The sequence below is a fragment of the Bacillus sp. TCT6 genome (assembly GCF_056033845.1).
This window is the reverse complement of record NZ_JBVYHX010000001.1, coordinates 3,476,417-3,534,087: the sequence shown is the minus strand read 5'-3', so window position 1 is coordinate 3,534,087 and position 57,671 is coordinate 3,476,417. Positions and strand designations below refer to the sequence as shown.

At 35.8% G+C, this 57,671-nt stretch carries 60 protein-coding genes and 8 pseudogenes (2 of these 68 running past the window's edge); 57 read left to right on the top strand and 11 right to left on the bottom strand.

Translation table 11 applies throughout. The annotated features are described in order from the left end of the window. From topA to dpaB, 32 genes and pseudogenes are all read left to right on the top strand, one after another. Positions 1–1,298: the 3' portion of a type I DNA topoisomerase gene (topA, locus tag AC0ONG_RS17855; protein WP_001286957.1), read on the top strand. It extends 781 nt beyond the left edge of the window; the window shows 1,298 of its 2,079 coding nt (coding positions 782–2,079); its start codon lies beyond the left edge, outside the window; the stop codon is at positions 1,296–1,298. 48 nt (positions 1,299–1,346) lie between these two features. After that, a complete protein-coding gene (gene trmFO / locus AC0ONG_RS17850; RefSeq protein ID WP_000213006.1) occupies positions 1,347–2,651 on the top strand; it encodes an FADH(2)-oxidizing methylenetetrahydrofolate--tRNA-(uracil(54)-C(5))-methyltransferase TrmFO in 1,305 nt (434 codons plus the stop codon). Between the two features lie 65 nt (positions 2,652–2,716). Next, the gene (gene xerC / locus AC0ONG_RS17845) at positions 2,717–3,616 is read left to right on the top strand and encodes a tyrosine recombinase XerC (protein ID WP_001101244.1); all 900 of its coding nucleotides are present in this window, start codon (positions 2,717–2,719) and stop codon (positions 3,614–3,616) included. Positions 3,617–3,658: 42 nt separating this feature from the next. Beyond that, on the top strand, positions 3,659–4,201 hold the full coding sequence (gene hslV / locus AC0ONG_RS17840) for an ATP-dependent protease proteolytic subunit HslV (RefSeq protein WP_000526274.1): 543 nt from the start codon (positions 3,659–3,661) through the stop codon (positions 4,199–4,201). A 22-nt stretch (positions 4,202–4,223) separates the two neighbouring features. Then, positions 4,224–5,615, top strand: coding sequence for an ATP-dependent protease ATPase subunit HslU (gene hslU, locus AC0ONG_RS17835; protein ID WP_000550084.1), 1,392 nt, complete (start codon positions 4,224–4,226; stop codon positions 5,613–5,615). A gap of 77 nt (positions 5,616–5,692) precedes the next feature. Then, positions 5,693–6,472: a GTP-sensing pleiotropic transcriptional regulator CodY gene (codY, locus tag AC0ONG_RS17830; protein ID WP_000421290.1), complete on the top strand. Its 780-nt coding sequence runs from the start codon at positions 5,693–5,695 to the stop codon at positions 6,470–6,472. Positions 6,473–6,819: 347 nt separating this feature from the next. Next, complete coding sequence (gene rpsB, locus AC0ONG_RS17825) at positions 6,820–7,521, top strand: 30S ribosomal protein S2 (protein ID WP_000111485.1); 702 nt, start codon at positions 6,820–6,822, stop codon at positions 7,519–7,521. A gap of 103 nt (positions 7,522–7,624) precedes the next feature. Further along, the gene (tsf, locus tag AC0ONG_RS17820; protein ID WP_001018576.1) at positions 7,625–8,512 is read left to right on the top strand and encodes a translation elongation factor Ts; all 888 of its coding nucleotides are present in this window, start codon (positions 7,625–7,627) and stop codon (positions 8,510–8,512) included. A gap of 66 nt (positions 8,513–8,578) precedes the next feature. Continuing rightward, a complete protein-coding gene (gene pyrH, locus AC0ONG_RS17815; RefSeq protein WP_000042669.1) occupies positions 8,579–9,301 on the top strand; it encodes a UMP kinase in 723 nt (240 codons plus the stop codon). Positions 9,302–9,303: 2 nt separating this feature from the next. Continuing rightward, entirely contained in the window at positions 9,304–9,861 is a 558-nt protein-coding gene (gene frr / locus AC0ONG_RS17810) for a ribosome recycling factor (protein ID WP_000531505.1), read from the top strand. A gap of 85 nt (positions 9,862–9,946) precedes the next feature. Beyond that, positions 9,947–10,723, top strand: coding sequence for an isoprenyl transferase (uppS, locus tag AC0ONG_RS17805; RefSeq protein WP_000971296.1), 777 nt, complete (start codon positions 9,947–9,949; stop codon positions 10,721–10,723). Positions 10,724–10,740: 17 nt separating this feature from the next. Further along, positions 10,741–11,532, top strand: coding sequence for a phosphatidate cytidylyltransferase (gene cdsA, locus AC0ONG_RS17800; RefSeq protein WP_000813589.1), 792 nt, complete (start codon positions 10,741–10,743; stop codon positions 11,530–11,532). Positions 11,533–11,555: 23 nt separating this feature from the next. Continuing rightward, on the top strand, positions 11,556–12,698 hold the full coding sequence (dxr, locus tag AC0ONG_RS17795; protein WP_000790358.1) for a 1-deoxy-D-xylulose-5-phosphate reductoisomerase: 1,143 nt from the start codon (positions 11,556–11,558) through the stop codon (positions 12,696–12,698). Positions 12,699–12,715: 17 nt separating this feature from the next. Then, positions 12,716–13,972: an RIP metalloprotease RseP gene (gene rseP, locus AC0ONG_RS17790; protein WP_001090241.1), complete on the top strand. Its 1,257-nt coding sequence runs from the start codon at positions 12,716–12,718 to the stop codon at positions 13,970–13,972. Positions 13,973–14,081: 109 nt separating this feature from the next. Further along, positions 14,082–15,782: a proline--tRNA ligase gene (locus AC0ONG_RS17785; protein ID WP_000814295.1), complete on the top strand. Its 1,701-nt coding sequence runs from the start codon at positions 14,082–14,084 to the stop codon at positions 15,780–15,782. A gap of 124 nt (positions 15,783–15,906) precedes the next feature. Further along, the gene (locus AC0ONG_RS17780) at positions 15,907–20,208 is read left to right on the top strand and encodes a PolC-type DNA polymerase III (RefSeq protein WP_000059996.1); all 4,302 of its coding nucleotides are present in this window, start codon (positions 15,907–15,909) and stop codon (positions 20,206–20,208) included. 333 nt (positions 20,209–20,541) lie between these two features. Then, the gene (rimP, locus tag AC0ONG_RS17775; RefSeq protein ID WP_000359095.1) at positions 20,542–21,012 is read left to right on the top strand and encodes a ribosome maturation factor RimP; all 471 of its coding nucleotides are present in this window, start codon (positions 20,542–20,544) and stop codon (positions 21,010–21,012) included. Between the two features lie 17 nt (positions 21,013–21,029). Beyond that, positions 21,030–22,136 carry a transcription termination factor NusA gene (gene nusA / locus AC0ONG_RS17770; protein ID WP_000102599.1) on the top strand — a complete coding sequence of 369 codons (1,107 nt, stop codon included), beginning with the start codon at positions 21,030–21,032 and terminating at the stop codon, positions 22,134–22,136. Between the two features lie 11 nt (positions 22,137–22,147). Beyond that, entirely contained in the window at positions 22,148–22,420 is a 273-nt protein-coding gene (gene rnpM / locus AC0ONG_RS17765; RefSeq protein ID WP_000071123.1) for an RNase P modulator RnpM, read from the top strand. Further along, positions 22,421–22,732: a YlxQ family RNA-binding protein gene (locus tag AC0ONG_RS17760; protein ID WP_001286522.1), complete on the top strand. Its 312-nt coding sequence runs from the start codon at positions 22,421–22,423 to the stop codon at positions 22,730–22,732. Between the two features lie 4 nt (positions 22,733–22,736). Further along, entirely contained in the window at positions 22,737–24,803 is a 2,067-nt protein-coding gene (gene infB / locus AC0ONG_RS17755) for a translation initiation factor IF-2 (protein WP_000036346.1), read from the top strand. Continuing rightward, complete coding sequence (locus tag AC0ONG_RS17750) at positions 24,800–25,081, top strand: DUF503 domain-containing protein (protein ID WP_474203621.1); 282 nt, start codon at positions 24,800–24,802, stop codon at positions 25,079–25,081. The genes infB and AC0ONG_RS17750 overlap by 4 nt, the downstream gene beginning before the upstream one ends. Before the next feature lie 15 nt (positions 25,082–25,096). Further along, complete coding sequence (rbfA, locus tag AC0ONG_RS17745; RefSeq protein ID WP_000776437.1) at positions 25,097–25,453, top strand: 30S ribosome-binding factor RbfA; 357 nt, start codon at positions 25,097–25,099, stop codon at positions 25,451–25,453. 86 nt (positions 25,454–25,539) lie between these two features. After that, positions 25,540–26,463 (top strand): tRNA pseudouridine(55) synthase TruB, encoded by a 924-nt coding sequence (gene truB / locus AC0ONG_RS17740; protein ID WP_000399365.1) that lies wholly within the window; start codon positions 25,540–25,542, stop codon positions 26,461–26,463. Between the two features lie 43 nt (positions 26,464–26,506). Continuing rightward, on the top strand, positions 26,507–27,478 hold the full coding sequence (gene ribF / locus AC0ONG_RS17735; protein ID WP_000766703.1) for a bifunctional riboflavin kinase/FAD synthetase: 972 nt from the start codon (positions 26,507–26,509) through the stop codon (positions 27,476–27,478). A 100-nt stretch (positions 27,479–27,578) separates the two neighbouring features. Then, entirely contained in the window at positions 27,579–27,848 is a 270-nt protein-coding gene (rpsO, locus tag AC0ONG_RS17730; protein ID WP_001229392.1) for a 30S ribosomal protein S15, read from the top strand. Positions 27,849–28,008: 160 nt separating this feature from the next. Beyond that, positions 28,009–30,147 carry a polyribonucleotide nucleotidyltransferase gene (gene pnp / locus AC0ONG_RS17725; protein ID WP_000076744.1) on the top strand — a complete coding sequence of 713 codons (2,139 nt, stop codon included), beginning with the start codon at positions 28,009–28,011 and terminating at the stop codon, positions 30,145–30,147. A 152-nt stretch (positions 30,148–30,299) separates the two neighbouring features. Continuing rightward, positions 30,300–31,199, top strand: coding sequence for a polysaccharide deacetylase family protein (locus tag AC0ONG_RS17720; RefSeq protein ID WP_000868231.1), 900 nt, complete (start codon positions 30,300–30,302; stop codon positions 31,197–31,199). An 87-nt stretch (positions 31,200–31,286) separates the two neighbouring features. Further along, positions 31,287–32,528, top strand: a complete 1,242-nt coding sequence (locus AC0ONG_RS17715; protein ID WP_000592996.1) for a M16 family metallopeptidase — start codon at positions 31,287–31,289, stop codon at positions 32,526–32,528. 135 nt (positions 32,529–32,663) lie between these two features. Further along, on the top strand, positions 32,664–32,915 hold the full coding sequence (locus tag AC0ONG_RS17710) for a YlmC/YmxH family sporulation protein (RefSeq protein ID WP_001239759.1): 252 nt from the start codon (positions 32,664–32,666) through the stop codon (positions 32,913–32,915). 170 nt (positions 32,916–33,085) lie between these two features. Then, positions 33,086–33,988, top strand: a complete 903-nt coding sequence (gene dpaA, locus AC0ONG_RS17705; protein WP_000954737.1) for a dipicolinic acid synthetase subunit A — start codon at positions 33,086–33,088, stop codon at positions 33,986–33,988. Next, positions 33,985–34,410 (top strand): annotated as a pseudogene (gene dpaB, locus AC0ONG_RS17700) (dipicolinate synthase subunit B); the annotation flags it as partial. The gene dpaA and the pseudogene dpaB, both read left to right, overlap by 4 nt. 32 nt (positions 34,411–34,442) lie before the next feature. On the opposite strand, the gene AC0ONG_RS17695 reads toward dpaB, so the two are convergent. The 5 genes from AC0ONG_RS17695 to AC0ONG_RS17675 form a co-directional block, all read right to left on the bottom strand. Continuing rightward, positions 34,443–35,990, bottom strand: coding sequence for a recombinase family protein (locus AC0ONG_RS17695; protein ID WP_127725925.1), 1,548 nt, complete (start codon positions 35,988–35,990; stop codon positions 34,443–34,445). A gap of 120 nt (positions 35,991–36,110) precedes the next feature. Further along, the gene (locus tag AC0ONG_RS17690; protein WP_136997132.1) at positions 36,111–36,992 is read right to left on the bottom strand and encodes a hypothetical protein; all 882 of its coding nucleotides are present in this window, start codon (positions 36,990–36,992) and stop codon (positions 36,111–36,113) included. 100 nt (positions 36,993–37,092) lie between these two features. After that, positions 37,093–37,629: a hypothetical protein gene (locus tag AC0ONG_RS17685; RefSeq protein WP_098829308.1), complete on the bottom strand. Its 537-nt coding sequence runs from the start codon at positions 37,627–37,629 to the stop codon at positions 37,093–37,095. Between the two features lie 40 nt (positions 37,630–37,669). Continuing rightward, on the bottom strand, positions 37,670–38,104 hold the full coding sequence (locus AC0ONG_RS17680; protein WP_086397960.1) for an ImmA/IrrE family metallo-endopeptidase: 435 nt from the start codon (positions 38,102–38,104) through the stop codon (positions 37,670–37,672). Positions 38,105–38,116: 12 nt separating this feature from the next. After that, positions 38,117–38,551 carry a helix-turn-helix domain-containing protein gene (locus AC0ONG_RS17675; RefSeq protein WP_063548461.1) on the bottom strand — a complete coding sequence of 145 codons (435 nt, stop codon included), beginning with the start codon at positions 38,549–38,551 and terminating at the stop codon, positions 38,117–38,119. A 155-nt stretch (positions 38,552–38,706) separates the two neighbouring features. Between AC0ONG_RS17675 and AC0ONG_RS17670 the strand changes: the two are divergent. The 14 genes and pseudogenes from AC0ONG_RS17670 to AC0ONG_RS17605 all read left to right on the top strand — a co-directional run bounded on the left by AC0ONG_RS17670 (position 38,707) and on the right by AC0ONG_RS17605 (position 48,273). After that, positions 38,707–38,895, top strand: a pseudogene (locus tag AC0ONG_RS17670) (helix-turn-helix transcriptional regulator). 52 nt (positions 38,896–38,947) lie between these two features. Further along, positions 38,948–39,196 (top strand): hypothetical protein, encoded by a 249-nt coding sequence (locus AC0ONG_RS17665; RefSeq protein WP_001141266.1) that lies wholly within the window; start codon positions 38,948–38,950, stop codon positions 39,194–39,196. 90 nt (positions 39,197–39,286) lie between these two features. Next, the gene (locus AC0ONG_RS17660; protein ID WP_086397959.1) at positions 39,287–39,874 is read left to right on the top strand and encodes a sporulation sigma factor-processing peptidase; all 588 of its coding nucleotides are present in this window, start codon (positions 39,287–39,289) and stop codon (positions 39,872–39,874) included. Between the two features lie 13 nt (positions 39,875–39,887). After that, the gene (locus tag AC0ONG_RS17655) at positions 39,888–40,109 is read left to right on the top strand and encodes an RNA polymerase subunit sigma (RefSeq protein WP_086397958.1); all 222 of its coding nucleotides are present in this window, start codon (positions 39,888–39,890) and stop codon (positions 40,107–40,109) included. A gap of 187 nt (positions 40,110–40,296) precedes the next feature. Further along, a complete protein-coding gene (locus AC0ONG_RS17650) occupies positions 40,297–40,581 on the top strand; it encodes a hypothetical protein (RefSeq protein WP_086397957.1) in 285 nt (94 codons plus the stop codon). A gap of 279 nt (positions 40,582–40,860) precedes the next feature. Continuing rightward, positions 40,861–41,805, top strand: a complete 945-nt coding sequence (locus AC0ONG_RS17645; RefSeq protein WP_136997134.1) for a DnaD domain-containing protein — start codon at positions 40,861–40,863, stop codon at positions 41,803–41,805. Further along, entirely contained in the window at positions 41,802–43,124 is a 1,323-nt protein-coding gene (gene dnaB, locus AC0ONG_RS17640) for a replicative DNA helicase (RefSeq protein WP_086397956.1), read from the top strand. The genes AC0ONG_RS17645 and dnaB overlap by 4 nt, the downstream gene beginning before the upstream one ends. A 2-nt stretch (positions 43,125–43,126) precedes the next feature. Beyond that, a complete protein-coding gene (locus AC0ONG_RS17635; protein WP_086397955.1) occupies positions 43,127–43,315 on the top strand; it encodes a hypothetical protein in 189 nt (62 codons plus the stop codon). Then, positions 43,290–43,652 (top strand): annotated as a pseudogene (locus tag AC0ONG_RS17630) (cell division protein SepF). The gene AC0ONG_RS17635 and the pseudogene AC0ONG_RS17630 overlap by 26 nt, the downstream one beginning before the upstream one ends. Positions 43,653–43,724: 72 nt before the next feature. Next, positions 43,725–43,916 carry a DUF3954 domain-containing protein gene (locus tag AC0ONG_RS17625; protein WP_086397954.1) on the top strand — a complete coding sequence of 64 codons (192 nt, stop codon included), beginning with the start codon at positions 43,725–43,727 and terminating at the stop codon, positions 43,914–43,916. 236 nt (positions 43,917–44,152) lie between these two features. Beyond that, positions 44,153–44,575, top strand: a pseudogene (locus tag AC0ONG_RS17620) (hypothetical protein). A 2,477-nt stretch (positions 44,576–47,052) separates the two neighbouring features. Next, complete coding sequence (locus tag AC0ONG_RS17615; protein ID WP_170962521.1) at positions 47,053–47,223, top strand: hypothetical protein; 171 nt, start codon at positions 47,053–47,055, stop codon at positions 47,221–47,223. 27 nt (positions 47,224–47,250) lie between these two features. Next, a pseudogene (locus AC0ONG_RS17610) lies at positions 47,251–47,731 on the top strand (ArpU family phage packaging/lysis transcriptional regulator). Continuing rightward, positions 47,731–48,273 (top strand): site-specific integrase, encoded by a 543-nt coding sequence (locus AC0ONG_RS17605; protein WP_086397953.1) that lies wholly within the window; start codon positions 47,731–47,733, stop codon positions 48,271–48,273. Before AC0ONG_RS17610 ends, AC0ONG_RS17605 begins: the two are co-directional and overlap by 1 nt. A gap of 516 nt (positions 48,274–48,789) precedes the next feature. Here the strand turns inward: AC0ONG_RS17605 and AC0ONG_RS17600 are convergent. Next, a complete protein-coding gene (locus AC0ONG_RS17600) occupies positions 48,790–48,990 on the bottom strand; it encodes a cold-shock protein (RefSeq protein ID WP_000434816.1) in 201 nt (66 codons plus the stop codon). Positions 48,991–49,687: 697 nt separating this feature from the next. On the opposite strand from AC0ONG_RS17600, the gene AC0ONG_RS17595 reads away from it, so the two are divergent. From AC0ONG_RS17595 to AC0ONG_RS17550, 10 genes and pseudogenes are all read left to right on the top strand, one after another. After that, positions 49,688–50,548 (top strand): hypothetical protein, encoded by an 861-nt coding sequence (locus AC0ONG_RS17595; RefSeq protein WP_098829313.1) that lies wholly within the window; start codon positions 49,688–49,690, stop codon positions 50,546–50,548. A 258-nt stretch (positions 50,549–50,806) separates the two neighbouring features. After that, entirely contained in the window at positions 50,807–51,067 is a 261-nt protein-coding gene (locus tag AC0ONG_RS17590; RefSeq protein ID WP_065703326.1) for a hypothetical protein, read from the top strand. A 77-nt stretch (positions 51,068–51,144) separates the two neighbouring features. Continuing rightward, a complete protein-coding gene (locus AC0ONG_RS17585; protein ID WP_086397951.1) occupies positions 51,145–51,390 on the top strand; it encodes a hypothetical protein in 246 nt (81 codons plus the stop codon). Between the two features lies 1 nt (position 51,391). Then, a complete protein-coding gene (locus AC0ONG_RS17580) occupies positions 51,392–51,670 on the top strand; it encodes a hypothetical protein (protein WP_136996828.1) in 279 nt (92 codons plus the stop codon). Continuing rightward, on the top strand, positions 51,657–51,992 hold the full coding sequence (locus tag AC0ONG_RS17575) for an HNH endonuclease (protein ID WP_086397949.1): 336 nt from the start codon (positions 51,657–51,659) through the stop codon (positions 51,990–51,992). Before AC0ONG_RS17580 ends, AC0ONG_RS17575 begins: the two co-directional genes overlap by 14 nt. Positions 51,993–52,110: 118 nt before the next feature. Then, the gene (locus tag AC0ONG_RS17570) at positions 52,111–52,422 is read left to right on the top strand and encodes a P27 family phage terminase small subunit (RefSeq protein ID WP_000301142.1); all 312 of its coding nucleotides are present in this window, start codon (positions 52,111–52,113) and stop codon (positions 52,420–52,422) included. Further along, positions 52,419–52,712: pseudogene (locus AC0ONG_RS17565) on the top strand (terminase large subunit); the annotation flags it as partial. The gene AC0ONG_RS17570 and the pseudogene AC0ONG_RS17565, both read left to right, overlap by 4 nt. Positions 52,713–52,853: 141 nt before the next feature. Further along, positions 52,854–53,237 carry a hypothetical protein gene (locus AC0ONG_RS17560; RefSeq protein WP_086397948.1) on the top strand — a complete coding sequence of 128 codons (384 nt, stop codon included), beginning with the start codon at positions 52,854–52,856 and terminating at the stop codon, positions 53,235–53,237. Positions 53,238–53,266: 29 nt separating this feature from the next. Next, positions 53,267–53,503, top strand: a complete 237-nt coding sequence (locus AC0ONG_RS17555; protein ID WP_001261076.1) for a BhlA/UviB family holin-like peptide — start codon at positions 53,267–53,269, stop codon at positions 53,501–53,503. Then, positions 53,503–54,312 (top strand): GH25 family lysozyme, encoded by an 810-nt coding sequence (locus AC0ONG_RS17550; RefSeq protein WP_086397947.1) that lies wholly within the window; start codon positions 53,503–53,505, stop codon positions 54,310–54,312. The genes AC0ONG_RS17555 and AC0ONG_RS17550 overlap by 1 nt, the downstream gene beginning before the upstream one ends. A 564-nt stretch (positions 54,313–54,876) precedes the next feature. Here the strand turns inward: AC0ONG_RS17550 and AC0ONG_RS17545 are convergent. From AC0ONG_RS17545 to AC0ONG_RS17535, 3 genes and pseudogenes are all read right to left on the bottom strand, one after another. After that, positions 54,877–55,302 (bottom strand): SMI1/KNR4 family protein, encoded by a 426-nt coding sequence (locus AC0ONG_RS17545; RefSeq protein ID WP_086397946.1) that lies wholly within the window; start codon positions 55,300–55,302, stop codon positions 54,877–54,879. Positions 55,303–55,326: 24 nt separating this feature from the next. After that, positions 55,327–55,515 (bottom strand): annotated as a pseudogene (locus AC0ONG_RS17540) (hypothetical protein); the annotation flags it as partial. Positions 55,516–55,575: 60 nt separating this feature from the next. Further along, the gene (locus tag AC0ONG_RS17535) at positions 55,576–56,037 is read right to left on the bottom strand and encodes a hypothetical protein (protein WP_086397944.1); all 462 of its coding nucleotides are present in this window, start codon (positions 56,035–56,037) and stop codon (positions 55,576–55,578) included. Positions 56,038–56,041: 4 nt separating this feature from the next. Between AC0ONG_RS17535 and AC0ONG_RS17530 the strand changes: the two are divergent. Then, positions 56,042–56,227, top strand: a pseudogene (locus AC0ONG_RS17530) (N-acetylmuramoyl-L-alanine amidase); the annotation flags it as partial. A gap of 238 nt (positions 56,228–56,465) precedes the next feature. Here AC0ONG_RS17530 and AC0ONG_RS17525 read toward each other — a convergent pair. Together AC0ONG_RS17525 and AC0ONG_RS17520 are read right to left on the bottom strand one after the other, a co-directional pair. Continuing rightward, positions 56,466–56,876 (bottom strand): hypothetical protein, encoded by a 411-nt coding sequence (locus AC0ONG_RS17525; protein WP_086397943.1) that lies wholly within the window; start codon positions 56,874–56,876, stop codon positions 56,466–56,468. Between the two features lie 20 nt (positions 56,877–56,896). Continuing rightward, positions 56,897–57,671 carry the 3' end of an EndoU domain-containing protein gene (locus AC0ONG_RS17520; protein WP_086397942.1) on the bottom strand. The gene runs 881 nt beyond the window's last position, so only the last 775 of its 1,656 coding nucleotides appear in the window; its start codon lies beyond the right edge, outside the window; the stop codon is at positions 56,897–56,899.

Here is a 57,671-nt window from a genome sequence, read left to right as displayed (position 1 = left end):
AAGAAGCAGCACGTAAGTTAAACATGCGAGCAAAGAAAACGATGATGCTTGCACAGCAATTGTATGAAGGGATAGATCTTGGAAAACAAGGAACTGTAGGTCTTATTACGTATATGAGAACTGATTCAACACGTATCTCAGAAACAGCTCAAACAGAGGCTCGTACTTACATCACTGAAGCGTATGGTACGGAATACATAGGAACAGAAAAGAAGAAAGAAACGAAAAAGTCAAATGCACAAGATGCACATGAGGCAATTCGTCCTACTTCGGTAATGAGAAAGCCAGAGGAACTAAAAAGTTTCTTAAGTCGTGATCAACTTCGATTATATAAATTGATTTGGGAGCGATTTGTTGCAAGTCAAATGGCGTCTGCTATAATGGATACTGTGACAGCGAGACTCATTAATAACAATGTTCAGTTCCGTGCAAGTGGATCGGTTGTAAAGTTCCCAGGATTTATGAAAGTGTATGTAGAGTCGAAAGATGATGGTGCTGAAGAAAAGGATAAGATGTTGCCGCCTTTAGAAGTAGGGGAAACTGTATTTTCGAAGGATTTAGAACCGAAGCAACATTTTACACAACCTCCTCCGCGCTATACAGAGGCTCGTCTAGTAAGAACACTTGAAGAACTTGGAATTGGAAGACCGTCGACTTATGTACCTACACTTGAAACGATTCAAAAACGTGGATATGTAGGCTTGGATAATAAACGCTTCGTTCCGACTGAACTTGGTGAAATAGTAATTGAACTTATTTTAGAATTTTTCCCGGAAATTATTAACATTGAATTTACTGCCAATATGGAGCAAAGCCTTGATGAAGTGGAAGAAGGAAATGCCAATTGGGTGAAAATTGTTGATGATTTCTACGTAGGATTTGAACCGCGCTTAGAAAAAGCGGAAAAAGAAATGCGTGAAGTGGAAATTAAAGATGAGCCAGCTGGGGAAGACTGTGAATTATGCGGACATCCAATGGTCTTTAAAATGGGTAAATACGGGAAGTTTATGGCTTGTTCGAATTTCCCTGATTGTCGTAATACAAAACCGATTGTGAAAGAAATCGGTGTAACTTGTCCGAAATGTGAAGAAGGACAAATTATTGAGCGTCGTAGTAACAAAAAGAAACGCCTTTTCTATGGATGCGGTACGTATCCAGAATGTGACTTTGTATCTTGGGATAAGCCGATTGGTCGTAAATGTCCGAAGTGTGAAGGCATGCTTGTAGAGAAGAAGTTGAAAAAAGGCGTGCAAGTACAATGTATTTCGTGCGATTATGAAGAAGAACAACAAATGTGAGCGTAACTGCTCACATTTTTTTCGGGAAGAAAAGGAAAGGTGATATATATGACAACACAAGTAGTAAACGTCATTGGCGCAGGTCTTGCAGGAAGTGAAGCGGCTTACCAAATTGCAAAACGTGGTGTCCAAGTTAGATTATATGAAATGAGGCCGGTAAGGCAAACGCCAGCTCATCACACAGATAAATTTGCTGAATTAGTATGTAGTAACTCACTTCGTGCAAACACTTTAACAAATGCAGTTGGAGTTATTAAAGAGGAAATGCGTTTAATGGATTCTGTAATTATTCGTGCGGCAGATGAGTGCTCTGTACCAGCTGGAGGTGCGTTAGCTGTAGACCGTCATGAGTTCGCAGCTAAAGTAACAGAATACGTAAAAAACCATCCGAATGTAACGGTAGTGAACGAAGAGCTTACTGAAATTCCAGAAGGACCAACAATTATTGCAACAGGTCCACTTACATCTCCTGATCTTGCTGCACAATTAAAAGAACTAACAGGTGAAGATTATTTCTATTTCTACGATGCGGCAGCACCAATCGTAGAAAAAGACAGTATTGACATGAATAAAGTATATTTAAAATCGCGTTATGACAAAGGGGAAGCTGCATATTTAAATTGCCCAATGACAGAAGAAGAGTTTGACCGTTTTTATGAGGCTTTAATTGCTGCTGAGACAGTGCCTTTAAAAGAGTTTGAAAAAGAAATTTTCTTTGAAGGTTGTATGCCAGTAGAAGTTATGGCAAGTAGAGGGAGACAGACGCTAGTATTTGGACCTATGAAACCTGTTGGATTGGAAGATCCAAAAACAGGGAAAACGCCATATGCTGTTGTTCAGTTACGTCAAGATGATGCAGCAGGAACTTTATACAATATCGTAGGTTTCCAAACGCATTTAAAGTGGGGACCACAAAAAGAAGTGCTACAGTTAATACCGGGACTGGAAAATGCAGAGATTGTACGTTATGGTGTAATGCATCGTAATACGTTTATTAATTCACCTAATTTGCTTCGTCCAACATATCAATATAAACAACGTGATGATTTATTCTTCGCTGGTCAAATGACTGGAGTAGAGGGATATGTTGAATCAGCAGCATCAGGATTATTAGCAGGAATTAATGCTGCACGTCTTGTGCAAGGTGAAGAGCCAGTTGTATTACCGTCAGTAACTGCGATGGGCAGCATGGCAAATTACATTACGGCAACGAACGCTAAAAACTTCCAACCGATGAATGCGAACTTCGGTCTATTTGCACCGTTAGAGAAGAAGATCAAAAAGAAAGCGGAACGAAATGAAGCATACGCAACACGCGCTTTAGAAACAATTCAAAATTTTGTAAATATTTAGTTAAATTTCTTGCAAAGGCTACTAAGTTGTGATACGATTTAGTAGCCTTTATTGAGGTGAGTTGTGTGAATGTGAAGAAATTGTTACAATTATTCGTTGGATATTTACAAATTGAAAGAAATTATTCAAAATATACAATTGCAAGTTATCAAAATGATTTAGAACATTTTGTGCAATTTATGGAGCGAGAAGGCATATCCTCTTTTTTAGACGTTACATACGCGGATGTTCGTTTGTACTTAACGACGTTGCACGATGAAAAGTTAGCCCGTAAATCTGTCGCAAGAAAAGTATCAAGCTTACGAAGTTTATATCGTTTTTTGATGCGTGAAGGTTATCGGAAAGATAATCCGTTTGCACTTGCGTCACTCCCCAAAAAAGAATTGTCAATCCCAAAGTTTTTATATGCTGAAGAGTTAGAGGAATTATTTGAAGTTTCTGACACGGAAACGCCATTAGGTCAAAGGAATCAAGCTTTATTAGAGTTGATGTATGCGACTGGAATCCGTGTGAGTGAATGTGTCAATTTACAACTTACCGATATTGACTTTGCGGTGGGAACAATTTTAGTAATGGGAAAAGGAAAAAAACAAAGGTATATTCCGTTCGGAAGCTATGCGCAAGATTCTTTAATTACTTATATAGAGAATGGGAGAAAACAGTTAGTTAATAAGACTGACGAAGACTCTCGTATGGTGTTTTTAAATGCGAAAGGTACACCGCTAACAAGTCGTGGAGTGCGTTATGTTTTAAATGAACTCATTAAAAAGGCTTCACTGACAATGCGAATAAGTCCCCATATGTTAAGGCATACATTTGCTACACATATGTTAGATGAAGGGGCGGATTTACGTACTGTACAGGAGCTATTAGGTCATGAGAATTTGTCGACCACACAAATTTATACGCATGTCTCTAAAGAAAGATTGCGTTCTGTTTACATGAAGCATCACCCGCGGGCATAAATTGCTTTAAAAGCTATAAAAACAAATAAAGGAGTTTTTTCTATGGGGAATTTCCACGCTACAACGATATTTGCAGTTCATCATAATGGAGAATGTGCAATGGCTGGAGATGGTCAGGTGACAATGGGAAATGCTGTTGTAATGAAACATACAGCTCGTAAAGTTCGCAGACTTTTCCAAGGTAAAGTTTTAGCTGGTTTTGCAGGTTCAGTTGCTGATGCATTTACTCTTTTTGAAATGTTTGAAGGAAAATTAGAAGAGTATAATGGCAACTTGCAGCGTGCAGCTGTTGAAATGGCAAAACAATGGCGTGGCGATAAAATGTTACGTCAACTAGAAGCGATGCTCATTGTCATGGATAAAACAACTATGCTCCTTGTTTCAGGTACAGGAGAAGTGATTGAACCGGATGATGGTATTTTAGCAATTGGATCTGGTGGGAATTATGCACTTTCTGCAGGTCGTGCTTTAAAGCAATATGCAAGTGAACACTTAACAGCGAAACAAATTGCGAAAGCGAGTTTAGAGATTGCTGGCGATATTTGTGTTTATACGAATCACAACATAATTGTTGAAGAATTGTAGAATCGTAAGGGAGGCATTTTATATGCATTTACATTTTACTCCGCGCCAAATTGTGGAAAAATTAGATCAATACATCATCGGTCAAAAAGACGCAAAGAAAGCGGTTGCTGTAGCGTTGAGAAATCGATACCGTCGCAGTAAATTAGCTGAAAATTTACGTGATGAAATAGCACCTAAAAACATTTTGATGATTGGACCGACAGGTGTTGGGAAAACAGAGGTAGCACGACGAATGGCGAAACTCGTTGGAGCACCTTTTATTAAGGTTGAGGCTACAAAATTTACAGAAGTTGGATATGTGGGTAGAGATGTAGAGTCGATGGTACGTGACCTTGTGGAAACATCGGTTCGTATTGTAAAAGAAGAAATGGTAGTGAAAGTTCAAGATAAAGCAGAAGAGCAAGCGAATCAACGTCTTGTTGAAATTTTAGTGCCGAGTCCGGAGAAGCAATCTGGATTTAAAAATCCATTAGAGATGCTTTTTGGGGGCGCTCAAAATTCGAGTCAAACGTCTGATACACAAGAAGATGGTGAAATTGAAAAGAAACGTCAAGATGTGGAGAGAAAGCTTGCTGCAGGGCTTCTTGAAGACGAAATTGTATCGATTGAAGTGACTGAGCAACAGTCGTCAATGTTTGATATGTTACAAGGAACTGGCATGGAGCAAATGGGAATGAATTTCCAAGATGCGTTAGGGAGTTTTATGCCGAAAAAAACAAAAAAACGTAAACTTTCTGTAAAAGAAGCAAGAAAACTCTTGACAAATGAAGAGGCACAGCGCTTAATTGATATGGATGAAGTTACACAAGAGGCTGTTTATCGTGCTGAACAGCTCGGGATTATTTTTATCGATGAAATTGACAAAATTGCTGGTAAGCAGTCGAATAGCGTAGATGTATCACGTGAAGGTGTGCAACGTGACATTTTGCCAATTGTAGAAGGGTCGAATGTTGCGACAAAATACGGATCAGTAAAAACGGATTATATTTTATTCGTTGCAGCTGGAGCGTTCCATATGTCTAAACCGTCGGATTTAATTCCGGAATTGCAAGGGAGATTTCCGATTCGAGTAGAATTAACGAAATTATCGACAGACGATTTTGTTAAAATATTAATCGAGCCTGACAATGCGTTAATTAAACAATATATGGCATTATTAGCGACTGAAGGTATAGAAATTGAATTTTCAGACGAAGCTATTCGTAAGATTGCTGAGATTGCTTATCAAGTTAATCAGGATACAGATAATATTGGAGCAAGAAGACTTCATACGATTATGGAGAAGCTCCTTGAAGATTTATCGTTTGAAGCATCTGAAATTACGTTAGAGAAAATAACGATAACCCCTCAATACGTTGAGGAGAAATTAGCAACAATTGCTAAAAATAAAGATGTGAGCCAGTTTATTTTGTAATAGTGTCATCAGGTGACTCGCCCTAGTTTCCAAGTGATGAAAAAATATGTGAGTAACATGTAGGAGGAACTTTTGAAATGGAATTATTAGCAAAAACGAGAAAATTAAATGCGTTATTACAGAGCGCAGCAGGGAAGCCTGTAAACTTTAGAGAAATGTCTGACACAATGTGTGAAGTAATCGAAGCAAACGTATTCGTAGTTAGCCGTCGTGGTAAATTACTAGGTTATGCAATTCACCAACAAATCGAAAACGAACGCATGAAGCAAATGCTTGCAGAACGTCAATTCCCAGAAGAATATACACAAAGCTTATTCAACATTACAGAAACATCTTCAAACTTGGATGTGAACAGTGCTTACACAGCATTCCCAGTAGAAAACAGAGAATTATTTGGTCAAGGTTTAACTACAATCGTACCAATCGTTGGTGGTGGTGAGCGTCTAGGTACATTAGTATTAGCTCGTCTAGGTCAAGAGTTCTTAGATGACGATTTAATCCTTGCTGAGTACAGCTCAACTGTTGTAGGTATGGAAATCTTACGTGAAAAAGCAGAAGAAATCGAAGAGGAAGCACGTAGTAAAGCTGTTGTTCAAATGGCGATCAGCTCATTATCTTACAGTGAGTTAGAAGCAATTGAGCACATCTTCGAAGAATTAAATGGAACAGAAGGTTTACTTGTTGCAAGTAAAATTGCTGATCGCGTAGGAATTACTCGCTCTGTAATCGTAAATGCACTACGTAAATTAGAAAGTGCTGGTGTTATTGAGTCTCGCTCTTTAGGTATGAAAGGAACATACATTAAAGTGCTAAACGACAAGTTTCTACAGGAACTTGCTAAATTAAAAACAAACTAATTTATAAAAAACTCTCCTCGATTGAGGAGAGTTTTTTTGTGCAATGATTGATGGTGCTTGTGAAAAGTGGCATAAGCGTGTTTTCTGGGAAAACTATTAATTGTATTTTGCTTTTTTGCTTAAAAGAAATGAAGGTTGGTAATACTAGAATTCGAGTATGAACAAAGAAAGTTTTACATTGTTCGCATTTTCGACTTGATTGTAATATTTCAGTATGATATAGTAAGCAGTGGTGTCAGTACAAAGTACACACGTTTACTGATTTAAGTGTTGGTGCTACGTTTGTAGTTTCGCTTAGAGATGAAGTAAACGGAGGATATCAAAAACCATTTAGGAGGAACTATATTATGTCAGTAATTTCTATGAAGCAATTGCTTGAAGCTGGTGTTCATTTCGGACATCAAACTCGTCGTTGGAACCCAAAAATGAAGCGTTACATTTTCACAGAGCGTAACGGTATCTACATCATCGACTTACAAAAAACTGTGAAAAAAGTTGAGGAAGCTTACAGAACGATGCGTGACATCGCTGCTGAAGGTGGAGACATTTTATTCGTAGGTACTAAAAAACAAGCACAAGAAGCTATTAAAGAAGAAGCAACTCGTGCGGGTATGTACTTCGTTAACCAACGTTGGTTAGGTGGAACTTTAACAAACTTCCAAACAATCCAAAAGCGTATCAAGCGTCTTAAAGACATCGAAAGAATGCAAGAAGATGGTACTTTCGAAGTACTACCTAAGAAAGAAGTTGTTCAACTTAAAAAAGAGTTAGAGCGTCTTGAGAAATTCTTAGGCGGTATTAAAGATATGAAAGGTCTTCCAAGTGCATTATTCGTAGTAGACCCTCGTAAAGAGCGTATTGCAGTTGCTGAAGCACGCAAATTACACATTCCAATCATCGGTATCGTTGATACAAACTGTGATCCAGACGAAATCGATCACGTTATCCCAGCAAACGATGATGCAATTCGTGCTGTAAAACTTCTTACATCTAAAATGGCAGACGCGATCCTTGAAGCAAAACAAGGTGAAGAAACTGTTACTGCGTAACAAAGTTGGAAAGGTGATAAGGGGTTCGGCCTTTTATCACCTTTTTTAAGGTATAAACACCTTTATAAAAAGTATAAATACATATTTTAGGAGGATGAAAAGTATGGCAATCACTGCTCAAATGGTAAAAGAATTACGTGAAAAAACTGGCGCAGGTATGATGGACTGCAAAAAAGCTTTAACAGAAACTAACGGCGACATGGAGAAGGCAATTGACTTCTTACGTGAAAAAGGTATTGCGAAAGCTGCTAAAAAAGCAGACCGCATTGCTGCTGAAGGTTTAACTTTCATCGAAACAAACGGTAACGACGCTTTAATCTTAGAATTAAACTCTGAAACTGATTTCGTTGCGAAAAACGAAGGTTTCCAAGCATTAATTAAAGAACTAGCTGCTCACTTATTAGCTAACAAACCTGCTAACGTTGAAGAAGCTATGACTCAAACAATTGAAGGCGGCAAAACAGTAGAAGAGCACATCAACGAAGCAATCGCTAAAATTGGTGAAAAACTTACACTTCGTCGTTTCGAAATCGTATCAAAAACTGATGCAGATGCATTCGGCGCTTACCTACACATGGGTGGACGTATTGGTGTATTAACAGTTCTTGAAGGTTCTACTGATGAAGCAGCTGCTAAAGATGTAGCAATGCACATTGCAGCAGTTAACCCTAAATACATCGACCGCGATGCTGTAACAGCTGAAGAAGTTGAGCATGAGCGTCAAGTATTAACACAACAAGCATTAAACGAAGGCAAGCCTGAAAAAATCGTTGCAAAAATGGTTGAAGGCCGTCTAGGCAAATTCTTCGAAGAGATTTGCTTACTTGACCAAGCATTCGTTAAAAACCCTGATATGAAAGTTCGTCAGTTCGTTGAGTCTAAAGGCGGAACATTAAAAGGATTCGTTCGCTACGCTGTTGGCGAAGGTATCGAAAAACGTGAAGACAACTTTGCTGAAGAAGTAATGAACCAAGTAAAAGGTAGTAACTAATACAGATTAGGGAACACATTGTGTTCCCTTTTTTAAAATAAAGATGTAAGCAATTGGAGGTTCATTATGAGTAAACCGAAATATAATCGTGTCGTTTTAAAGTTAAGTGGAGAAGCTTTAGCTGGAGAGCAAGGATTTGGAATTAATCCAACTGTTATTAAGTCAGTTGCAGAACAAGTAAAAGAAATTGCAGAACTTGATGTAGAGGTTGCTGTTGTTGTTGGTGGCGGTAACATTTGGCGTGGGAAAATTGGAAGTGAAATGGGCATGGATCGTGCAGGAGCAGATTACATGGGCATGTTAGCTACAGTTATGAATTCATTAGCTCTTCAAGATAGCTTGGAGAATATTGGAATCCAAACTCGTGTACAAACTTCAATTGAGATGCGTCAAGTGGCAGAGCCTTACATTCGCCGTAAAGCAGTTCGTCACTTAGAGAAAAAACGTGTTGTTATCTTTGCAGCAGGTACAGGTAATCCATACTTCTCTACAGATACAACAGCAGCATTACGTGCAGCGGAAATCGAAGCAGACGTTATTTTAATGGCGAAAAATAATGTGGATGGCGTATATAGCGCAGATCCATCTATTGACCCAACGGCTACGAAATACGAAACGCTTACTTACTTAGATGTATTAAAAGAAGGTTTAGGTGTAATGGATTCTACAGCTTCTTCTCTATGTATGGATAATGATATTCCATTAATTGTATTCTCGGTTATGGAAAAAGGTAATATTAAACGTGCCGTTTTAGGCGAAAATATTGGAACAGTTGTAAGGGGGAAATAAATATGGGACAACAAGTATTGAAGTCTTCAAATGAAAAAATGGAAAAAGCAGTTGCTGCTTATTCTCGTGAATTAGCAACAGTTCGCGCTGGTCGTGCAAGCTCGTCTGTATTAGATAAGGTACAAGTTGATTACTATGGTGCACCAACACCAGTTGTGCAATTAGCGAACATTACAGTTCCAGAAGCACGTTTACTTGTAATTCAACCTTATGATAAAACTTCTATCGGTGATATCGAAAAAGCAATTTTAAAAGCAGATTTAGGCTTAAACCCTTCTAATGATGGAACTGTAATTCGTATTGCATTCCCTGCATTAACAGAAGAGCGTCGTCGTGATCTTGTTAAAGTTGTGAAAAAATATGCTGAAGAAGCAAAAGTTGCTGTTCGTAACGTACGTCGTGACGGAAATGATGATCTTAAGAAGCTTGAAAAAGCTGGCGAGATTACAGAAGATGATTTAAGAGGATATACTGAAGATATCCAAAAAGAAACAGATAAATATATTGCAAAAGTTGACGAAATCGCAAAAAACAAAGAAAAAGAAATCATGGAAGTGTAATAGCGATAACTTCGCAAATATGACCCTCTTCTTAAGGGGGTCTTTTTACACTTTTAGGCATACGTCTGCTTGTTGGAGGGTATGAATGATGTTTAAAAACTTTCCTTTTTTTAAAGGTAAAAAGGACACATCGTTTGATCATCTCGTTGAAGAAGTGAAAAAAGGATATATCCCAGAACATATTGCCATCATTATGGATGGGAATGGAAGATGGGCAAAGAGGAGAGCAATGCCTCGTATTGCGGGACATCATGAAGGTATGCAAGTTGTAAAGAAAATTACAAAATTTGCAAGTAAACTTAATGTGAAAGTGTTAACTCTCTATGCTTTTTCAACTGAGAACTGGAAAAGACCGAAAAAGGAAGTTGATTATTTAATGAAGCTTCCAGAAGAATTTCTAGGTACATTTTTACCAGAATTGATTGAAGAAAACGTACAAGTCCGAGTAATAGGGCAAAAAGATCGTCTTCCTACGCATACACGCAGAGCGATGGAGAAAGCCATGGAAGATACGAAAGAGAATACGGGATTAATTCTTAATTTCGCGTTAAACTATGGAAGTCGAGATGAAATCGTTTCTGCTGTGCAACATATGATGAAAGATAACGAGGAAGGAAAAATTCGTTCTGAAGAGGTAAGTGAAGAAATGCTTTCTTCCTACTTAATGACGAGTTCTTTACCTGATCCAGAGTTGTTAATCCGAACAAGCGGAGAGCTACGTATTAGTAATTTCATGTTATGGCAAATTGCGTATTCGGAGTTTTGGTTTACAGACGTGTATTGGCCAGACTTCAAAGAAGAACATTTGCTAAATGCAATTACTGACTTTCAACATAGAGGGCGCAGATTCGGAGGCGTGTAGAAAGAGAGGGTTTGGTAGTGAAACAGAGAATTATTACTGGAGTGGTTGCTGCCGCGCTATTCATTCCCATCGTAATATACGGTGGCGTGCCTTTTACGGTTTTAGTGTATGCACTTGCTTCTATAGGTTTATATGAATTAATTCGTATGAATAAGCTTACGCTTATTTCAGTACCGACAGTTTTAGCTGCAGTATTATTGTGGATTCTTTTAATTCCAAGTAGTGCATCAGAACTGTTTACATGGATTGGATTAGGTAAATTGGAAATCACATTTGTGATTGTTTTATTACTTTTATCATATACAGTCCTTTCTAAGAATACATTTACTTTTGATAATGCTTCATTTTTACTGATGGCAACGACATATGTGGCAATGGGATTCTTATATTTAAATGAAACGAGAATATTAGGAATTAAATATGTGTTTTGCGCATTATTTATTATATGGGCTACTGATTCAGGCGCATATTTCGTAGGAAAAGCATTAGGCAAGAGAAAATTGTGGCCAGAAATTAGTCCAAATAAAACGATTGAAGGTTCATTAGGCGGCATCGTTTGCGGAATTATCGTGGCACTTGTTTACAACGCGTTCTTCCCAGTTGAATCGAATGTAGTAATTTTAATTGTGCTGACAATTATCATTTCTATTTTTGGACAAATTGGTGATTTAGTACAATCTGCTTTTAAACGTCATTATGGCGTAAAGGATTCAGGTACAATTTTACCTGGACATGGTGGTATATTAGATCGAACAGATAGTTGGTTATTCGTTTTACCAATTCTCTACTTCTTATTACAATACAATTAATAAATGAACGAGGGGTTGGAGTCATGAAAAACATTAGTTTATTAGGTGCGAGCGGATCAATTGGTACACAAACTTTAGATGTATTACGCTCGCACCCAGACCAATTCCGTCTCGTTGCTTTTTCTGTAGGGAAAAATATTGACTACGCAGTAAAGGTAATTCAAGAATTTTCTCCGCAAATCGTCTCTGTGCAAAGAGAGGAAGATGTTTTAAAATTACAAGCTGTTTCTGGTAATACAAAAATTGTATATGGTAGTGAAGGGCTTTTAGAAGTAGCATTACATCCAGATGCGGAGATTGTAGTAAATGCTGTTGTAGGTAGCGTAGGGTTGTTACCAACACTTCGTGCAATTGAGGCGAAAAAAACAATTGGAATTGCAAATAAAGAAACGTTAGTAACTGCAGGACATCTTGTAATGGAAGCAGCACGAAAACATAATGTTTCGTTACTTCCAGTAGATAGTGAACATTCAGCTATTTTTCAATGCTTGAATGGTGAAAATGAGAAAAGAATTTCTCGTCTTATTATAACGGCTTCTGGTGGAAGTTTCCGTGATAAAACGAGGGATGAATTGCATCATGTGACCGTAGAAGATGCGCTTCGACATCCAAACTGGTCAATGGGTTCGAAAATTACAATTGATTCTGCTACAATGATGAATAAGGGACTAGAAGTAATTGAAGCACATTGGCTTTTTGGTATCCCTTACGAGCAAATCGATGTTGTTTTACATAAAGAAAGTATTATCCATTCTATGGTTGAATTTGAAGATCGTAGTGTAATGGCGCAGCTTGGTTCACCTGATATGCGAGTACCAATTCAATACGCACTTACATATCCTGATAGATTGCCTCTTTCAGACACAAAACAGTTAAACTTATGGGAAATAGGGACGTTGCATTTTGAGAAAATGGACCAAGAAAGATTCCGTTGTCTACGTTTTGCGTATGAAGCTGGAAAAGCAGGTGGAAGTATGCCAGCTGTAATGAACGCAGCGAATGAAGTAGCTGTTGAAGCCTTTTTACAAAAGAGAATTGGTTTCTTAACAGTAGAAGACCTCATTGAAAAAGCAATGAACCATCACAATGTCATTGCACGTCCGAGCTTAGAGGAAATTCTGGAAATTGATGCAGCCACAAGACGGTTTGTGATGGAACAAATTTAGCAAAGGTGGTTATGGAATTGAATACAGCGATTGCCTTTATATTAATTTTCGGTGCACTCGTATTTTTCCATGAGCTAGGACATCTATATTTCGCAAAAAGAGCAGGTATTTTATGCCGCGAGTTTGCGATTGGTTTTGGTCCGAAAATATTCTCATTTGAAAAGAATGAAACGGTGTATACGATTCGATTACTGCCCCTTGGTGGCTATGTAAGAATGGCTGGCGAGGATGCGGACACAGTTGAGTTAAAGCCTGGGAAAAAGGTTGGCCTTGTATTAAATGAAAAAGACGAAGTTGTGAAATTAGTTTTTGATGGATATGAAAAGTATCCAAATGTTCGTGTCATTGAAGTCGAACAAGCTGATTTGGAGCACAATCTAACAATTTCGGGCTATGAGGAGTACGAGGAAGAGCTTCAAACGTTCCGAGTGAATGAAAAAGCTCGTATTATTACTGCGGGGGAAGAAATTCAAATTGCTCCGTATAATAGACAATTTGGTTCAAAAAAATTAGGGCAACGCGCTTTAACAATCTTTGCGGGTCCTGCAATGAACTTCATTTTAGCATTTGTTATTTTTGTGATTCTTGGATTTGTACAAGGGGTTCCTATTGACAAACCAATGGTCGGAAAAGTGATGGATAATAGTGCAGCACAGCAAGCTGGATTGAAAGAGAATGATACAATTCAAGCGATTGATGGAAAAAACACAAGTACATGGAAAGATGTTGTTGACATTGTACGTGAAAATCCGGATAAAGAAATTACGTTACAAGTAAAGCGTGATAATGAACAGTTTAATGTGAAAGTAACGCCAACACTCGATAAAGAAGGAAAAGACGAAGTTGGTAGAATTGGTGTTTATTCCCCTGTAGAGAAAACAGTAATGGGTTCTATTAAATCAGGATTTGAACAAACATACCAATGGACGAAACTAATTTTTGAATCTCTTGTGAAATTAGTAACTGGTCAATTTTCTATTAATGAGTTGTCAGGTCCAGTAGGAATTTATAATCTAACAGATCAAGTTGTAGATTATGGATTTACGCGTGTACTAAGTTTAGCGGCAGTTTTAAGTATTAATCTTGGTTTATTCAATTTATTACCAGTTCCTGCTTTAGACGGTGGCCGTTTATTCTTCTTCTTAATTGAGGCGTTACGAGGAAAACCAATTGACCGTCAAAAAGAAGGAATGGTTCACTTTATTGGTTTTGCATTATTAATGTTATTAATGTTAGTTGTAACATGGAATGACATTCGTAAGTTTTTCTTGTAAAATAGAATGAAACTTATAATGAAATAGAGCCCGTAGAATAAAATCCCTCACCTAATTCGAGGTGAGGGGTTTTACTGCGTGTAAGAGTAAAATGAAGAGGTGCAAATAAATGAAACAAAGTATGGTATTCAGTCCTACATTACGTGAAGTTCCAGCTGATGCTGAAATTAAGAGTCATCAATTATTACTTCGCGCAGGTTTTATGCGTCAAAATGCTTCTGGTATTTATAGTTTTCTACCATTTGGGTTAAAAGTATTACACAAAGTAGAACGTATCGTTCGAGAAGAAATGGAGCGCGCAGGAGCTGTGGAATTATTGATGCCAGCTATGCAAGCTGCAGAATTATGGCAAGAATCAGGTCGTTGGTATTCTTACGGATCTGAATTAATGCGTATGAAAGATCGTAACGCTCGTGAGTTTGCTTTAGGAGCGACGCATGAAGAAGTAATTACTGATCTTGTACGTGATGAAATAAAATCATATAAAAAATTACCGTTAACATTATATCAAATTCAAACGAAATTCCGCGATGAACAAAGACCTCGTTTCGGTTTATTACGTGGAAGAGAGTTTCTAATGAAAGATGCATACTCTTTCCATGCTACACAAGAGAGCTTAGATGAAGTATACGATCGCTTATACAAAGCATATTCTAACATTTTTGCTCGTTGTGGTTTGAACTTCCGTGCAGTTATTGCTGATTCTGGAGCAATGGGCGGAAAAGATACACATGAATTCATGGTATTATCTGATGTTGGTGAAGATACAATTGCATACTCTGATACATCTGATTATGCAGCGAACATTGAAATGGCTCCTGTTGTAGCTACGTATACGAAGAGTGACGAAGCGGAAATGGCACTTGAAAAGGTTGCAACGCCAGATCAAAAAGCGATTGAAGAAGTATCTGCATTCTTAAACATTGAAGCTGACAAGTGTATTAAGTCTATGGTATTTAAAGTAGATGAGAAATTAGTAGTTGTACTTGTTCGTGGTGATCACGAAGTAAACGATGTAAAAGTGAAAAATGTATACGGCGCTTCAGTTGTTGAGCTTGCTTCTCATGAGGAAGTAAAAGAATTATTAAATTGTGAAGTTGGTTCATTAGGACCGATTGGTGTAACAGGTGATATCGAAATTATCGCTGACCATGCTGTAGCATCAATTGTCAACGGATGTTCAGGAGCGAACGAAGAAGGATTCCATTATGTAAATGTAAATCCAGAACGTGACTTTAAAGTAAGTCAGTATACAGATTTACGCTTTATTCAAGAAGGAGACCAATCTCCAGACGGAAACGGAACAATTCTTTTTGCACGTGGAATTGAAGTTGGTCATGTATTCAAATTAGGAACTCGTTATAGTGAAGCAATGAACGCAACATTCCTAGATGAAAATGGGAAAACACAACCACTTATTATGGGTTGTTACGGTATCGGTGTATCTCGTACAGTGGCAGCAATTGCAGAGCAGTTTAATGATGAGAACGGCTTAGTTTGGCCGAAAGCTGTAGCACCGTTCCATGTGCATGTAATTCCAGTAAATATGAAATCTGATGCACAACGTGAAATGGGTGAAAACATCTACAACTCATTACAAGAAAAAGGCTATGAAGTGTTATTAGACGATCGTGCAGAACGTGCAGGTGTTAAATTTGCAGATGCAGATTTATTCGGCCTTCCAGTTCGCGTTACAGTTGGTAAAAAAGCAGACGAAGGTATTGTAGAAGTGAAAGTACGTGCTACAGGTGAGTCTGAAGAAGTAAAAGTAGAAGAACTTCAAACATATATTGCAAATATTTTAAAATAAGAAGAGGTACCTCGTAATGGGGTACCTTCTCTTTCTTTGTAAACGTATTTTGTAAAAGAAGAAGTGAGAAATCTTTCTTTGTAGTACGTTTCAATTTATAATAGCAAATGGAAGGAGAGTGCTTATGTCTTTAACAAATGAACAACAAGAGCGATTTCAAATTTTGCTCCAGCAGTTGCAAATACCAGACGACCTTATAAATCAATATTTACAAGGCGGTGGTATTGAAAGGCTCGTTATTGATAAAGCGAATAAAAGTTGGCATTTTGATTTACAAGTGCCACGTATTTTGCCTACAGAATTATATGAATTGCTAGAAACAAAGCTTAAGCAATCATTTTCTCATATTGCAAGAACAACATTTGCATTAGAAACAGAGAATAAACAATTTACAGAAGAAGAAGTGAGGGCGTATTGGCCGCTTTGTACGGAACGAATTACATTTTCACCTATGTTTGCTTACTTAAAGAAACAGCTTCCGCAGGTGAATGGAGTGAAGTTGCTAATAAATGTGAATAATGAGCTGGAGTCTACTGCTTTAAAGAAAAACGTTGCGAAACCAGTAGGGGATCAATACGAAGCTTTTGGATTTCCACGTTTCCAGTTAGACACACATATACAGCAAAATGCAGAAGAAATGCAAAAGTTTCGTGAGCAAACGCAGCAAGAAGACCGCGAGCGTGTTATACAAGCTATGGAAGAAATGGCGAAGAAGCAAGCTGAAGAAAGTAGCGTTGTGTATGAAGGACCGATTACACTCGGGTATCTTATTAAGCCAGATGAAGAGATTACACCGATGCGAGAAATTCAAGATGAAGAAAGAAGAAAAACGGTTCAAGGATATGTCTTCCATGTAGAGACAAAAGAGCTTCGTAGTGGACGTACGTTATTAACTTTAAAAATAACGGATTATACGGATTCTATTATGATCAAAATGTTCTCGCGTGACAAAGAAGATATTCCAATGCTGCAATCCTTGAAAAAAGGAATGTGGGTGAAAGCCCGTGGTTCAGTTCAAAACGATACATTTGTTCGAGATTTAGTAATGATTGCGAATGATATTAATGAAATAACAGGTCCGTCTCGTAAAGATAAAGCGCCAGAAGGCGAAAAGCGTGTAGAACTTCATCTTCACACTCCCATGAGCCAAATGGATGCTGTTACTCCTGTTTCTAGGCTTGTTGCCCAAGCTGGTAAATGGGGACATGAAGCTATTGCGGTTACAGACCATGCTGTGGCTCAGTCGTTCCCGGAGGCATATTCTGCGGGGAAAAAGGCTGGAGTTAAAGTTATATACGGTGTAGAAGCGAATTTAGTTAATGATGGTGTACCGATAGCGTATAACGAAGCGCATCGTTTACTTGCGGAGGAAACGTATGTTGTTTTCGACGTTGAGACGACAGGTTTATCAGCTGTATACGATACAGTCATTGAGTTGGCTGCCGTAAAAGTAAAGGGTGGCGAAATCATTGATCGTTTTGAATCTTTTGCAAACCCACATCAACCATTATCAGCGACGATTATTGAATTAACAGGTATTACAGATGATATGTTAACTGATGCACCAGAAGTGGACGAAGTGTTTAAAAAGTTTGAGGAATGGATGGGTGACCATACACTTGTTGCCCATAACGCAAGCTTCGATATGGGATTTATTAACGTAGGTTTTAAAAAGGCTGGGTTAGAAAAAACGAATAACCCTGTTATTGATACGTTAGAACTTGCACGATTCTTATTCCCAGAAATGAAAAATCACCGATTAAATACGATGTGTAAAAAACTTGATATTGAATTAACGCAACATCACCGTGCGATTTATGATACAGAAGCGACGGGATATTTACTTGTGAAAATGTTGAAAGACGTAATTGAAAAGGGATTTGAATATCACGATCAATTAAATGATAGCATGGGGCAAGGGGATGCGTATAAGCGTGGCCGTCCAAGCCATCTGACGTTACTTGCCACATCAGATGTTGGATTGAAAAATTTATATAAACTTGTTTCATATTCTCACCTTAATTACTTTTACCGTGTACCACGAGTACCGAGGTCACTATTAAAAAAATATCGTGAAGGAATTTTAGTAGGAACGGCTTGTGATAAAGGTGAAGTGTTTGAGGCAATGATGCAAAAAGCTCCTGAAGAGGTAGAAGAAATTGCACAGTTTTATGATTACATTGAAGTAATGCCTCCAGAGGTGTTGCGTCATTTAGTAGAGCGTGAACTCGTTCGAGATGAGGGACAATTAAAAACAATTATCTCTAACTTAGTAAAACTAGGCGAGACGTTAGATAAACCAGTTGTTGCTACAGGGAACGTGCATTACTTAGATCCAGAAGATGCAATGTATCGTAAAATTTTAGTCAGTTCGCAGGGCGGAGCCAATCCGTTAAATCGACATTCATTACCGCCAGTACATTTCCGTACAACTGATGAAATGCTAGAGTGTTTTTCATTTTTAGGTGAAGACAAAGCGAAAGAAGTTGTTGTGACGAATACACAAAAGGTTGCGTCATTAATTGGTGATGTTCGTCCAGTAAAAGATGATCTATATACACCGAAAATTGAGGGTGCCGATGATGAAACACGTGATATGAGTTATAAAATGGCACGCAGTATATATGGTGAAGAACTACCAGAAATTGTAGAGGCTCGTTTAGAAAAAGAATTGAAAAGTATTATTGGACATGGATTTGCCGTTATCTATTTAATCTCACATAAGCTTGTGAAAAAATCGTTAGTCGACGGATATCTAGTAGGTTCGCGTGGTTCGGTAGGTTCGTCGTTCGTTGCAACGATGATGGAAATTACAGAAGTAAACCCATTACCACCACACTATGTCTGTCCAAAGTGCAAGCAATCTGAATTCTTTAATGATGGTTCCGTAGGCTCTGGTTTCGACTTACCAGATAAAGATTGTCCGACATGTAATGTGGCATATGTGAAAGATGGACATGATATTCCATTCGAAACGTTCCTTGGATTTAAAGGAGATAAGGTACCCGATATCGATTTGAACTTCTCCGGGGAATACCAACCACGTGCCCATAACTATACGAAAGTACTGTTCGGTGAAGACTATGTATACCGTGCTGGAACGATTGGTACAGTTGCGGAAAAAACCGCTTATGGATATGTAAAAGGTTATGCAAATGATCACAATTTAACAATTCGAAATGCAGAGATTGATCGCTTAGTAGCGGGATGTACAGGGGTAAAACGTACAACTGGACAGCATCCAGGTGGTATTATCGTTGTGCCAGATTACATGGATATCTTTGATTTCTCACCAATACAGTTTCCTGCTGATTCAATTGGTGCTGAGTGGAGAACAACGCATTTTGACTTCCACTCGATTCATGATAATTTATTGAAACTTGATATACTGGGACACGATGATCCGACCGTTATTCGTATGTTACAAGATCTAAGTGGTATTGATCCGAAAACAATCCCAACGGATGATCCAGAAGTAATGAAAATTTTCTCTGGTCCAGAAACGTTAGGGGTAACGGAAGAACAAATTAACTGTAAAACAGGTACACTTGGTATCCCGGAATTCGGTACGAAGTTCGTAAGACAGATGTTAGAAGAGACAAAACCAACGACATTCTCAGAATTGGTCCAAATTTCTGGGCTGTCACATGGTACTGACGTATGGCTTGGTAATGCAAATGAGTTAATTTATAACGGTACATGTACGCTGAGTGAAGTTATCGGTTGTCGTGATGACATCATGGTATATTTAATCTATCAAGGTTTAGATCCATCATTAGCCTTCAAAATCATGGAGTCGGTTCGTAAAGGTAAAGGTGTACCAGAAGAATGGGAAGATGACATGAAAGGTAATAATGTGCCAGGTTGGTATATTGATTCATGTAAGAAGATTAAATACATGTTCCCTAAAGCCCATGCGGCTGCTTACGTACTTATGGCTGTGCGTATCGCATACTTTAAAGTACATTTTGCACTTTTATTCTATGCGGCATATTTTACAGTCCGTGCAGATGATTTTGATGTAGAGGCGATGGCGAAAGGTTCAGCATCCATACGTGTAAAAATTGATGAAATTGCTCAAAAAGGATTGGATGCAGCGCCGAAAGAGAAGAGTTTATTAACAGTACTAGAAATGACACTGGAAATGTGTGAGCGTGGATATTCATTCCAAAAGGTCGATTTATACCGCTCGCATGCAACTGAGTTTATTATTGATGGGGATACTTTAATTCCTCCATTTAATGCAGTGCCTGGTCTTGGTACGAACGCAGCCTTAAGTATTGTGGAAGCGCGCAAAAATGGAGACTTCTTATCAAAAGAAGACTTACAGCAGCGAAGTAAGGTTTCGAAAACAATTATTGAGTATTTAGATAGCCAAGGTTGTTTAGGAGATTTGCCAGATCAAAACCAATTATCACTGTTCTAATAGGTAGGAAAAGTCTTTGCAAATCAATATTTGCTATGGTATACTATAAACCGAGATAACCATGTCATGTATATTTTGTGAAAAAGAGAGTGGGGAAACCCACTCTTTCGTGTTACTATCTACATTTTATTCATGTAGATAGTAAAGACATTTCTGTCGTATATACATATTTTGTTACAAGTTTTACTTCTTAAATTTGGTAATACTAAGACAGATATTCCCTGCTTAACGGCAGGGGCTTTTGTTAGCTAACGAGAAAGAATAAGATAGACCGTCTTTGTGAACGGGATCTTTTCTTGTAAATGGTACATGGCGGCAGGAAGGAGGCTGTTTATGGATAAGAAAGTCACAGAAGTTGTAGAAGCATTTGCGCAGCCAATCGTTGAAGAGTTAAATCTTGAACTTGTAGATGTAGAGTATGTGAAAGAAGGACAAGACTGGTTCTTACGCGTATTCATCGATTCTGAAAAGGGAGTCGACATTGAAGAATGCGGTGCGGTAAGTGAACGTTTAAGCGAAGCTTTAGATAAAGAGGATCCAATTCCTCACCTTTACTTTTTGGATGTATCATCTCCTGGAGCAGAACGCCCATTAAAGAAAGAGAAAGACTTCCAGCAAGCGGTAGGAAAACAAGTGGCAATTAAAACATATGAGCCAATTGATGGCGAAAAGATGTTTGAAGGAAAGTTACTTTCCTACGACGGTACTACAATTACACTACTATTAACAATTAAAACACGTAAAAAAGAAATCCAAATTCCAATGGATAAAGTTGCAAATGCGCGACTTGCTGTTACGTTTTAGTAAGAAGGGGGATCTTCATGAGCACTGAGTTGTTAGATGCTTTGCTCGTATTAGAGTCAGAAAAAGGTATTAGTAAAGATATTATTATTGATGCGATTGAAGCAGCATTAATCTCTGCTTATAAACGCAATTTTAACCAAGCACAAAACGTTCGTGTGAGCTTTAACCCAGAAGTGGGAACAATTCAAGTTTTAGCACGTAAGGACGTTGTTGATAATGTGTTTGATCCACGTCTTGAAATCTCTGTAGAAGAGGCAAGACAAATTAATCCAAACTACCAAGATGGCGACGTACTAGAAATTGAAGTAACGCCAAAAGATTTTGGTCGTATTGCAGCGCAAACTGCAAAACAAGTTGTAACACAACGAGTTCGTGAAGCAGAACGTGGTGTTATTTACTCAGAATTTAGTGATCGTGAAGAAGACATTATGGTTGGTATTGTACAACGCCAAGATGCTCGTTTCATCTACGTAAGCTTAGGCAAAGTAGAAGCTTTATTACCTGTAAGTGAGCAAATGCCAAATGAGCAATATAAGCCACATGATCGTATTCGCGTATTTATTACAAAAGTAGAAAAGACAACAAAAGGACCACAAATTTACGTATCACGTACACATCCTGGTCTTTTAAAACGTTTATTCGAAATGGAAGTTCCAGAAATTTATGATGGAACTGTAGAAATTCGCTCTGTAGCGCGCGAAGCAGGAGATCGTTCTAAAATCTCTGTGCATGCAGAAAACATTGATGTTGATCCAGTTGGTTCTTGCGTAGGACCGAAAGGACAACGTGTACAACGTGTTGTAGATGAACTAAAAGGTGAAAAGATTGACATCGTTCGCTGGTCAAATGACCCAGTTGAATATGTTGCAAATGCTTTAAGCCCATCACAAGTTGTTAAAGTACTTGTAGATGAAGATGAAAAAGCAACAACTGTTGTTGTTCCAGACCACCAGCTATCGTTAGCTATCGGTAAGCGTGGACAAAATGCACGTCTTGCAGCTAAATTAACAGGCTGGAAAATTGATATTAAAAGTGAGTCTGATGCGAAACAACTTGGAATTGTTACAGAAGAAGATAGCGTAATCGCATTCGGATTCGATTCAGTTGAAGACGAAATCCAATAGAGGTGATGAGTATGAGCAATCGAAAAGTTCCGTTACGAAAATGTATTGCGACGCAAGAGATGAAATCAAAACGAGAGCTGGTTCGCATTGTTCGTTCCAAAGAGGGCGAAGTGTCTATTGATTTATCTGGAAAAAAATCAGGACGAGGTGCATATTTGTCAAAAGATAAAGAATGCATTATACAAGCCCAAAAGAAAAACATTTTGGAACATCATCTAAAAGCGAAAATCGACAGTTCTCTGTACGAAGAGCTTCTTGAGCTTGTTGAGAAGGAGTCGAAATAAGTGTCCGATTGGAAATCGTTTTTAGGACTAGCAAATCGCGCTCGAAAAATCATTTCGGGTGAAGAACTCGTTTTAAAAGAAGTACGAAGTGGTAAAGCAAAGCTCGTATTGCTTTCTGAAGATGCGTCAGCGAACACTACTAAACGTATCACTGATAAAACGACGTACTACAACGTACCAATGAAAAAAGTCGAAAATCGACAACAATTAGGGCATGCGATTGGGAGAGACGAGCGAGTCGTTGTAGCTGTGTTAGATGAAGGCTTTGCGAAAAAGCTACGTAGCATGCTCGATACAAATTACCGGGGGTGAAGGTATGAGTAAAATTCGAGTACATGAATATGCAAAAAAAAATAATATCTCAAGTAAAGATCTTATGACAAAACTTAAAGAGATGAATATCGAGGTTTCGAATCATATGACAATGTTAGAAGACGAAGTAGTAAATAAATTAGATAATGAATATAACACTGGAGCGGAAAAACCTTCTGTTGCAGATGAGTTTGAAGTAGAAGAGAAAGTTGTTCGCAGTAAAAAGAACAGCAATAAGAAAAAGAAAAAAGGCAAAGGAAATGAAGACAAACGTCAAGATAACTTTGCTGGAAGACAACAAACACAAATAGTAGAAACACCAGATAAAATTACTTTCTCTGGAAGCCTTACAGTAGGTGAACTTGCTAAAAAGTTAAGCAAAGAGCCATCTGAAATTATTAAAAAGCTCTTCATGCTAGGAATTATGGCGACAATTAACCAAGATTTAGATAAAGATACAATTGAGTTAATCGCTACTGATTACGGTATTGAAGTAGAAGAAGAAATAGTGGTAAGTGAAACTGAGTTTGAAACATTCATGGATGAGCAAGATGATGAAGAAAACTTAAAAGAGCGTCCAGCTGTTGTTACGATTATGGGACACGTTGACCATGGTAAAACAACATTACTTGACTCTATTCGTAATTCAAAAGTAACTGCTGGCGAAGCTGGTGGAATTACTCAGCATATTGGTGCATACCAAGTTGAAGTAAATGATAAGAAAATTACATTCTTAGATACGCCTGGTCACGCGGCATTTACAACAATGCGTGCTCGTGGTGCGCAAGTAACTGATATTACAATCCTTGTTGTTGCAGCTGATGACGGTGTTATGCCACAAACAGTTGAAGCGATTAGCCATGCAAAAGCAGCTGGAGTACCAATTATTGTTGCTGTGAATAAAATGGATAAACCAGCGGCGAATCCTGATCGTGTAATGCAAGAATTAACAGAATATGAATTAGTTCCAGAAGCTTGGGGCGGAGACACAATTTTCGTACCAATTTCTGCAATTCAAGGCGAAGGCATTGACAACTTGCTAGAGATGATCCTTCTTGTAAGTGAAGTAGAAGAATATAAAGCAAACCCAAATCGTTATGCAACGGGTACTGTAATTGAAGCACAGCTTGATAAAGGTAAAGGAACTATCGCGACATTATTAGTTCAAAACGGTACGCTTCGAGTTGGAGATCCAATTGTTGTTGGAACTTCATTCGGACGTGTTCGTGCAATGGTAAGTGATATTGGTCGTCGTGTAAAAGTTGCTGGTCCATCAACTCCTGTTGAAATTACAGGTTTAAATGAAGTACCACAGGCTGGAGATCGTTTCATGGCATTCGCTGATGAGAAGAAAGCTCGTCAAATCGGTGAATCACGTGCACAAGAAGCGTTAGTTGCACAACGTGGTGAGAAATCTAAATTAAGCCTTGAAGATTTATTCCAACAAATCCAAGAGAGCGATGTAAAAGAAATCAACTTAATCGTAAAAGCAGACGTACAAGGTTCTGTTGAAGCGATGGCAGCATCACTTCGTAAAATTGATGTTGAAGGCGTAAAAGTTAAAATCATTCACACTGGTGTAGGTGCGATTACAGAATCTGATATTATTTTAGCTTCTGCATCTAATGCAATTGTAATTGGATTTAACGTACGTCCGGATGTGAACGCGAAGCGTACAGCTGAATTAGAGAACGTTGATGTTCGCTTACACCGCATTATCTACAAAGTAATCGAAGAAATTGAATTAGCAATGCAAGGTATGCTTGATCCAGAATTCGAAGAAAAAGTAATCGGTCAAGCGGAAGTTCGTCAAACATTCAAGGTAACAAAAGTTGGAACAATTGCAGGTTGTTACGTAATTGACGGTAAAATTACACGCGATAGTGGCGTTCGTATTATCCGCGATGGTATAGTAATTTTCGAAGGACAACTTGATACGTTAAAACGTTTCAAAGACGACGTAAAAGAAGTTGCACAAAACTATGAGTGTGGTATTACAATTGAGAGATATAATGACCTTAAAGAAGGGGACATCATTGAAGCATACGTTATGGAAGAAGTGAAGCGATGATTGTCGCTTCACTCTCATTCGAGTGTATGATTTACGATGTACATTCTTTAAAAGAGAAACGGGCAATTTTGCAACGATTGCTAACTCGTGTGAAACAGCGCTATAATGTAGCTGTTTCTGAAGTTGGGCATCAAGATGTATGGCAACGTACAGAAATTGCGATTGTTTCCGTATCCTCAAATCGTGTTATCTGTGAAAAAGAAATGAATCGTGTACTGGAGTACATCGATTCATTTCCTGAAATTGAACGTACGATAACACAATTGGAATGGTATTGAATGAGGTGAAGAGTTATGAAATTACGTGCAAACCGTGTAGGCGAGCAAATGAAAAAAGAATTAGGCGACATCATTAGTCGTAAAATTAAAGACCCACGTATCGGATTTGTTACAGTAACAGATGTACAAGTGAGTGGTGATTTACAAATTGCCAAAGTATATATTTCTGTTTTAGGTGACGAAGAACAGAAAGAAAATACGTTAAAAGGTTTAGCGAAGGCAAAAGGCTTTATTCGTTCAGAAATTGGCCAACGTATTCGTCTTCGTAAAACACCGGAAATTACCTTTGAGTTTGATGAGTCTATCGGATATGGTCATCGAATTGATACACTTTTACATGAAATTAATAAAGACGGTAAACGTGAAGAATAATGGATAGACATTTGTCTATCCATTTTTTCAATGCAAAATAAGTTTTGGATATTTACTACGAAAGAATTATGATGAGGTGAACATATATGGAAGGTGTAGTATTATTACATAAGCCAAAAGGCATGACATCACATGATTGTGTATTTAAATTAAGAAAGGTATTGAGAGAAAAGAGAATTGGTCATACGGGAACATTAGACCCAGATGTAACAGGAGTATTACCAATTTGCGTCGGAAGAGCAACAAAAATTGCACAATTTTTAACAAGTGAAACGAAAACATATGAAGGTGAAGTAACATTAGGATTTTCAACGACAACTGAAGATGCTTCTGGTGAGGTTGTTGAAACGAAAAATGTCGATCGTGCTATTACTCGTAAGGAAATAGAAAAAGTTCTTGCTGAATTAACAGGCACGATTGAACAAATGCCACCAATGTTCTCGGCTGTAAAAGTAAACGGGAAAAAATTATACGAATATGCAAGAGCAGGACAAGATGTGGAACGTCCAGTTCGTACAATTACGATTCATGAGTTCGTATTACTTGATGATCGTGAAGTTTTTGAAGGAGAAAATATTTCATTCCGTTTCCGTGTAACGTGTAGTAAAGGAACATATGTAAGAACGTTAGCGGTAATGATCGGGGAGAAACTTGGTTTCCCATCACATATGTCTCACCTTGTAAGAACGGCATCTGGTGAATTTTTATTAGAAGATTGCATATCATTTGAAGAAATTGAAGAAAACGTGCAAAATGGAACAGTAGAGTCTATCTTCATTTCAATTGATGAAGCATTAAGTAAGTTTCCAAAAATGGTTGTAGATGAAAAGCAAGCAGAGAAAATTAAGAATGGTATGTTCTTAAAGAATGAATTAGAAATAACGGCACCATTTATTACAGTGTTTGATAAAAATGATCGGTGCTTAGCAATTTATGAACATCATCCGAAACATCCTGGCATGTTAAAGCCGATGAAAGTACTTGTGAATAATCAAGAACTAAAGCTATAATGAATTATTGGAAGGATTATTACAGAAAAAGGTGAATTCAAGCGTGAAACTTATTCATTTAACTCATCCACATGAACAAAATAAATTAGAATTACCACCTACTGTAATGGCATTAGGATTTTTTGATGGCATTCATTTAGGACATCAATGTGTAATTCGAACTGCGAAAAAAATAGCGGACGACAGAGGATATAAAAGTGCAGTTATGACATTTCATCCTCACCCATCTGTTGTTTTAGGGAAAAAGGATGCGCATGTGGAGTATATTACACCAATGCGTGATAAAGAAAAAATAGTCGAAAGCTTAGGAATCGATATATTATATGTAATTAAATTTGATGAATCATTTGCAGGGTTATTACCGCAACAATTTGTAGATGATTATATTATTGGTTTAAATGTAAAGCATGTAGTAGCAGGGTTTGATTATTCATATGGACGTTTAGGAAAAGGAAAGATGGAGACTTTACCATTTCATGCAAGAGGGGAGTTTACACAGACTGTGATTGAAAAAGTTGAATTTCAAGAAGAGAAAGTAAGTTCTACAGCATTACGAAAGTTAATTCGAAATGGCGAAATGGAACAAATTCCATCTATTTTAGGTAGAGCCTATACTGTAGCGGGAACAGTTATACACGGCGACAAACGTGGGCGTCAAATTGGTTTTCCAACAGCTAATGTAGGTTTAAGTGATGAGTATTTATTGCCACCTGTAGGTGTTTATGCAGTGAGATTAAAAGTTCACGATGAATGGTACGATGGTGTATGTAATATTGGATATAAACCGACTTTTAAAGAAGATGAGCGTCAATTATCAATTGAAGTGCACTTATTTGAATTTAACAAAGATATATACGACCAAAATGTTACAGTAGAGTGGCATATGCGTATAAGAGAAGAGAAGAAATTCAATGGCATTGATGAGTTAGTTGAACAAATCGCAAAAGATAAGAAAACAGCACAAGAATATTTTGCGAGCGAAAAGAATATACTTGCTTTTTCAAATGAAAAGTAGTATTCTATGTTATGTACTTTATGACAACCATTGCTTGGCATTGCGACTCACCGACGCTTGCTAGGTAATTGGGGGTTTAATTAATAGGAGGTGAAATAGGATGGCTTTAACACAAGAGCGTAAAAACGAAATCATTGCACAATTTAGAACTCATGAGACTGATACTGGTTCTCCAGAGGTTCAAATTGCTGTCCTAACGGAGCAAATTAACACTCTAAACGAGCACTTACGTACTCACAAGAAAGATCATCATTCACGTCGTGGTCTATTAAAGATGGTTGGTAAACGTCGTAACTTACTAACTTACCTTCGTAATAGCGATATCACACGTTACCGTGAATTAATCACAAAGCTTGGCTTACGTCGATAGTCAAAGAAGCGGGAATATTCCCGCTTTTTTGTTAGGTAAAAATATATCTTCTACGCTTTATAGCTTACTTAATTTTAGGCAATACTAGAGGTAGAATATTGTGATATACTATCCATTTACATAGAAGAATTGAATACTTTAAATTGAGAGGGGTACTTAAATGAGTCAAGAAAAGCAAGTCTTCTCGATAGATTTAGCTGGTCGCCAGCTAACAGTTGAAACTGGTCAGCTTGCCAAACAAGCGAACGGAGCAGTATTAGTAAGATATGGCGATACAGCGGTTCTATCTACAGCAACTGCATCAAAAGAAGCTAAAAATGTAGATTTTTTCCCACTTACAGTAAACTATGAAGAGCGTTTATATGCAGTCGGAAAAATTCCTGGCGGTTTTATTAAGCGTGAAGGTCGTCCAAGTGAAAAAGCAATTTTGGCAAGTCGTTTAATCGACCGTCCAATTCGTCCGCTATTCGCAGATGGTTTCCGTAACGAAGTGCAAGTTGTCAGCATTGTAATGAGTGTTGATCAAGATTGTTCTTCTGAAATGGCAGCTATGCTTGGTTCTTCATTAGCGTTATCGATTTCAGATATTCCATTTGAAGGTCCAATCGCTGGTGCGACAGTTGGTCGTATTAATGGCGAATTCGTTATTAATCCAACAGTAGAACAGCAAGAACAAAGTGATATCCACTTAGTTGTAGCTGGTACGAAAGATGCGATTAACATGGTTGAAGCAGGAGCAGATCAAGTGCCTGAAGAAACAATGTTAGAAGCAATTATGTTTGGTCATGACGAAATTAAACGTTTAATTGCATTCCAAGAAGAGATTGTACAAGCTGTAGGTAAAGAGAAATCAGAAGTGAAACTTTATGAAGTTGACGCTGATCTTAATCAAGCTGTACGTGAAATGGCTGAGAAGGATATGCATTCTGCAATTCAAGTACATGAGAAACATGCACGTGAAGATGCAATTAACGAAGTGAAAAAGCGTGTAATTGAGCATTACGAAGCTGAGGAAGCTGACGCTGATACATTAGGACAAGTAAATGAGATTTTATATAAAATTGTAAAAGAAGAAGTACGTCGTCTTATTACAGTTGAAAAAATTCGCCCAGATGGCCGTAAAGGTGACGAAATCCGTCCTTTAGCATCAGAGGTTGGTATTTTATCTCGTACACACGGTTCTGGTTTATTCACACGTGGACAAACACAAGCATTAAGTATTTGTACATTAGGTGCATTAGGCGATGTGCAAATTTTAGATGGTCTTGGTGTAGAAGAATCAAAACGCTTTATGCACCATTACAATTTCCCATCATTTAGTGTTGGTGAAACAAGACCGATGCGTGGACCAGGTCGTCGTGAAATTGGTCACGGTGCACTAGGAGAGCGCGCACTTGAGCCTGTAATTCCATCTGAAAAAGATTTCCCATACACAGTACGCCTTGTATCTGAAGTATTAGAATCAAATGGTTCTACTTCACAAGCAAGTATTTGTGGTAGTACTTTAGCAATGATGGATGCGGGTGTTCCACTTAAAGCTCCAGTTGCAGGTATTGCAATGGGTCTGGTTAAATCTGGTGAGCATTACACAATTTTATCTGATATTCAAGGTATGGAAGATCATTTAGGTGATATGGACTTTAAAGTAGCAGGTACAGCACAGGGTGTAACTGCACTGCAAATGGACATTAAAATCGATGGTTTATCACGTGAGATTTTAGAAGAGGCATTACAACAAGCGAAAATTGGTCGTGTGCACATTCTAAATCATATGTTATCTGTTATTGCAGAGCCACGTACTGAATTATCAGCTTACGCTCCAAAGATTATTACAATGACAATTAACCCAGATAAAATCCGTGACGTTATTGGACCAAGCGGTAAACAAATAAATAAAATTATTGAAGAAACTGGCGTTAAAATTGACATCGAGCAAGATGGTACAGTATTCATTTCATCAATAAATCAAGAAATGAACGACAAAGCTAAGAAGATTATCGAAGATATCGTTCGCGAAGTACAAGTAGGTGAGATCTACGAAGGAAAAGTGAAACGTGTTGAGAAATTTGGTGCTTTCGTTGAATTATTCAGCGGTAAAGATGGATTAGTTCATATTTCTGAACTTGCACTTGAGCGTGTAGGTAAAGTAGAAGACGTTGTGAAAATCGGTGATGTAATTACAGTTAAAGTTATCGAGATTGACAAGCAAGGTCGCGTAAATCTATCTAGAAAAGTATTGCTAAAAGAAGAGCAAGAAAAAGAAGCTGCTAAAGAAGAAGACAAACAAGAGCAGCAATAAGTAAAAGCCAGTTAAACTGGCTTTTTTTGTTATGTAAAAAACATGATGTTCATATATTTTTATGTCGGTATAGGTATAGTTTTCATTATAACGCTCAAATTAACAAAGATAAGAAGAAAATGTTTTTATATAGTTAATTTGGGAGGGTTTATATGAAAGTTCGTATATTGGCATACATATGTATATTTTCTTTATATGTCAGTTTAGGCTCTTATTCTGTTTTTGCACAAGATAACTTGCATGAAGAAATTCAAAAGTATGCAAAACAGTATGAGATTGCACCTCAAAATGCGATGATTGATAAAATATGGAAGGCAACACCTGGATATAATGGAAGACAAGTGGATATTGAAGCATCGTATAATAATATGAAGAAGCTAAAGGAATTTGATCAAAAATATCTTGAATTCAAAGAAGTCTCACCGAGTGTTCATTTGGAAGATTTATCACCAGCTCCAATTTATAGAGGGCATCCAAATAAAAAGATGGTAGGATTAACAATAAATGTGGCATGGGGAAATGAGTATTTGCCACGTATATTAGAGATATTGAAAAAGCATGATGTGAAGGCCACTTTCTTTTTAGAAGGACGTTGGGTGAAAGAAAATTTGCGGTTTGCAAAAATGATTGTCGATGCAAAACAAGAAGTTGGAAATCACTCATACACACACCCTAATATGAAAACGTTATCCTCAGATGAAATACGAGATCAGTTACAAAAAACAAATCGAATGATAGAAGTAGCAACGAATCAAAAAGTAAGATGGTTTGCCCCGCCGAGTGGAAGCTTTCGAGATGAAGTCGTAAAGATTGCAGATGATTTTCAAATGGGAACGATTATGTGGACTGTAGATACGATTGATTGGCAGCGACCTGAGCCAGATGTACTATTGCAGAGAGTAATGAGAAAAATACATCCAGGTGCTATCATATTAATGCATCCTACTTCGTCTACAGCAGAGGCTTTAGATATAATGATTACAAAATTGAAGGAACAAGGATATAAAGTGGGGAATATAACTGAATTACTGGATGAAAAACGTGTGGATTAAATACATTTGCATGACATTCATCCTTAAACTTGTTATCATTAAATAATAGCGTTTTATTTAGAGAAACTGGCAGTAGGAGGAAAGTTTTTGATTAAAAAATATACTTGTAAAAATGGTGTAAGAATAGTTATGGAGAATATACCAACTGTAAGATCGGTTGCAATTGGTATTTGGATCCATGCGGGATCAAGAAATGAAAATGAAAAAAATAATGGGATTTCTCACTTTTTAGAGCATATGTTCTTTAAAGGGACAGAGACACGTAGTGCACGAGAGATTGCAGAATCATTTGATAGCATTGGTGGTCAAGTGAATGCATTTACTTCAAAAGAATATACTTGTTACTATGCAAAAGTATTAGATGAGCATGCTAAATATGCTTTAGATGTTTTAGCAGATATGTTCTTTAATTCAACATTTGATGAGGAAGAACTGAAAAAAGAGAAGAATGTCGTATGTGAAGAAATTAAAATGTACGAAGATGCTCCAGATGATATTGTGCATGATATGTTAACGAAAGCAACATATGAAACGCATCCACTCGGATATCCTATTTTAGGAACAGAAGAAACGCTTAATACGTTTACAGGTGATACGTTACGTCAATATATAAAAGATCATTACACACCTGAAAATGTAGTTGTATCAATTGCAGGAAATATTGATGAAGCATTTTTACAAACAGTGGAGCAATATTTCGGTAGTTATGAAGGAACAACAAACCGTGAACAAGTACATAGCCCAATTTTCCATTTCAATAAGGTAGCCCGCAAAAAGGAAACGGAACAAGCTCATTTATGTCTAGGATATAAAGGCTTACAAATGGGACACGAAGATATTTATAACTTAATTGTATTAAATAACGTTTTAGGCGGTAGTATGAGTAGCCGTTTATTCCAAGAAGTACGTGAGCAACGTGGATTAGCTTACTCAGTATTTTCTTACCACTCTTCTTATGAAGATACAGGCATGTTAACACTTTACGGTGGAACTGGTAGCCAACAATTAGATACATTGTATGAAACAATGCAAGAAACATTAGAGACATTGAAAAATACAGGTATTACAGAAAAAGAGCTTATGAATAGTAAAGAGCAATTAAAAGGAAACTTAATGTTAAGTTTAGAAAGTACAAATAGCCGTATGAGCCGTAACGGTAAAAATGAATTGCTTCTTCGTAAGCATCGTTCACTTGATGAGATTATTGAAAGTGTAAACACTGTAACAAAAGAAAATGTGGACGGATTAATTCGCAACATGTTTACTGATGAATTCTCTGCGGCACTTATTAGTCCAGACGGAAAACTTCCAAAAGGAATAAAACTATAATCGATTTTTATAATGTATCTGATAATAACCTTCTCTCTTTTTAAATGAGAGAAGGTTATTTTTTTTATCCATATAGAATAGGTACTAATTATAGACAATGCAAATGAAAAATTCAGTAGGGGGAGTGGAGTATGTATGCGATTAAGTGAATTAAGTGGTAAAGAGGTTGTAGATATAGAAAAAGCGGAAAAAATGGGAGTCTTAGGTTATATGGATTTAGAGATTAATGAGAAAGACGGACAAATACAAACACTTATAATACCTGTAGGGAAGTGGGGAGGTTTTAAAAAGGAACCACAAGAAGTAAGGGTGGCATGGAGTCAAATAAAGAAAGTCGGACATGATATGCTTCTTTGTGATAGTATAGATCGTTCAAATTCGGAGTGAAGGATGGCCATTTTGGTCATCTTTTTTTGTATCTACATAGAAACCTGATAAAACATATATGCATTTGGATTTTCAATCACCATAAACTCGTACATTACATATGATGTGGAGGAAAAAGAAAAAGTAGGCACTTTTCTTATAAATGACAGAAAAAGAAGGTGAATTAGGGAATGTTGACTGAGATGCATATTGCTGTCATAGGAGGAGATGCAAGGCAGCTAGAAGTAATTCGTAAGCTAGTTGAATTGGATGCAAAACTTTCTTTGATAGGGTTTGATCAGTTAGATCATGGTTTCACAGGGGCAGCAAAAGAAAGTATACAAAATTTAGATTTCACTTCTGTAGACGCAATTATTTTGCCGGTTGCAGGTACAAATGCCAAAGGAGAAGTAGATACTATTTTTTCAAATGAAAAAGTTTCAATAACGAAAGAACAAATTGAAAATACACCAGAACACTTTACTATATATTCAGGTATTGGTACACCTTACTTGGAAAATCTCGTATCTACTACGAACCGAAAACTTGTTAAATTATTTGATCGTGATGATGTAGCAATATACAATTCTATTCCAACTGTAGAAGGTACATTAATGATGGTAATTCAACATACCGACTATACAATTCATGGGTCCAATGTAATGGTTCTAGGATTTGGTAGAACAGGAATGAGTGTTGCGAGAGCATTTCAATCATTAGGAGCCCATGTCAAAGTTGGAGCAAGACGATCTGAACATATTGCACGTATTACAGAAATGATGTTTTCTCCTTTTCATATGCAAGACATAGAGAAAGAAGTAGGAAATATCGATATTGTAATCAATACAATTCCGTACCTCGTTGTAACAGCGAATGTTATTGCAAAAATGCCAGCTCATACGTTAGTGATTGATTTAGCTTCTAAACCAGGCGGTACCGACTTTAGATATGCCGAAAAAAGAGGAGTCAAAGCGTTGCTAGCACCTGGATTACCAGGTATTGTTGCTCCAAAAACGGCTGGGCAAATTTTAGCAAATGTTCTTTCTCAGTTATTAGCAGCAGATGCAATTGCAAAGGAGGAGGAAAAGAAATGAGTTTGAAGGGGAAACGAATTGGTTTCGGATTTACGGGTTCACATTGTACGTATGAGGAAGTTATGCCGCACTTAGAAAAATTAATTGCTGAAGGGGCAGAAGTACGTCCCGTTGTTTCATACACTGTTCAATCAACAAATACTAGATTTGGAGAAGGAGCAGAGTGGATTAAGAAAATTGAAGAAATAACAGGTTTTAAAGCAATTAATTCAATTGTTGGAGCAGAGCCACTTGGACCTAAAATTCCATTAGACTGCATGGTAATCGCTCCTTTAACAGGAAATTCTATGAGTAAATTTGCAAATGCAATGACAGATTCTCCAGTACTAATGGCAGCAAAAGCGACGCTAAGAAATGGCAAGCCTGTCGTATTGGCAGTTTCGACGAATGATGCTTTAGGATTAAATGGGGTAAATCTAATTACACCAACAAGGTGACGACAAAGCATAAACGCTTATATGTCGCCATCTTGAGGGAGCTTAGGGTAAAGCACAAGTTCGAAATCATCGAGCCTTTGCCACTTTTCCTTTTTATAAACAGCCTTTTCTAAAACCGACTTTAGGAGGCTGTTTTTCTTTTTGGGATTATCTGTTTTAAAGTACAGATCAAGAACATTCTCCACTTGAGGTATTGTATCTTTCTTGACTTTTTCCTTCTTAATTTCGGTTTTAATTTCTTTCTTTAAGTTTTCCATAGTGGAAGTAATTTCAGTTATACGGTTAGAAACTACATTCGAGCGTTCTAAAAACATATCGACTGTGTAAACGCCACGTTCTAATAAATCATGTAAATTATTTTTTTGTTTTTGGACATCCACTAATTCTTTTTCAAGCTTGCGTAATGCAGCTTCATTCATTTGAATAACTTGTGTTTCTTTTAATTTGTCATCTTGCTTATGTTTTTCAAAATCAGCTTTATAATTGATGTACCATTCTTTCAATGCCTCGAGTAAACGCTTCTCAATTAATTCAGTATAACTTGATTTGTTTTCACAGCCACGGTGTTTACAATCCATCGTTTCTTTTCGATTCTTTGGATAACGTTGTACCATACTGTAACCACATTTAGCGCATTTAATAATACCAGCTAGTGGATTTTTAATTCCGTTCGTATTGTAGGGAATGTGATATCTTGAGTTTAATTTTTCTTGTACTTGCTCAAATAAGCTTTCGGGTATAATAGGCTCATGTTTGCCATCAGCTATAATCCAATCTGATTTATCTTGACGAGTACAACTTCTTTTTACGGCATCAGGCTGTTTTACTTCTTTTCGTTTTTGCCACGTTACTTTTCCGATGTACACATTATTTTTTAATATATCCAAGATGCTATAAGGATTCCATTCGTTTCCTAACTTACTTTTGTAGCCAAGATCATTTAACTTGCTCCTAATTGCATTTGCTCCCATATCCTCATTTGCATACCAATCAAATATCATTCTAACGACAGAGGCTTCTTCTGAATTAATTGTTAAAGTACGCTCTCGCTTATTTAAACGATGTATATCATATCCGAAGGGTGCATGTGTACCAAGGTAATTCCCAGCCTCTACACTAGCGACACGACCTCGTTGCATACGTCGTGTAATAATCTTTAACTCCTTACGAGCCATAAACGCTTCAAATTCGCTATATTCTTCATCCCACTCATCATTAAGGTCATAAGTCTTCCTAGGTGTCATAATCTTCGTATTTGACCGTTTAAACGTCTCTAAAATGATTCCTTGCTCTTTCATACCACCACGACCTAAACGGTCCATATCCATACAAAGAACAACATCATATTTATTATCTTCAATCTCTTCAAGTAGCGCTAACATCTCAGGGCGTTTTACTAAGCTCTCACCAGAAACAATTTCCTCACGGACAGATAGAACATTTAAGTTCATTTCCTTAGCAATTTTCAGCAGGGTAGAGCGGTGTTTTGCTAAAGTTTCGCCTTCGCCGCGTGCTTCGGCTTCGAGATCGGCACGGGATTTTCTTAAGTAGATTGCTGTTTTCATATTTAAACCTCCTTATTGATATGTATTATATGAATTGTAATGATTGGAATGAAGTAAATGATAATATAAAAAGCTAGCCGAATTTTATATTATTTAAAAAAAGTCCATGAATCGGACTTTTTAATCATGAATTACTTTATTGTATTCAAGCCAGTTTTTTGTTTCTGGATTATAAAGAAAAATTGTATTTTGTTCCTGTAAATCATTTGCTCTTACTAGAACCCATTCTTTAGTTGGACGAGTATGGAGATGAATTAAGTTTTCATTTTGGACAGTAGTTTCTGAAATGAACTTTACAGTATAGTAAACTTTTTTTAATTCACCTATTTCTTTAAGGTAGAGATACATAATCGCAATTAGGAAAACCCAAATTACTATTGGACCAACTAAAAATTGAATAGCCTGTTGAGATGTTAAATCAAATTTTAGTATTTGTTCTTTAGCAAAATAGAAATGCATGGCTTGGGTAAGTAGACTAACAACCACAAGTATAATATATAAAAGTTTATTTAGACCCCAATATATAATAATGATGCCATTTTTGATAGAAATAAGAGTGTTTTTAATTTTATTATGTTGGTTTAACCATTCATTTTTTTTATTAATAAAATTTTGGTACATATTAATTGTGTGTAAATAACCTAAAGCGGTACTAATCATTTTAAGTGCAAAATAAACAAATATAGAGATGAATAATATGGAAACTAACATAGCATCTATATTATATATTGTATTTAGTATAACTTTTGTTGGTTTAGGAAGACCAATAAAATATAAGGAGAACGATACAAGTTGGAATAAAAGATAAAATCCAATAAAGGCCGTAATAGATTGTGTCATCTTTGTTAAAAATCTAATGTGTTTTCCTTCAAATATTAAATCAAAATTGGTTTTCTTATTATAGATAATTAGAACGCCCAAAAAAGAGGCTATGGATAGAATTATTGGAAAAGCTTTAGATAATCCTTCAGAAAAAGAAGCTATATCTTTTATAAAAGTCATTTGTATGAGTTCCCTTCTATAACTTTGTATAACATCGAAAATCATTATTATTAATATGTAACTAATATAAATAGGTCTTTAAACGAACGTTCCGAGTTGTTTAATTACCTGATTTGTTGCATCTTGCTACTTTATCGTAAAAATAAACTGCCTGTTTCTTTGCAATCGGATCGTCATCCATTTCTTCTAATTGAGATAACGCAGAACGTGCAGTATCGCAATCCATTTTTTCAATTTCTTGTCTCTCGAATCGTTCACGGCGAGAGGCTGCCGCCCTATCGAAAGCTTCCTCTTTCTCTTTTGGATCAGCGGCTTGAAGTTTTCTTATTTGCTCCTCCTTGAATCGCTCCGATTCGGGGCCTTCTATTTTTGGTGCTGATTGATTACTGGAATCATTTTCGTCGAGTTGTTTTTGTTTTTCTTGATTCTGATGTTGCTCTGCTTTGGCTGCTTGTTCTTGCTTCGCTTTTTCTTCCCCTTGGCGTTGCACATCAGCTTCCTGACGTTGTTGTTCTTCTTGTTTTACTTTTTCTTCCACCTGATGTTGTTCGTCTTCTTTAACTGGATTGTTAATATCACAACCAACTAGCCCAATAGATAAAAAGAGCCCTGTAAATGGTACTAGGTATTTTTTCATTATTAATCCTCCATAAGTTAATAAAATTTCGTCTGCTTTCTTAAGAAATGTAAGTTTTTAAACGAGCGAATCCTCCAGGAATCCCATGAGCCTCCGTAATTTCTTGAATAGATAAACGAGTATCTTTATAAGCAGAAATCATTTCATCGGTAAGTAACAATTCTACAGCAAATGTATTTGCTTCGATTTCTAAGCGATCCACTGAAAAGAAGGTTTGGTTACGCAAGAAGGGGGTATTTGCTTTAGGATGAAGTACAGCATGACCTAATTCATGTGCACAAACAAATTGTTGAGTAGTTTCGTTAATTTGATTATTAATATGAATGAATTTAAAGCGTTTATAAGTGTTGTAAAAACCAAGAGTATTCCCAAGGTCTTCAAACAACACTATAATATCTTTTCGTTTAGCAATTTCAAAGGGGTTTGTTGTGCCGTGTTTTTTTACGATTTTCATTACGTAGTCTTTAATTTTTATTTCTCGCTCCGTTCAATCTTTTTTATACTTGTTTGGAGTGAATTTTTGTTTCGCTAATTGTTTTGCCATGCGCATAGAGTTTTCTAGAGAAATACGAATCATTTCTTTTGTGTGTTCGTCTATTGGTTCTCCGTCAAACATTAAAGCATCTTCGCTATTTTCTAAGTCTTTTAAAGTCTTTTCTAAGTCACGAGCGATATCACGAGTATCTTTTTTGTTTAAATCAGGAAGTGTATTAGACACTCTTGATTCATCTTCTCTTCCTAATAGATAATCTGTTGTTACTCCTAAAACATTCGCTAAATCTTTTAGCATTTCGTTTGAGGGAGTGCTATGGCCATTCTCATAGTTACTAATGGTGCCTTTAGTGGTATTTACTTTATCGGCTAATCCTTGCTGAGTGAGCTTACGCGTTTTACGCATCTCTTTTAATCTTTGTCTCAACATTTATAGCACCTCCCGTTAATAAAAAGTACAAAGATATTGTATCTTATAAAGATGGATTGTAAAACTTTATACAAGATAATTGTACAAATGTACTAATGTACAAGAATATTATACATATAATAAAAGTACAAAATACTTATACAAGGAGCGAGACAGTGAACAAAAATATCAAATTAATTAGAGCTAGAAAAAAAGTAAGTTAACGCAACAAGATCTTGCAAAAAAAAATGCAAGTTACAAAATCTACAATAAGTAATTGGGAAAATGGTTATAGTAATCCAAATCTTGAAAAGGCTATTAGATTAGCCACTATTCTTGGTAGTGATGTAAAGGATTTAATTTGATGTACAAAAGTACAAGAATATCATACTTAATAGATGGAAAGTAGGTGAGAAAATGCCATCAACTAACATGGCAGTACCAACAGAACCATCGCATAAACATATAAAAAGCACTTCAAGAGGTGACACCATGAGCCAACAAGAAGAATATGCGGCGACCTATGAATTTGGGAAAACGAAAGTCCATGTTGTGGCTCCTGAGCCAAAATCACAAAAGGATATTGATAAAATCCGTCAAGCATATTACAAGGCTGGTTGGGCCATCATCAAAGAGATACAAGTAAAAGCAAATGTTGAGGAATAATTCCTCTCTTTTTATACGAAAAGTAGACAAGTTACATATGTACTAAATTCATTGTAACCATTTGAAAACTAAATATGGAGGCGAACAGATATGGGAACAAGTATATACTTCAATTCAGCAATAGGAGAATTATTACAGAATGCTAGAGAATGTTGTGATAATGTTCAGCTGAAAACGAAGAAAGGGTTATCTAAGTACCTTGGTATTACACATGAACGATTAACCCGTATTGAATCTGGACTTTCTAAATCAGAATTTGAACTTGCGATGGATTGGTGCCATGCAACAGGAGCAAAGTTGAATCAACAAGCAATCAAATATATTTATGGTGTTGGGGTGCCGCCTACAGATCCACGCTTAACTCAAGATGTTAATTTACAACTGATGAACTACATTAAACAAGCTGAAGAGGGAATTGCGGCAGCAAAGGAAATCATGAACTTACAAGTTACAACAAGGTCATGGAAACATGATGAAAAAAAGAAACATGAATACGCAGTTCATGCAAAAGAAATCTTCGATACAATCCAAGCTACTCAGTGTGTAGTACAAGCTCTTGAGCAAGTTCATTTTGGCATTATGGAACAAATACAAAGAAGTTGGTTGCAAAAGGCTATGGCGGAAAACGTTATTATTCAATCGGTGGATAGCTTAATGAATTTAACAAGGGTGCTGTAGAGGAGGAAAGAAAATGACAGTAGATTATAAGAAACCTAGCTTAATAGAATATAAGGAATTAATTCGTTATGATGCAAAACTAACTGGTGAAATTAAAATAGCAGAATTACTTAATGAGGATTTAAAAACAGTTGAGTTAAAGCAAGAGAAGAAATTGTTGGGGATTCGAATCAAAATTATTGAAGCATCATTTATTTTGAAACATAAATGGGCAAAAGAAAAAGCTACCGCCTAGACAACAGTAGCTGACAATATATTTTACAAAATAATTATATCATTATATTAATTTTTTGGATAAATTAATGAACTTGTAGTTTCTTCCATTAAGTTTAATTTATACCGAAATAATAGATTTTTAATATTTTTATAAAAAATAGAAAAGTACTGTGCTTGTTGTTATGACCAGAAAGGAGATGTAATTCATGAACAATAAAAACAGTCGTCTTCATGATCTAGTTCTTCCTGGGGATTTTTCATTTGCAAATAAACTTCGTAACTGTATGAGTGAATGTATTTATAACATGTTTAATGCAGAATCAATCGAAGAATCAAATCACTGGGAAGAAGAGCTGGAGCGATGTATAAGGGAATTTAAAATGCTTCGTGATACAAAAGAGGAACATGAGGCATCTATGAGTTATCGTGTAGTGATTAAAGATTTAAGAGCAAGAGGAGTTAACGCTTCGTTAGTAACACGTAGAAAATAAAAAGATCTATCACTTGGCAGAGTGATAGACAAACGGTCTTGCAAAAGATCTTAGGATTAATTATATCAAATTAGCATTCGTATAACAACGGAGTGTGCTACATGCTATTAGACAAATCGTTACATAGAGTGTTGCTGAACCCTAAAGTGTTTCAACAAGCAACATCAGAGCAACACCTAATTTACTTAGTAAAACAATATCTCAAAATAGGATACAAGAATTATTGCTTATTACGTGTAGAGGACGGATTCGCGATATGTAAACGGGAGGATGAATAATATGGCAGTTTACAGACCAGTACATGTTTCATTTTGGCAGGATTCATTTGTTTTAGATCTTACACTGGAGGAGAAGTATTTCTACTTATATTTGATGACAAACAGTAAGACGTCCCAATCAGGAATCTATGAGCTTCCACTTCGTATCATTGAAACTGATACAGGATATAACCGTGAAACTGTTATGAAGCTATTAGAACGTTTTGCTGAATACGGAAAAATTAATTACAACCAAAAAACAAAAGAATTGTTCTTAATCAACTGGTTGAAATTCAATCCAATTAAAAATGTAAACATTGAAAAGTGTGTTTTAAAAGAAATTCAATCTGTAAAGGACCAGGATTTTTTAGTTGATTTCTATGAAACTTGCTTGCAATTAGAACGAGAACAAGATTTTAAAATTCCTCGTATTAAGGATTATTTATCAGTCCGTTTGGAGGGGCTTATAAGGGGATTCCAAGACCCTAGCAAGGAAGAAGAAAAAGAAAAAGAAAAAGAACAACAACAAGAAGAACGCGCAAGCGCGGAAGAAGTTGTTGAGGTTAATCCAATTTCTTTTTACGAGCAAAACTTCGGATTCGTTACACCTTTTATCGCAGATGGTATTTATGCTTGGATCGATGATTTAAATGCAGAACTAGTTATTAAGGCTATGGAGATTGCTTTAGAGAAGAATACGAGAAACATGTCTTACGTAAATACGATTTTAAGAGATTGGTATCTTAAAGGTTTTAAAACAGTAACTGATGTTGAGGCAGCTGATAAAGCATTCCGTGCTCAACGATTAACAAAAGCGCAACAACAGACACAAGCTCCTTATCAACAAAAGGGATTATCGGAATCTACTAAAAACGTAATACAGCAGCAACAAGCATGGGAGCAGAACATTCCAACAGAAGAAGAACTTGCAGTACTTAACCAACAAAATGCGTGGTTGGCCAAATGAGTAACGATATGATTCGTAATGTGGAAGCTGAACAAAGTGTTTTAGGTAGCGTAATCCAAGAAGGCGATTTAATTAAAGATTGTCAGCTAAAGGTAAAACAGTTTTCTTTACCAACGCACCAAGTGATTTTCAGGGCAATGAGAGAATTAGAGGATGCTGAGGTTCCCATAGATCTTGTTGCTCTCATTGGAAAATTCGATGAAAGCTTTATGCATCAAATTGGCGGAATTGAATTCTTTGTAAACTTAACAGAAGTTGTAACAACAACTAAGAACTTCTCGTATCACGAAGGTTTAGTAATTGAAGCTTGGAAAATGCGACATGCTCAGGAGGTTGCTGGTAATTTATATAACCGCCTTCAGCAAGATAGGGACATGAGTGCTATTAGTACATCAATTGATGAATTAAGCGCCATTGAAGAAACGGGTTACTCAGATGAATTTAACTTGAAAGATGCGCTTGTTGATTTGTATAAGAACATGCAAATTGATGTAGGAGATTTAACCGGTATACCAACTGGTTATGACGACCTGAACAGAATGACAGCAGGGTTCCAAGAGGGTGATTTAATCATTGTCGGTGCCCGCCCTTCAATGGGGAAAACAGCATTTGTATTAAACGTTACTTTTCATGCAGCAAGTGCTCATACAGCAACAGGAATCTTTTCATTAGAAATGGGAGAAGAGCAGTTACTTAAACGTATGATTTCAAGTACTGGAAATATAGATGCTACAAAATTAAAGAATCCTAAGAAGCTATGTAATTTAAAGGATTGGGAAAAGATTAGTCAAGCAATGGGATTAATTAATGATTTGCCATTAGAAATTTACGATAAAGCAAATGTAACGATGCAAGAGATTTATGCAAAGGCTAGGAAATTAAAGCGTAAGTACCCTGATAAAAAGGTTTTAATTGCAATTGATTACTTGCAGCTTATTGTAGGGGATCCAAAGCATAGAGGGAACCGCATGCAAGAAATCGGTGAGATTAGTCGTAAGTTAAAACTGATGGCAAGAGAATTAAATGTATGTGTAGTTGCATTATCACAGTTAAGCCGTGCTGTAGAAAGTAGGCAAGATAAAAGACCGTTGCTATCAGATTTACGCGAAAATGGTCAAATTGAGCAAGATGCGGATTTAATAGCATTCTTATACCGTGAAGATTACTATGACCGCGAGACAGAAAATAAAAACATAACGGAAATTATTTTAGCGAAACAAAGGAACGGTCCAGTTGGTGTTGTTGAACTAGCATTCATTAAAGAATTTAGTAAGTTTGTAAATTTAGAGAGAAAGTTCAATCATCAACAGGAGGCTTAATCATGTTGTTACGTCAGGAAGTAGAACGTAGAAAACTAATAATCATTCGTAAATTATTGGGGTTAGGATTAACTGAAATTAATGGACAAACATTAGATCAACTAACGTTAATGCAGCTTGAAGGAATTTTAATTGCAAGCTTGCAGGTATTGGAGGGGAAAAACAGTGCCAAAGCAATTAACAATTTTTGACGTGGAACCAGTTGTATCATTTGATCCTAAGGAAGCTCATATTCACCGTTTGAATTCAAAATTACGGTATGTAGATGTGGTTGTACAAGTACCACGTCAAGTCAAAGCAATTGATGAATTAAAACCAACGACAGCGCCTGATGAACGATATGAGTTGTTTGAATATTATGTAATAGGGATTTGACGTTACAAACGAGCGGAGGATAAACAATTTATATGGGAAGAAGCTGAAGAAATGTGTAAGCGAGCAAGAGATGAAAAAAAGCCGATTCCAATACGACTCCATTTATCGCTTGAACAATCATTTGTTCCAGAAAATGTTGTGCAATATTTGTAGACAAATAAAAAAAGCTGAGATCACTCTCAACTTACTTCGGCAAAGTAATTATAACATATGGGAGTGATCTTGTTGGGAATTAGAAAAGAAAATCTTGTGGAAATGACAGCTGAAATAGATTTGAAAACAAACGGAATATATATTGTTAAAAATGGTCAGGTCCGACTAATAGAACCGCCTCAAGGTGGATATGGTGAACAATCCTTTGTATATCAAAATGGAAAAGTAATTCGTATGGAAGAACGAAAAACACAGTTACTTTAATTAAATTTGTATTTTATAGAAAAGTAGGTGAGGAGCATGGTGAAAGAATGGAGCGAGCAGGATCGTTTAGAGATAGAAGCGGAGCAAGAGATGATCGTACAAGCAGAGCGAGAAAACTGGATGGAAGCAAATAATATGTATTAATGTTCGGTATTTAACTTAGGTTATCAGCTGATGGATCCAGTAAACGTTCGTTTTTAACAAAAGCGTTATTTTAATCGAAAAGGGGAATGGATATGAAACCGACATTCGAAATGATAAAGAATGAACATGGTGGGGTAGAGATGACTTATACAACGAGTGGGGGTAAGCAATCTTCCACTTACTTCCCTGGTCCTCCAGAAGATATAGATCATGTTTGTTTGGACTACATGAAAGGGCGCTTTGCAAATGTTAGAACGTTGAAGCAAGTAGATTTTATAAAACGCAAATATAAAGAAGCTTATCAAACAGTATTCGGTGCTATGGACGAATTAAAAGTAGGTGACAAGGTAGTGATGCACACTTGCTTAGAAGCGAAGCGCTATGAAGGGAAAGTTTGGACTTGTAGAACAGATCAATTTAAAGCAAGTAGTGGTTCGTAAGTGGTGTTTTTAGAAGGATTTAGTGGTTACTTCTCAGTTAAGTATTTGCAGCGTATAAGCTTGTTAGAAAACTAAACAAAATAGTTATTTTATTAAAGAAAAAACATGCACAATTTTTGTGCATGTATAATGAAAAGCTATGTCTTGTCTAGGTAAATATATGCTTAACTAATATAAACCGTGAGTATGTTTGAGGGAAATGTTTATTTACAAATATAAAGAGCGCTTTTTAAGGCGCTCCATGACCAAAACTAAAATTGAAAAAGAATTCCACATGATATTTTATGTATGTTCTTAATAAATGTGCAGTTTAAAAAATCTTTCTTTTGCACAACAAAGCAGCTAGTAAATAAAACTAACTGCTTGTTGTACAAAAGAAACGCTGCGCTTACAGAAATAGTTTGTAACTTTAAGTTACAAAAATAGTATGAACAGGGTTGAAAATATTATTCGGAAATGAAAGAAAACAAAATAAAACAAAATAAAAAAGAGCACCATGCATAAGTGCTCTTTAAGATAGGAGGTAACACTTTGAGCTGGATTTGTAGGTTAAAATTATATGACGTAGAAAAGAAATAAGAACTAAAATTTATTCTTAACTCAATACAAAAGAGCAGCTAGCAAAAGCTAACTGCAATGAGAAATTACACCCATGAATTTAGGAGTACAAAATTACATGGTTGATTATAGTATGGACAAAAATATCAAGTTTATGTAACAAAAATTAAAATCGAGCAGTTAATGCAAATAACTGCCCAATTCGATACAACCTGGGTAATAAGCAGATTGTATTGTGATTAGTATTGGCGGAATATTGAATTTTATCCAGTTCTTTAACAAAATCCTTATTTGAAAATTAAAAAGCGCCTTGGGAGAAAGGTGCTTTATGACCAAAGATTGTATCGAGAATAATACTAAATGATTAATAATGAGAGATAATCATGATTATTGTATGTACGTTTCTAATGTACGTGAAGCCTTTATTTCATAAGAACGAGAAAAGAGCACTTCGTAAAAGTGCTCTTCTGACCAAGACCCATTTTCTAAGAGAGAGGAATACGTAATATCATATGGATTTATTTTTAAATGTGTTTAAAAGCGTATGAAAACTTCATTTTGCACAACAAAGCAGTTAGTTTCGTTAACTAACTACTTGTTGTGCAAAAGAAAATTAGGCCCTACAAGTAAATGATATGTAACTTTAAGTTACAGCTATAGTATAAGCAGAATTAAAAGTATTATGTGGAAATAATAATGATCTTAATGAAACTTTCATTTTGTAGGAATAAGGAAACTAAAAAAGAGCACCATGCATAAGTGCTCTTTAAGATAGGAGGTAACACTTTGAGTTGGATACTTAGGTTAAAAGTATATGGCGCAGAAGAGAAATAAGACCTAAAGATTATTATCAACTCAATACAAAAAGAGCAGTTAACAAAGGTTAACTGCTCAGCCCTCAGAGAAAGGGAAAAGAATATTACAGAGGTCACTGTGAATTCAAGCTGTATCAGCCCATTTATAGTATCGGGCATAATTTAGAATTTTATTCGGATAAAATCAAAAAAGGCAGTTAGCAAAAGCTAACTGCTCATCTCTCGACCAAGAGAGCTAGAGTGGAAAGAATTTAAAATAATCTTTTAAATTCTTTCATAGTATCGGAAAAAATTAGAATTTTATTCACTTAATACTTAGATTTGGAAGTTCAATAATTGAATGTATCTATAACATAGACAAGATTTTTAAATTTGTTCAAGGTGGAATAAAGGATGGGTACTTATTGGGAAAAGGCAGTCAAGGAGTATTTCAAGAAGTAAGAGCCGGAACGCAAGAAAAAAGCAGTTAGCAAAAGCTAACTGCACAGTGAATAAGAAGAATACAATGATCATTCGTATTCAACCTTGGTGTATCTATATCATTAACATGTTTTAGAAATTTATTCAATAAAAGAGCAGCTAGCAAGAGCTAGCTACTGTGCCCCAGGGAAGAGGGAGGAGCGATATATTAGGTCTAAATTTGAAATAAGGGTTTTAGATTTTAAGACCTAACTTAAATATAGTATGGATTTTATTTGAGCTATTATGCATATAACTTGCTCCTCTTAAAAGAATTATCAACAAAAAAAGCAGCTAGCAAAAGCTAACTGCTTGGCTGGTTCTCCGTGGGGATCGGAGAAAGGTTAGGGATTCATTAAATGAGTTCAGGCTATTGCCTATCTACATTATTGACGGAATGTTTATTAAATAATCATGGTGGTAATTTATTGTTTCTTTTAATCTAAGGTTGGTTCCAAAAAATTGACATCCCAACAAAATATAAAATTATTAAAAGGAAAATTGCTATGAAAATGACTAAAAAAATCTTTTTCATCAGTAAGACCTCCTTTGTGAAGAATATTAACATCTATCCAAAATTTGAACAAAATAATCTTTTTAAAGTAAAGCAAACAGAATATAGTCCGGCTAGAAAACTAGAGGACACCAATTCATTAAAGCAGCAATGAAAGCTGTTTTAGGAATAGGTGTCCTTTTTATTTTGAAAAGGGAGATGGGGAAATGAAGGGATTAAAGGATCAGTTGCATGAATGGAAAAAGCAATCCAAGCAAGGAAAGAAGAAAAACAAGAAAAAACAAAAAGAGAAATTAAGTACTCGTGAAATTGAGGATTTAATGGGGATGCATAAACCTTGTTATGAACGAAGACGCGGAGCATTAAGACAAAAGTAATTTAAAAATAAAAAGGAGTGGTCTTACATGACTAAACAATTATCTTTCTTACCAAAAATTGATAGAGTAGCAACGCAGAAGAAATTAGAAGGTGTTCTCGAAAATGTACGTTTATATAGACAGTTTGGAATGATGCGTGAAGAAATGAAAGTCACTCCTTCTTATGAAATTAGATATCACGGACCTACAAATGATGTAGGGAAGCCATTAGAAGATGTAGCGATGGCTAATTCAACAAAGTAAAAGAGAAGAGTGGATAAAGCAAACATCATTTCGTATTGACCAGTTTCTTAGTCGTTTGGGTAATGGGCGTGCAGGAAAGGATCAAAGAGACATCATCATTAAGCGTTATTTAGAAGAGGAAGATGTATGTGATTATATGGTATATAACGAAATTGGCATGAGCGAGCGTACTTATCGACGTGTTAAGGCAAGAGTATTTTATAAACTTGCTTTTGCTCTTAGATTAGAAGTTTATGAGACTGAAGAAACTGGAGGTAATGAATAATGAATTTTGTTCAGCCAATACGTGATCCAGAACAAATACAGCAGTTAAAAGAATATTTTAAGGAAAAGAGCTTACGTAATTACATTCTCTTTATTATGGGAATCAATACAGGCCTGAGAATCTCGGACATTTTGAAATTGAAGGTAGGAGATGTCAAAGGTAGTCATATATCTATGAGAGAAAAGAAAACAGGGAAACAGAAACGAATACAAATTACTGTAGCACTGAAAAGAGAACTTAAATGGTTTATTGAAAAAAGAGAAGATAATGAGTACCTATTACAAAGTAGACAAGGTAGGAATCGTCCGATTGGTCGTAGCATGGCATATAAGATATTAAGTGGAGTAGCAGCAGAATTCGGATTAGATGAAATCGGAACACATACATTAAGAAAAACATACGGGTATCACATGTACATGCAAACAAAAAACATAGCATTACTTATGGAGATATTCAATCACTCATCAGAGAAGGTAACGTTACGTTATATAGGTGTAAACCAAGATGCAATGGATAAAGCAATGACTAGGTTTAAAATTTAATCATTGTTTATTTCTTTTTTAATCTAGGGGTATCACAGCATTTTGGAAAAAACCTACGTGAAGAGTATGCAAGATTTTATACAGTTCCAGTAACAAACAAGAAGCCTAAAACCTCGCTAGGATAGGAATGTATAAAAAATGCATAGAACCATAGAACAAAAAAGAAGGTTCCTTGCTACCGATAATGAGACGTCATGTTAACTAGACGTGTATGAGATATACAATCAAACAAAATGATTTTCCATTTCTATTCTTATTTTGAAATAGATGCACAATCAAAATTCCATCAACAAATGAGATTGAAAATCCTACGACTATACATAATCCGTTTTTTGGAATTCCTAATATAATTGCAAGATAACTAAAAGAAAAAGCCCATAATGCTAAAACTATGATTTCTAACATCTTCTTTTTTATTAAAAGTTAAGCAACCCAAATCCCCTTGAAAAAGTTGTATTCGGAATATTGTAACAAAATAAAAAAAGACCCTACAAGAGGGTCTTTCATCAGCTAATATTAAGCTTTTTGAACATTAGTAGCTTGTAGGCCACGTTGTCCTTTTTCTACTTCAAACGTTACACTTTGTCCTTCGTCTAAAGATTTGAAACCGTCGATTTGGATAGCTGAGAAATGTACGAATACGTCTTCTCCACCTTCACGCTCGATGAATCCAAAACCTTTGTCTGCATTAAACCATTTTACTTTACCTTGTTCCATAATTGTTGCCTCCTAGTGTGGATACCCACACATATGTTACTACCCTTGCTCAAATACCTTAGACGAAAAACAAATTTTATTCTTAATCTCAAGCCAAACAAAAATAGGTCTTTCTTAAATTAACACACTTTCTAAAAAATAGCAAATTTCAAAAATAAGTCCTTATGGTAATTAGCTACTAATAGTTGTTGCTAGAGAAAAAGTCACTATGATAGTCATCACAGCAAGAAATTTCCAAAGGATCTCAACAACATCATTGGTTTGATTTTTTTCAGACATTCAACAATTGATAAAATCAGCTATTTTCGAGTTAAATTTTACTTCTGATAACGATAATTATGTAAATAAGCTGTCCATATGGGCAGCTTATTTTATTTTTCCACATAGCGTAGGTTATTTTACAAAATGTTGGTGGTATCCCTATACAGTTACTCATAATTTTCGTACTGTGTAACTCAAAAGAGAAAATTAAATAAAATCAATGATACCAAGGGATTCAGCGAAGGGGTCAGTTACACACAATATAAGATATGGGTAAGTCGATTAAATAAAAAATTGTTATTTGTTCTATAAAGAATATAGGAGTGGAAATGAAATATTGTAATTTTTCAGAAAAAAATATTTCAACAAAAATAAGTAGGAATTAAAACATTAATGTATAAAGAGATAAAGCATAAAAAATAAAGGAGTGATTGAATTGAGTTTTGACGGGATTATGGGAAATCTTATTGCAAGTGCGATTTATACGGTGTTAGGGATTATTGTGATTTGGATTTTTCGAACACCCAATAAAAAAAATGAAGTAGCTGCTACCACTATAAATAACTCAATTAAACACATTCAAATTATTAATCTTCCACCAAAAATTATGGAAACAAGAAAAGTAAATAGTGACATACCAAGAGAATGGTTAATTATCCATATAATAGCTTCTCTTATTTTAATTTATCTATCTTTAGTTTACAGAAATGAGATAATAAATTTTGGGTATATAACATTCTCTTTTGGTCTTATTATTTCAATATTAATAATTTACGGGGTACATAAAGTAGCGATATTGCAAGAGTTACCTACGAAAGATAAGATGGGGCTGTTCTTTCCACTTGTTTATTGGTGTATGTTTCTTATAGTTAATATGAGTTTGAGTTCTCCAATAATAAGCAATTCTAATATTGATAACGCGGAGCAGTTTATAAAAACTGGTGGATGGCATGGATTGATCGGAAGATTTTTTAACGTTTCAAGTACTTATCATCAGGAGTTTATCACAATAATGTTAAAATTTTTTGGGATTGGATTACTTTATATAAGTTTGATTTGGATTATTAGATTCCAGTTGTTCTTTGTATTGAATTGGATTGTTAATGTGAAAAATAAAGGGGATACAAATAGCTGTATTATGTGGATGTATAAAAGGTTGTTTATTTATAAATTTACTAATTATATTATCGCGACTATATGTATGCTGTTGATTTCCTTTATATTGATAAATGGATTTGTGTATTTAATAGTACCAGGTATAAATAAAATCACATTAGCGGTATTCCAAGGAATTTAACTGTGGCAGAGTTGTGGCCGATTTTTGGCAGAAAATATGCCGGTTATTTTGAGGTTTCCATGTTATATTTATATTGTGAGAAGTGGCGGAAAACACAACTTACTATGTTGTTTCTAATATTCTAAACGGTTCGTAATATCGGCACATAAAATCCGAAACCAGCAAATGGTAGCGATTGAATGATACCGTTATTAAGGAGAGCTTTTGCTCTTCTTTGAGCTAACAACATCCTAGGTAGATGGAATGAGGTGTGCAAGGATGGCTAGAACATTGCATACAAGAGTTATTATGGATAGCGGTAAAGAGTATGATCTTGATGTTCACCCAGAAGACTTTATGAGTCGTATCTCAAATAAAGAAGGTGAATTGTATAAAGGGTTTGTTCACTTTTTAAACCTTTCAATAAATCCTCTACATATTTCTTCAATTGAGACCCTAGAAGTGCAAATTGATGAGAGTTTAGGAGTTGCTGCAAAGTCTGTACTTAAACCATTTATTACAGGTATTAAAAGAGGATAGGAATAGTTAATAACTGCAAGGTCGCTATCGATATGGATGGCGACCTTTTATTTTGGAATTAAAAGGTGGTGAAAATAATGGATGCCATGTTAGAAAACATCAAGTTGAAAAAGAAACTTGAATTTTTATCTAATATAGCTAAAGAAAATCAAGAATTAAGGAAATCAGTAAATGCATTGTTTCAAACTCTGGAGGGCTTAAAAGATAAGGTAAATCTATTAAGTGATCAGGTAAGTGCAAGTTATAGCGCGGATAATATCTTAGGTACTCCTGAGGATGCACTTACAAGAATAAGAGAATGTGAATTAATGGAGGATGAATGAAATGGCTAATAACAAATTAAAGATTAATATCGATGCGGATACTCCTGAAGCATTAAAACAAATGAAAGAAGTAACTGAAGCTGTTAATGAATGTGTAGATGCATTAGAGAAATTGGAGAAGGTTATGGGTAGATTTGCAAACCAAAGCGATACAGTAGAGCCTTATTGTCAAGGTAAATTAATATCGCAATCTATGATTAAACAAACACCAATAAAAGATTTATTGGAAAGAGATAAAGGTAATAAGAATTGTTTGGTAAAGACAAATGAAAGGGTATAAAACCAAACAACAGAAGCGTAAGTTTTATGACAGTGGTGATTGGAAGAGTATTCGTGAACAAGTAAAGAAGCGTGACAACTATGAATGTCAGGAATGTAAACGTAATGGTCGAGTACAAACAGACACGAATGAATACAGTGAGAGTGCCAAGCGTAAGAAGATACAGCTCGTTGTCCATCATATCAAAGAGCTCGAGCATCATCCAGAACTTGCATTAGAAATGGACAATCTAGAGACAGTCTGTGTGGATTGCCATAACAAAGAACACGGTAGAACATTCAAAAAGGAACCGAATAAATGGGAAAACGATGAAAAGTGGTGAAAATAATTCAGAAACAGTACCCCCCTTAAAATATTTCATCAAAAAATGCTCTAAGGGGCACCGGAGGAGGGGGGTAACTGTCAGGTTTTTTTCGATTTTACGCACGTAAGGGGGGGAGATGGCTGTTAGTATTGTGAGGTTAAAAGAACAGCTTATGAATAGTATTGATATTACAGATTTAGTCGAAGTCGAAAAGGTAGAAAGATATATTGATCTTGTAAAAGCATTTAGAAAAATAAATAAAACTATTAATAAAGAAGGCGAGTCCGTAACGATAAAAAACGGTTCTCAAGTTTTTGTTAAAGCCCACCCTCTTATAAGTGAGAGGAATAAAATTAACAGTTCATTAATTGCTTTGGGAAGAGATATAAAACTTTCTCCTAAAGTTGGTGCTTCTAATTCAGGTTACAGTCCAAGTGATTTAGTATGATTAGGCAAAAATATGTAGATGAATACATTGAACTTTATAGAAGTGGTGAAGTAAAGTTCAACAATGAAAGAGAATTGTTAATTGAATACCTGGAAAAATACGTTTTAAACAGAGACGACTTGTATTTTGATGATGAAATGATCGAGAAGTGTATCCGCTTTGGTGAAAAGTGGTACTTTCCATTACAATCATTTCAAAAATTCTTAATAGCATTCGTCTTTTTATTTTATAATAAAAATGGCCGTGTGTTTTATAGGAAATTCTTGTGGATGCTTGGCCGTGGCGGTGGATTCCAACAATGGGGACATATTCGTTTTGTAGAAGGAAACCGAGGGTTTGGATTCTATGTCTGTAACTCAAATGGATGGCACTTTAATAGCTTGGGAGAAAGGAGAAAGGAGAAAGGAGAAAGGAGAAAGGAGTAATAGTATATGAATCAGAATCAAAATTCAGCTGTTGCACCTCCACAACCTGGGGATGTAACACCGTTTATGGGATATTTAGTAGAGCTGGAAAGATCTGAAACTGGAATTTTTGTAAACATCCCCATCAATGTATTAAATAACGCAGGGCTTTCAAATGGCATGAATAAAGTCGATGTGTGGAGAGAACTTGATGGAACCATAAGTTTTAGAAATGCAACCGGATGCGAAATCTGCAAACGTGGAGCACGTCTATATGAACTAGATATGGGATTTGCGAAAAAGTACATTTGTATGGAGTGTTATACATCGCTCACCAGTTCTTATCCACTACAAGAACCACTAAAGCCGACTAATGAAAATAATACGCAAACAGAGCAGGAGCAGCATTAGTTGGTCTTTTTTTATTGCCTAAAAAGGAGATGAGAACAGTGGAAGATGCGATTTTCAACTCAGTCATTCAACAAGGTGCATTTGCAGCGTTATTTGTGTGGATGCTATTTACTACACAAAAAAAGAATGAGCAACGTGAAGAAAAGTATCAACAAGTAATTGATAGAAACCAACAAGTAATAGAAGAGCAAGCGAAGGCTTTTGGATCTATCTCTAAAGATGTAACAGAAATCAAACAAAAACTATTTGAAGGAGATGTTCAATAATGGGGTATATCGTAGATATTTTAAAATGGAATGGTAATATTAACTGGGATGTAGCAGCACCACAATTAGACTTAGTAATTGCTAGGGTACAAGATGGTTCTAATGTAGTTGATCATATGTATCCAAGTTATGTTGGTGAAATGAAAAAACGTAGTGTTCTTTTTGGTAACTATGCGTTTTGTCGATTCGTTTCTGACAATGATGCACGTGTAGAAGCTCGTGACTTTTGGAATCGTGGAGATAAAGATGCATTGTTTTGGGTAGCTGATGTGGAAGTGAAAACAATGGGGAATATGTTAGCTGGAACGTTAGCTTTTATTGATGAATTGCGCCAATTAGGTGCTAAAAAAGTTGGGCTATATGTTGGTCATCATACATATAAAGAGTTCCAAGCGGGTCAAGTAAACGCTGATTTCGTATGGATTCCTCGATATGGTGGGAATAGACCAGCTTATCCATGTGATATCTGGAAATACACAGAGACAGGTAATGTACCTGGTATTGGTAAGTGTGATTTGAACCAATTGATTGGCAGTAAATCATTATCTTGGTTTACAGGAGAAAAACGACCAGAACAAGCTATTGCCAATGGCGGCTATCAATATGTTAAATCTGGTGGTTTTGGTATTTCATTGGTTCAGGAAGTCGTAAACGCTATGAATGAGCGTGGAACAAAAGGGAAGGTTGTCTCTGATCCATTAACTGGTTTAGCGTACTTACAAACTGAAGTACTGCCTAATGGCGAACTTGATAAGATTACAGCTTGGATGGATGAAAGAAACTGGTGGTACGAGTACATTAAAAAATAAAACAAAAGAATAGTTTTATGAAAAAAATTATTATCTGGTTCTATATGTAGATAATTATATATTGATTTTCATCTTTATAAATGTTAGGGTAAATATACACCGTTTCTTATTTATCTATGAGTACTGTCTGTAGAACGAATAGAATAATTTGAAAAAAATCCCCTTTTGCACCTATATGCAGAAGGGGATTTTAATATTTATGAGATTTAAAATTTACTTTTAGATAATGCTTTAAGTACAGGCTTTATAATTAAACCTATTAAACGAAAGCCCTTAAATATAGAGCGTACAACTTTCAAGGAATGTTCCTCCTAGTTGATATTAATAAATGTATCATTATATAAAAATTTTTCTTCCATATAAAATCACAGCAATTTAACAAAACATGATTTCTATATAAGTGTTCTATTTTACGCTAGTGATATGTATGTGAATGTGCTTTAATTTAACGAAAAAGGCCATCTATTATGAAATGCACCCCAAATGTTAGATGTAATTGGGGTACACATCTAATTCGTGAGGTATTTGAGTCGTAACTTTAAATAAGTCCATTTCAAACAGATTTTAAGCTAAAAAATTTGGTAAATCCTCTATCCATGCTTTGAAGCTATCGCAATATTCTTCGAATTTCCCTTTATCATCATAGTAATAATACACCTTCGATTCTAATCTATGTAAGCAAAAATAATCTCCATTTCCAATACCATAGAAGGGGAGCATATTTGAATCCCAATTACCATTACTCATTTCATAATTATATACCTCTTCTAGTGTATCATTTCCATTTGTTTTACCCTTTGAAATATTATAAATATCACCTGGAAATGACCAGAATGTCATCAACTCAATAAAATATTTAAATTCATTACTAAACGAGCAATTAAATTTATTACTTAATTCTTTCCATTCTTTATCTGTTGGCTTGTCTAATACCTCGGTTTCTCTTTCTAGAATATTTGATAATATAGACTCTACTTCATTATAATTCATTTGTTTTCACCTCTATGTTTAATTTTAAATACCTTCTCCTAGTAAAACATACTCACTACCACGTTTTTTCCAATGTTCTCGTATTTCCTTGGCTTTTTCTGCGGGAGTAAGTTCAGATGGTTTTGTGTGATCATTTATCCAAATGTGTATTAGATTTCGTAATGTAATAGTTTCTATTTTAAGAGAGATTTCATCTTCATCATCGAACTTGTCTTGGAAATGCAGAAATAATTTTACCATTACCATTTAAAAACAAACGAATAATTACCTTAATTAATCTTCAGAATCCTCATCTGTAAATTCATTGCCTTTAAATACTGGATGCCCATTTGGATCGAGCATACCCATTACTTTTTTATCCCTATCAGACACAATTAGTGTATAGTCCTCCATAAGAAAAGGTTTTTTTGGTAAATCCACTAATATTCTCCAAGCTGGTCTTATATCATCGTTGTTTCTATTTTCTTTCTCAATTTTAAATGTATAAGCCTCATCAAAGAAAAGATGGTTGATATCTTCATTAACTACTCCACCTAATTTATTTTTCTTATGATAATGTTTAGCAATTTCTATTGCTTCCTGAGGTTTTAACATCACATCTATAGTAATTTCATTTATTTTCCTATAATGTCTTGAAAAATCTTCTTGCTTTAATCTTATATAGTTTTGAAATTCTTCAGTAGACAATTGTTTAAACTCTTCATCAGACATATTTTTATACTTATCTAAAGACATATAAAATTCTCCTTTCTATGAATCTCCTTTTTGGCAGGGTAAAGATGTTGCTGGTTCTGTAGATATGGGATTAGACTTTACTATTGGTGCAAAGGTAAGTGTGAATGATTCGCCACAATACAAAGTACACAATAGCAAGGGCAAAACATACTATGTATCAGCAATTGAAGCCTATGTGTATGTAAAGTAAGAGTTACAAAAGAGACCTCAAATGTGAGGTCTCTTTTGTTGATTATTCTCCATATGTAACTTCTCTTCACTTATTCCAAGCTAGATAACATGCTTCATTGAAATATCCAATCTTAAAGAAAACTGTTTCTTCGAAAAGTTCTCTCCTTTACTTATGCTAAGAATCTAGCAAAATAGCTAGTCAAATTCAATTACTTTCACCCATGCTACTTCTTCTTCTTCTTCATATTCCGAAAAAATTAATTTTTAATATCTTTCAAAAAATCTTCTAGAACTCTTTTGACGGGGAAGCTAGCCTTTTCCAATAATTTTTGTGCTGTATCAATTACTCGACTATTGGATACTATCATCTTTTTATGTTCTTCAGAATTGAAAGACCTTAAAGAATCTATCGTAGTCTCAACAACTTCATCACTTTCATCAAGCATATTCAATAGTAATTCCAATCCATTTATTCCTAAATCATCATCAATGCAATAAGCCAGCCTAATTTTCCACTTATCATTTTTATCATTAATACTTTGAAATAATTTTCCCCAATCTTTGTCAGTAAAATCATTCAGCAGTTCTTGAGCATACATAAATCCATCATCATACCAAGAATCTTCTGAACTATTTTCGGATAATATTTCATTTAATTCTTCATACATTTCTTATTCCTCCTTTATTTCTAAAATCCAGATGGTGGTAATGCATTAGCTTTACCTGTCGGATAGGCACTAATAACACTATCTCCTTTCTTTATCACATCTATTTCTACACCATCAATAGTACCTCGATGCCAAGTTGCTCCGTCCCTAGCTCTAGTACTTATTAATTTAGAATTCCCGATATTCTCAACGCATTTTAGTATTTTTGTGTCACTCCACCCATCTGGAAATACTGTACTACTTTTTATTTTAGATAATTTACCATCTGGAAACTGAGTAGTATACTTAATGTTCTTTGTTCCATCTGGATTAATTTTAATTTCCTCTACAACATAGTTATGATGATTATTATTTATTCCAGAAGAATGTCCCCCAATAATCTCATTCTTATTAGGGTTTTTTCTTTGTCCCCACAGAATTTTTTCTTCCATTTCGGGTGTGATTGTGGAATTAGCTCCGCTGGTTTCATTACCAGAATTATCTGTTTTTTTAGTTGCATTTCCCTCTTTATCAAGTTTACCATTCTCTTTAACTTTATTAACACGCTCACCAGAAGATGGAGAAGACTCGAATTTTTGAAGAGTATCCTTGGCATTTTGAATCGATTTATCCCAAACCAATCCACCGTGTACAACAGCACCAACACCAGCCGCTGTAGCAACTGCATCTAATGGAAGAACAATTGGTGATGCTAACCCACCACTTCCTACTTCTGCGACGAATGTTAAGAAATTAGCCCCACCTATGACTGAAATACCTTCAAAAATTTCTACAATAGATCCTGCCGTTGATATA

What these genes read in the sequence shown, in the direction of transcription:
- trmFO (WP_000213006.1), top strand. Translation starts at nt 1,347, where the DNA reads ATGACAACACAAGTAGTAAACGTCATTGGCGCAGGTCTTGCAGGAAGT.
- hslV (WP_000526274.1), top strand. Translation starts at nt 3,659, where the DNA reads ATGGGGAATTTCCACGCTACAACGATATTTGCAGTTCATCATAATGGA.
- hslU (WP_000550084.1), top strand. Translation starts at nt 4,224, where the DNA reads ATGCATTTACATTTTACTCCGCGCCAAATTGTGGAAAAATTAGATCAA.
- codY (WP_000421290.1), top strand. Translation starts at nt 5,693, where the DNA reads ATGGAATTATTAGCAAAAACGAGAAAATTAAATGCGTTATTACAGAGC.
- rpsB (WP_000111485.1), top strand. Translation starts at nt 6,820, where the DNA reads ATGTCAGTAATTTCTATGAAGCAATTGCTTGAAGCTGGTGTTCATTTC.
- tsf (WP_001018576.1), top strand. Translation starts at nt 7,625, where the DNA reads ATGGCAATCACTGCTCAAATGGTAAAAGAATTACGTGAAAAAACTGGC.
- pyrH (WP_000042669.1), top strand. Translation starts at nt 8,579, where the DNA reads ATGAGTAAACCGAAATATAATCGTGTCGTTTTAAAGTTAAGTGGAGAA.
- frr (WP_000531505.1), top strand. Translation starts at nt 9,304, where the DNA reads ATGGGACAACAAGTATTGAAGTCTTCAAATGAAAAAATGGAAAAAGCA.
- uppS (WP_000971296.1), top strand. Translation starts at nt 9,947, where the DNA reads ATGATGTTTAAAAACTTTCCTTTTTTTAAAGGTAAAAAGGACACATCG.
- dxr (WP_000790358.1), top strand. Translation starts at nt 11,556, where the DNA reads ATGAAAAACATTAGTTTATTAGGTGCGAGCGGATCAATTGGTACACAA.
- AC0ONG_RS17785 (WP_000814295.1), top strand. Translation starts at nt 14,082, where the DNA reads ATGAAACAAAGTATGGTATTCAGTCCTACATTACGTGAAGTTCCAGCT.
- AC0ONG_RS17780 (WP_000059996.1), top strand. Translation starts at nt 15,907, where the DNA reads ATGTCTTTAACAAATGAACAACAAGAGCGATTTCAAATTTTGCTCCAG.
- rimP (WP_000359095.1), top strand. Translation starts at nt 20,542, where the DNA reads ATGGATAAGAAAGTCACAGAAGTTGTAGAAGCATTTGCGCAGCCAATC.
- nusA (WP_000102599.1), top strand. Translation starts at nt 21,030, where the DNA reads ATGAGCACTGAGTTGTTAGATGCTTTGCTCGTATTAGAGTCAGAAAAA.
- rnpM (WP_000071123.1), top strand. Translation starts at nt 22,148, where the DNA reads ATGAGCAATCGAAAAGTTCCGTTACGAAAATGTATTGCGACGCAAGAG.
- infB (WP_000036346.1), top strand. Translation starts at nt 22,737, where the DNA reads ATGAGTAAAATTCGAGTACATGAATATGCAAAAAAAAATAATATCTCA.
- AC0ONG_RS17750 (WP_474203621.1), top strand. Translation starts at nt 24,800, where the DNA reads ATGATTGTCGCTTCACTCTCATTCGAGTGTATGATTTACGATGTACAT.
- rbfA (WP_000776437.1), top strand. Translation starts at nt 25,097, where the DNA reads ATGAAATTACGTGCAAACCGTGTAGGCGAGCAAATGAAAAAAGAATTA.
- truB (WP_000399365.1), top strand. Translation starts at nt 25,540, where the DNA reads ATGGAAGGTGTAGTATTATTACATAAGCCAAAAGGCATGACATCACAT.
- rpsO (WP_001229392.1), top strand. Translation starts at nt 27,579, where the DNA reads ATGGCTTTAACACAAGAGCGTAAAAACGAAATCATTGCACAATTTAGA.
- pnp (WP_000076744.1), top strand. Translation starts at nt 28,009, where the DNA reads ATGAGTCAAGAAAAGCAAGTCTTCTCGATAGATTTAGCTGGTCGCCAG.
- AC0ONG_RS17720 (WP_000868231.1), top strand. Translation starts at nt 30,300, where the DNA reads ATGAAAGTTCGTATATTGGCATACATATGTATATTTTCTTTATATGTC.
- AC0ONG_RS17710 (WP_001239759.1), top strand. Translation starts at nt 32,664, where the DNA reads ATGCGATTAAGTGAATTAAGTGGTAAAGAGGTTGTAGATATAGAAAAA.
- dpaA (WP_000954737.1), top strand. Translation starts at nt 33,086, where the DNA reads ATGTTGACTGAGATGCATATTGCTGTCATAGGAGGAGATGCAAGGCAG.
- AC0ONG_RS17695 (WP_127725925.1), bottom strand. Translation starts at nt 35,990, where the DNA reads ATGAAAACAGCAATCTACTTAAGAAAATCCCGTGCCGATCTCGAAGCC.
- AC0ONG_RS17690 (WP_136997132.1), bottom strand. Translation starts at nt 36,992, where the DNA reads ATGACTTTTATAAAAGATATAGCTTCTTTTTCTGAAGGATTATCTAAA.
- AC0ONG_RS17685 (WP_098829308.1), bottom strand. Translation starts at nt 37,629, where the DNA reads ATGAAAAAATACCTAGTACCATTTACAGGGCTCTTTTTATCTATTGGG.
- AC0ONG_RS17675 (WP_063548461.1), bottom strand. Translation starts at nt 38,551, where the DNA reads ATGTTGAGACAAAGATTAAAAGAGATGCGTAAAACGCGTAAGCTCACT.
- AC0ONG_RS17665 (WP_001141266.1), top strand. Translation starts at nt 38,948, where the DNA reads ATGCCATCAACTAACATGGCAGTACCAACAGAACCATCGCATAAACAT.
- AC0ONG_RS17660 (WP_086397959.1), top strand. Translation starts at nt 39,287, where the DNA reads ATGGGAACAAGTATATACTTCAATTCAGCAATAGGAGAATTATTACAG.
- AC0ONG_RS17655 (WP_086397958.1), top strand. Translation starts at nt 39,888, where the DNA reads ATGACAGTAGATTATAAGAAACCTAGCTTAATAGAATATAAGGAATTA.
- AC0ONG_RS17650 (WP_086397957.1), top strand. Translation starts at nt 40,297, where the DNA reads ATGAACAATAAAAACAGTCGTCTTCATGATCTAGTTCTTCCTGGGGAT.
- AC0ONG_RS17645 (WP_136997134.1), top strand. Translation starts at nt 40,861, where the DNA reads ATGGCAGTTTACAGACCAGTACATGTTTCATTTTGGCAGGATTCATTT.
- dnaB (WP_086397956.1), top strand. Translation starts at nt 41,802, where the DNA reads ATGAGTAACGATATGATTCGTAATGTGGAAGCTGAACAAAGTGTTTTA.
- AC0ONG_RS17635 (WP_086397955.1), top strand. Translation starts at nt 43,127, where the DNA reads ATGTTGTTACGTCAGGAAGTAGAACGTAGAAAACTAATAATCATTCGT.
- AC0ONG_RS17615 (WP_170962521.1), top strand. Translation starts at nt 47,053, where the DNA reads ATGAAGGGATTAAAGGATCAGTTGCATGAATGGAAAAAGCAATCCAAG.
- AC0ONG_RS17605 (WP_086397953.1), top strand. Translation starts at nt 47,731, where the DNA reads ATGAATTTTGTTCAGCCAATACGTGATCCAGAACAAATACAGCAGTTA.
- AC0ONG_RS17600 (WP_000434816.1), bottom strand. Translation starts at nt 48,990, where the DNA reads ATGGAACAAGGTAAAGTAAAATGGTTTAATGCAGACAAAGGTTTTGGA.
- AC0ONG_RS17590 (WP_065703326.1), top strand. Translation starts at nt 50,807, where the DNA reads ATGGCTAGAACATTGCATACAAGAGTTATTATGGATAGCGGTAAAGAG.
- AC0ONG_RS17585 (WP_086397951.1), top strand. Translation starts at nt 51,145, where the DNA reads ATGGATGCCATGTTAGAAAACATCAAGTTGAAAAAGAAACTTGAATTT.
- AC0ONG_RS17580 (WP_136996828.1), top strand. Translation starts at nt 51,392, where the DNA reads ATGGCTAATAACAAATTAAAGATTAATATCGATGCGGATACTCCTGAA.
- AC0ONG_RS17575 (WP_086397949.1), top strand. Translation starts at nt 51,657, where the DNA reads ATGAAAGGGTATAAAACCAAACAACAGAAGCGTAAGTTTTATGACAGT.
- AC0ONG_RS17570 (WP_000301142.1), top strand. Translation starts at nt 52,111, where the DNA reads ATGGCTGTTAGTATTGTGAGGTTAAAAGAACAGCTTATGAATAGTATT.
- AC0ONG_RS17560 (WP_086397948.1), top strand. Translation starts at nt 52,854, where the DNA reads ATGAATCAGAATCAAAATTCAGCTGTTGCACCTCCACAACCTGGGGAT.
- AC0ONG_RS17555 (WP_001261076.1), top strand. Translation starts at nt 53,267, where the DNA reads ATGAGAACAGTGGAAGATGCGATTTTCAACTCAGTCATTCAACAAGGT.
- AC0ONG_RS17550 (WP_086397947.1), top strand. Translation starts at nt 53,503, where the DNA reads ATGGGGTATATCGTAGATATTTTAAAATGGAATGGTAATATTAACTGG.
- AC0ONG_RS17545 (WP_086397946.1), bottom strand. Translation starts at nt 55,302, where the DNA reads ATGAATTATAATGAAGTAGAGTCTATATTATCAAATATTCTAGAAAGA.
- AC0ONG_RS17535 (WP_086397944.1), bottom strand. Translation starts at nt 56,037, where the DNA reads ATGTCTTTAGATAAGTATAAAAATATGTCTGATGAAGAGTTTAAACAA.
- AC0ONG_RS17525 (WP_086397943.1), bottom strand. Translation starts at nt 56,876, where the DNA reads ATGTATGAAGAATTAAATGAAATATTATCCGAAAATAGTTCAGAAGAT.